The organism is Chryseobacterium sp. c4a (genome assembly GCF_009900745.1).
Taxonomy (GTDB): Bacteria; Bacteroidota; Bacteroidia; order Flavobacteriales; family Weeksellaceae; genus Chryseobacterium.
This window is the reverse complement of the sequence record NZ_WXVU01000003.1, coordinates 230,687-288,357: the sequence shown is the minus strand read 5'-3', so window position 1 is coordinate 288,357 and position 57,671 is coordinate 230,687. Positions and strand designations below refer to the sequence as shown.

The following is a 57,671-nucleotide window of genomic DNA, read 5'->3' as shown; positions in this document are numbered from 1 at the left end:
AGTTGATTTTATGAACAGAGTAGGACATGAGAATATTCAAAATCATGAGAATGCTTTATTGGAATATGCCCAAAGACACCTTTTAGAAATTGAAGGTCTGAAAGTATATGGTGAGAAAGCTAAAAGAACAGGGGTTGTTTCCTTTAATTTAGAAGGAATAGGGATTTCTTCCGATGTAGGAATGATCCTGGATAAAATGGGCATTGCGGTAAGAACCGGACACCACTGTACACAGCCTATCATGGAATTCTTTAATATTGCAGGAACCGTGAGAGCGAGTTTCGCAGTCTATAATACCTTTGAAGAGATTGATCTTCTTGTGGAAGGTGTTAAAAAAGCACAGAGAATGTTAGGATAAAAAATAGAATAAAAAAGCAGCTGAATCAGCTGCTTTTTTTAATCTTCAATGCATTTGCATCTACCGTTAATAATAACTTGATGGTAACCAATTTCACAGTCCAGGCAACGTTCACCTCCTGCCATGATACTTTTCATTTTGTCTTTGTTTAGTTTTTTCATATTAAATGATTTAATGTGTTAGTACTCAAATATAAAGATAAAATGTTGATAAAGTATATAGGAAAAGAATCTATTCTATATATAATAAAGTATATAAACAAAAAATCCCTGCCGAAAAACGACAGGGATTCTATATTTTAAGTTTGCCAATTGTATATTACAAGTTAGGTTTCCAATCAACAACAGCTTTGATGAATGCTTCAGCATTTTCAACAGGAACGTTAGGAAGAATTCCGTGTCCAAGATTAGCAATATATCTGTCTTTTCCGAAACGGTTAATCATTTCATTTACCATTTTCTTGATTGTTTCAGGAGTAGAGTGTAACCTTGCAGGGTCGAAGTTTCCTTGTAGAGTCATCGTGTGGTTTGTCAATGTTCTTGCGAATTCCGGCTTAATAGTCCAGTCAACACCAAGAGCAGAAGCTTTAGACATGGTCATATCTTCTAATGCAAACCAACATCCTTTTCCGAACACTACCACGTGGGTAAGTGGGCTTAATGCTTCAACGATCTGGTTGATATACTGCCAAGAAAATTCCTGATAATCAGTTGGAGAAAGCATTCCGCCCCAAGAGTCAAAAACTTGTACTGCAGAAACTCCTTTTTCTACTTTTCTCTTTAAATAAGCGATAGTAGTATCGGTGATCTTTTGAAGTAATAAATGAGCAGCTTCAGGTTGTTGGAAGCAGAAAGATTTCGCAATATCAAATGCTTTACTTCCTTTTCCTTCTACACAATAACAAAGAATTGTCCATGGAGAACCGGCAAAACCGATCAATGGAATGTCGTTGTCTAATTTCTGAAGAGTCAATTCAATAGCATCAAAAACGTATCCTAAAGTATCATTCACATCCGGAGTTTCGATATTCTGAACCTGTTCCATTGTTCTGATCGGAGTATCCAACCATGGGCCAACGGATTCTTTCATTTTAAAATCGATTCCCATTGCCTGTGGAACCACCAAGATATCAGAAAACAAAATCGCAGCATCCAAAGGAAATCTGCGGATAGGCTGAATGGTAATCTCAGCAGCAAGCTCAGGTGTCTGACATCTCGTGAAGAAATCATATTTGTCTCTTAGGGCAATGAATTCCGGCAGATATCTTCCAGCCTGTCTCATCATCCAAACAGGAGGTCTTTCAACGGTTTCTCCGCGAAGTGCTTTTAAATATAGGTCGTTCTTTATCATAATCTATTCAAGCTAATATTACCTTTCGGGCAATGCATATTTTAAAGTGTCCTTCCGATTTCTCTTCTTATCATTTCAAAGATAGAGGTCAATGTATTTTCTTCAGAAGTAAAAATTCTTTCTTGGGTATGATTTCTCAACTCTCCAGATGTGGTTTCTCCAATCGAAAACAGCTTCATATCCTTTAAGGAATTTTGCTTTGCAAAACTACGAACTCCACTTGGACTAAAAAAGACTGCAGCATGATATTTTTCAGGTATCAACGGATTGGTTTCCTCTGTGTTGTATACCGTAATTTTTTTATACTTAATGTTTTGCAAGGGAAGTTCCTTGTCCAGAACATTGATGGCTAGGTTGCCGCAGAAGTGAAGGAATTGCTCATGTTGGCAGTTTCCGATAATGAATCTTGACAGTGCATCGGCATTCCTCAATACCTTGAAGGTTCCGAAACCATGTCTCCTCAATGCCTTCTTGGTCTTTTCACCCACGCAGTAGATCTTATTGTAGTTTTTTGCCGTAAAATTCTCATTAGGCTTAAATCTGTTTTTAAAAAATGCAGCTACACCATTTACACTGGTAAAGATCAGGGAGTAGTTTTTCAGTTCAAATGGGCTGATCAGAATAGGCTTTGTCTTAATTACCTCAATACAATCAACCAAAATATCCTCTCCTAATTCTTTGGATATTGTTGCTTGGTCTATATTTTTGGTAAATAAGATTTTCATGTCTGTTGGATTAGAAAATAGAAAGGATTAAAAAGAAATTAGAAATCTAAAATTGAAGTCAATAATCTTAGATCTGGCTTTTGATTTCCGCCATTAATTCTTTTCCGCCATTTTCCAGTACCACTTTTGCGAACTTTTCTCCAAAATTTTCTTCCGGGTTGTATTCGAAGTTCTCATCGATAGCAATGCAGTTTTTACCATCAAGAGAACAAAGTGCTGCCGTAAAGCGGATCTGATCCTCAATAATTTCTGCAAAAGCTCCGATAGGTGCTGTACATCCTCCTTCTAAAGTGCTTAGGAAGTTTCGTTCCATTTCTACACAGATCTGAGTTGGTTTGTGGTTGATCTGTCTCAGGATTTCATTGATCTCCGGTTTATCGGAATGTCCTGCTACCGCAATAACGCCCTGAGATGGGGCGGAAATCATTACCGGAAGCATTTCATAATCAATTTCCATTTTCATTCTTTTGATTCCGGCCAAAGATAAAATAGTGGCATCAAAATCTCCATCCTCAAGTTTTTGAAGACGGGTCTGAATGTTTCCACGGATATCTGAAAACTCAGTATTCGGGAAATGTCTTAGCCAGAAAGCTCTTCTTCTCAAGCTGCTTGTCGCCAATTTCAGCTCGTGAAGTTCTTTGTTTTTAGCAGATTCTTTTCTGATCAGAATGTCTTGTGGATAATCTCTTTCCAGATAGGCTATCATCTCAATATTCTGAGGTAATAGGGTAGGGACATCTTTTAAAGAGTGAACAGCAATATCTATTTCATCATTCAATAAGGCTACATCAAGGTCTCTTGTGAAAACCCCGGTGATTCCTAATGAATATAAAGGCTGATTAAGGTTCTTATCGCCAGAAGAAACGATAGGAACGATTTCCGTTAAATAATTGTTGTTCTGAAGGTGCCTCGCAACCTCTCTAGCCTGCCAAAGTGCAAGTGCGGAATTTCTTGTTCCGATTCTAATGCTTTTCATTGAATTCGTTGTTTGGTTGTTCAACTAATATTTCGTGCATTAATTTACTAATTTCTTCGGCTTTTAAAGGATTATCGATGATATATTTTGCAAAACGGTTGGTGATCTTCTGGATCATTTTATCAGAAAGTTCCATATCCGTGATGTCTATATATTTATTTTTCTTGTAAAAGTTATGCATTTCATTGCGTTCCATGTTTTTTAAAACTGCTTTGAAATGATGAATGTTTGGTGCTAATTTTCTTTTTTTCTCCCATTCAATAAAGTCTTTCATCAGTTCCTTAATGATCTTTTCGGCTTTAGGAATTTCTTTTTCCCTTTGCTGGATCGTTTCCTGGATTTGTTTTGAAAGCTCATCAACATCAATCAAGGTTACATTTTCATTTTCTGTAACATTTTTTTCAACGTTGTGAGGAATGGAAAGGTCTATCACTAATGTTTGCTTTCCGTTCGGGAAATGAGACTGGTTGATAATCGGGTGTTTGGCTCCCGTAGCCACGATAAGAATATCGGTGTTTTTTAATTCCTTGTCAACATCAGCATAGTCAACATGAGGAATATTGTATTTCTGGGAAATCTTTTCAGCTTTCTCCTGAGTTCTGTTGGCAATTTTAATTTTCGGCTGATAAACGTGTTTTACAAGATTTTCAACCGTATTTTGTCCGATCTCACCTACACCAAGAAGGAGAATATTCTTTTCATTGATTCTTTTCTGACTGTTTAATATATAGTGAACAGCAGCATAAGAAACCGAAGCAGCTCCGTTGGAAATTCCGGTTTCATTCTTAATCCTTTTGGAAATTTGAATAGCTGCATTAATGGCTCTTTCCAGATATGGATTAGAATTTTGTCTTTCCTTTTTAAAACGGCTGTATGCTTTTTTGATCTGTCCGATAATCTCAAAATCTCCAATAATTTGGCTTTCAAGGCCGGCTGCTACTCTGAAAAGATGTATTAAAGCCTCTTCTTTGGTTAAAATATTAGCAAATTGAAGGAAATCCGTAAGGTTTACTCCAATGGTTTTGCAATACTCTTCTGCGACTAAAAGATAATTGGAAGAGGTGGTATAGATCTCAGTCCTGTTACATGTGGAAACCACAAATGCATCCCCAAGATCTTCCTGATGGACGCGGGAAACAAAGTTTTTGATGTTTTCATCAAAGAATGCAAACTTTCCTCTCGTTTCTACATCTGCCTTTTCGTAGCTTATAGAAAGCACGGCAAAATTCGATGTTCGGTGGATGTTGGAATACTGTAACATAAGCAGTCGCAAATTTACGATTTTTTTAATTAATGATCCTCTGATAGTATATATGATAATTATCGTAAAAAACTATAGAAGGGTTTAAAGTTTATGATTGACACCCGAGAGAATTTTATCACGGGAAGAAATAATTTTAAAATTCAGTTATTTGTCTCTTGTTTTCTTCTGTTTTCCGGGCTTTTTTACCCTTTCTTAATTTTGTCTTTTTAGCTTATAGGTTCCTTCATTAATTTTAGTTGAAATCAAAGTCTGTAATTATCTAAACAGAAAGTTAATAAAGAATTATAAATTTTAATAAAATTTTAACCAAATTAAGTTGTGAGGAAATTTCTTTGGTAGTGTTAAATTTATATCTTTGTAAACTTAAAATCAGAAGAAAAATATGAGTTTATTTGATATGTTTACGCAAGAAATTGCGATAGACCTGGGAACAGCCAATACCCTTATCATCCATAATAATAAAATTGTTATAGATCAACCGTCAATTGTTGCAATTGAACGCTCTACGGGTAAACCCATTGCTGTAGGTGAACAGGCTAAGCATATGCAAGGGAAAACTCACGAGGATATCAAGACAATCCGTCCATTGAAAGATGGGGTTATTGCAGATTTTCACGCTTCTGAGCACATGATTAAGGAATTTATCAAGAAAATTCCTGGAATCAAAGGTAAATTCATACAGCCTGCATTAAGAATTGTAATCTGTATTCCTTCTGGTATTACTGAAGTTGAAAAAAGAGCGGTAAGAGATTCTGCTCAGAAAGTAAACGCAAAAGAAGTAAGATTGATCTATGAGCCAATGGCAGCTGCTATAGGAGTTGGGATTGATGTACAGAAGCCTGAAGGAAACATGATCATTGATATAGGTGGAGGTACTACTGAAATTGCTGTAGTAGCTTTAGGTGGTATTGTATGTGACAAATCTGTGAAAATTGCAGGAGACGTATTTACCAACGATATTGCTTATTACTTGAGAACTCACCATAATCTTTATATCGGTGAAAGAACAGCTGAAAGAATCAAAATTGAAGTAGGTTCTGCAGTAGAAGATCTTGATGTAGATATCGAGGACATTCCGGTACAAGGTAGAGACCTTATTACAGGGAAACCTAAAGAAATTATGGTTGGGTATAAAGAAATTGCCCGTGCATTAGACAAATCTATCATCAGAATCGAGGATGCTGTAATGGAAACTCTTTCTCTTACTCCACCGGAATTGGCTGCTGATATTTATAAAACTGGTATTTATCTTGCTGGAGGAGGTGCTTTATTAAGAGGTCTTGCGGACAGAATTCACAAAAAGACAGGTCTTCCTGTGTTTGTAGCGGAAGATCCGTTGAGAGCGGTAGTTCGTGGAACTGGTATTGCCCTTAAGAATATGGATAAATTCAATTTCTTAATTAAATAATTTTAACTTTTTACGACTATATATCTGAATGGGATTTTTGCTGAGATTATTTTCGAAGAACACACTTTTTGTCTTCTTTATATTCCTGCAAATTATTGCTCTGGTTCTGATATTCTCTAGAAATGCCATGCAGAGATCCTGGATTGCGGGCCAAACGGCTGCGTTGAATTCATGGATTTCCGGGTATATCGATGAGGGGGTTTCTTATCTGAAGCTAAAACAGATCAATGAAGATCTTGTGGTTCAGAATAAAGCTCTGATGACAGAACTGTATGGAAAAGACGGATCGAAGAATCCTGTTTTCAAAAGAGTACATGATACCATCGGAGGGGGTCAAATCTATACTTTTGTTGATGGTGAAATTGTTTTCAATAGTATCAATAGAAGAAATAACTACTTTACAATCAACCGTGGCCGTAGAGACGGAGTCTTCCCTCAGATGGGGGTAATGGCACCTAGAGGTATTGCGGGGATTGTAATCAATTCTACAGACAGCTACGCATTGGTTCAATCGGTATTGAGTGTCAATAGGATCAGAATTAATGCTGCGTTGAAAAACTCAGGATATTTTGGAACATTAACATGGAATGGTGATAACTCCAGGGTGATGCACCTTGCGGATATTCCAAAATATGTTGCTTTAAAAATTGGAGATACCGTTGTTACAGACGGGAAATCTGCTATTTTCCCAAAAGGTGTAACGATAGGAACGATTGCCGGATATTCAGTAGATAATAAAACCGGATTCTGGGATATATCAGTAGAACTGAGTGAAAAAATGGGTGCATTGAATAAAGTGTATGTCGTGAAGAATCTGAAAAAGGCAGAAGTGCAGAAGATTCAGGATACGATGCAAGCTGTAATAAAAAAGGAAAATGATTAGCAGGACTTTATTTACCGATATATTGATTATGATATTTCTTGTTGCATTACAAATCTTTGTATTGAACAGGATTACTATTTTCGGAAAGTATACTCCGGTACTATATCCTGTATTTGTGATGTTCTATCCTTTTTTCAGAAACAAATTTCAATTCCTTGGTTTAAGTTTTTTAATAGGATTGGCTATTGATGGTTTTCTTTATTCATGGGGGATCAATGCCTTTGCTACAACGCTGATTGCTTATTTCAGAACGTTGATATTCAGAACGTCTACAGATACATCTACAGACTTTTTCTCTTTTCAGTCCCTGCAATGGGCGCAGTTTTTGCTGTTTTTATTTTCAAGTATATTCCTGCATCAGCTTTTAGTACAATATATTGAGTTCTTTAAGTTTAGCAGATTTTTTGAAATATTATTTAATGTGTTGGTGACGAGTGTAATTTCATTTATCTTTATCGTTATTTACGCATTAATATTTAAAATCAAACAAAAAGTTTGAACACACGTTATTTAAAAATCTTTTCCATCCTTGTTGTAATCGCCCTTATTTTTGTGGCGAGGCTTGCTTATTTGCAGTTGTTTACAGATCGTTATGCACTGAACGCCGCCAATACTTCCATTAAAATTGAATATGTAATTCCACAGCGTGGAGTTATTTTTGACCGAAACGGTAAGATCATGGTAGGAAACCAGCCTGCTTATGAAATTTCCTTTACACAAGGGTTAATGAAACCTGATTTTGATACATTAGGCTTTTGTAGTCTGATGAAAATTTCCAAAGCAGATTTCATCAATAAGATCAACGTTATTAAAAAGGAAAAGTACTATTCTAAGCTGACTCCTATGACTTTCTTAAAGGATCTCAGCAGGGAAGATATTGCAAGAGTACAGGAGATTATTTTTAAATATCCAGCCTTTAATATTGTACAGAGACCTCAGCGTCAATATGAAGTTTCTACCTCCGGAAACTTGTTAGGGTATACCAGTGAAGTAAACGAAAGAGAGATTAAAAAAGATTCTATCTACTATTTACCAGGAGATTTTATTGGGAAAACAGGAGTTGAGAAATCTTATGAAAAAGAACTTCGTGGGGTAAAAGGAATGAAATATATCCAAAAAGATATCAGGCTTCGAAATATCGGATCTTATAAAAATGGAACTTTGGATAAAGATGTAGTTACCGGTAAAGATATTACTTTAACTATTGATTACGACCTTCAGAGAACCGCTGAAGAAATGCTTGTTAACAAACACGGAGCAGTTGTAGCGATAGACCCGAATAACGGTGAAGTTTTAGTTGCTGCAACAGGGCCAGATATTGACCCGAATCTTTTTACGGGGCCTTATAAATCTAAAAACTTATATGCGTTATCAAAAGATACGCTGTATGAAAATAAACCTACTTTCGATCGTTCTTTACAAGCAGGATATCCTCCGGGTTCAACTTTCAAATTGTTGACAGCTCTGGCTGCTATGCAGATGGGAGTAATGGATGAGAAGACTATTTTCCCTTGTGGAGGAGGATTTTTCTATAAAGGAAAGAGAATTAAAGGGCATGGTGGAGCAGATCCGCTTATTCCTTCTATTCAGGTTTCCAGTAACTGCTTCTTTACCTATGCTTTTATTGCGATCATTAAAAAGTATCCGGGTAACCCTTCAAAAGGTGTTGATGAATGGAAAAAAATTATGAGCAGCTTTGGTGTTGGAGAGTTTCTAAATAACGACTTTGCGGTAGGTGCAAAAGGTAGAATTCCTTCCGGAGATTTTTACGAAAAAAGATTTAAAGCTATTATGAAAGCTAGTGGCTCTCAGCGAACTGATTTTAAAAATTGGGACGAGATGTCAACCGGAGCGATCTATAATGGGATGGGGCAGGGAGATGTTTTAGTAACTCCTATTCAGCTAGCGAATTATGTTGCTGCTATTGCAAACAAAGGATGGTATTATACACCTCATATTGTAAAAGCAATTGATGGAAAACCAAATCCGGATCCAAGATTTAAGGTGAAACATCAAACTTTAGTAGATCCAAAGCATTTTGAACCTGTTTTAAAAGGGATGGAAGCCGTGGTTTTGAGAGGAACAGCAAGAGGACTGAAATCCAATGACTTTACACAATTAGCCAAAACTGGTACTGCACAGGTTCCGCAAGGGAAAGATAACTCTATCTTTGTATTGATAGCCCCTGCAGATAAACCCAAAATTGTTGTGGTAGCTGTAATGGAACATGCAGGATTTGGAGCTACGTGGGCAGGGCCAGCCTGTACTGTGATTGCTGAAAAATATATTACCGGAGATTTGAAAAGAGAGAATCTGTATAAAAAGATGATCACTTCGAGTTTCATGCCGGAATACAAAAGACAATGGATTGCAGATCTGAAGCGTAAAGGACTTTACAAGGATCCTAAGCCTGACTCCATTAAACAAAAAAGAATAAAGGATAGCTTGGAACTTGTTAAACAACAAAAAGCCAAGCTTCAAAAAAAGATAGAAGAAGATAAGAAGAATACTAACACTGCTAAAAAAACTGTTAAGCAATGAAATGGACAGAAGGAATAGATAAATTGGGTCTAGGACTGTATTTCATGCTTTGCATTTTTGCTATTGCTAATATTTACAGTGTTGACCAGAAGCTTGGGGAAAAACAATTGATGTTTTTCTGTATTTCTGTATTTGTTGGGCTTATCATATTTGTGGGAAGAAGTAAGTTCTTCGAAAATATGGCAGGTATTATCTATATAGGCGGGGTACTTTTGTTGATAGGTCTTTTCCCATTTGGAAAGGAAATCTTAGGACAAAAGAACTGGTACAAGTTTGGAAGCTTTACCATGCAGCCTGTAGAATTTGCTAAAATTGGAACAGCGCTAATGTTGGCTAATTATGTTTCTGGGCCTGATTTTAATTTGAAGAACAGAAAGTCTTTATTTACTGCTTTAGGAATTATAGGTATTCCGGCTGCTGTCGTATTGGCTATCCCCGATGTAGGATCTATGCTTGTATTCATTGCCTTTTTTATAGCTTTATACAGGGAAGGATTAAGTGGTTGGTTATTTGGAGTAGGTTTTATTTTTGCAGGAGTTTTTTTGATAGCACTTGCAATCCCACCGATATATGTTGCTGCGGCTATTTTACTCATTGCCGGAGTTATGATTGCAATGAATTATCATAGAATGTCCTGGGATGTAATTTCTATTTCCGGAATTGCGGGATCTATCTTATTATTGTGTGGGCTGGCATTTGGTTCTCCTTATATTTTAGAAAAACTGCCTAAACACCAAAGAGAAAGAATTGAGGTTCTTTATAAAGGTGAAAAGGCATTTAGAGATACGTCAGGATACAACTTATTATATTCTAAAACGGCGATCGGATCCGGAGGTCTTTTAGGAAAAGGATACCGTGAAGGATCCGTTACTCAAGGAAAATTCGTTCCGGAGCAGGAAACCGATTATATTTTTTGTACGGTAGGAGAAGAATGGGGCTTTATAGGAAGTGCTACTCTTATTTTATGTTATATGGTGTATATAGGGCGAATCTATTATTTGGCAGAAAAGCAGAAATCTACTTTTAACCGCGTATTTGGGTATTGCTTTGCTTCGATTCTATTGATGCACTTTTCGATCAATTTAGGGATGGTTATGGGGCTTTTCCCAACTGTAGGTATTCCGCTTCCTTATTTCAGTTATGGGGGAAGTTCTTTGTTGGCTTTCTCTATGATGACTTTTATTTTCTTTAAACTTAATTATTCAGATAAAAATAGTTTAGTATAGTTATTTTTCTTTGTCAAAAAACAAAGGATATTTAGCTTGTCTTTAAGTCTGCCAAATTTGTGGAACAGATGGCTATTGCTGTAAATGATTACATAGTATGAAAGATGTTTATATTTTAGATCAGAATTTTGAAAATACAGATTTTGTTCAATTTCCTTTGGATAAAGGGGAGTATGAGAATTGTACTTTTAAGAACTGCAGTTTTGAATACGCGGATTTATCCGGTTTTAGTTTTACAGACTGTGAATTTATGGAGTGTAATCTAAGTATGGCAAAACTAATCTCAACAGCATTCCGTGATGTCTTTTTTAAAGAATGTAAAATGCTTGGCCTGCAATTTAATGATTGTAACGGTTTTGGTTTGTCTTTTACATTTGAGGGATGCTCTCTTCATAATTCTGTCTTTTATCAAACCTCTATAAAGAAAACTGTTTTCAAAAATTCTAAGCTTATAGAAGTTGATTTTGCTGAATGCGACCTGTCTAATGCACTATTGAGTCATTGTGATTTGTCAGGAGCCATATTCGATAATACGAATCTTGAAAAGGCAGATTTGAGGACTTCTGTTAACTATTCAATAGATCCTGCTTTAAATAGGCTTAAAAAGGCCAAATTTTCGCTTTCAGAAGTATATGGACTCTTGTATAAACTGGATATAGAAATAGACAGGAATAGCTAGGTTCTGAAGGCATATATATGCTGCTGATATTTCTGAGAACCTTTTTTAGCCAGAAGGTATTTAAACGTTACTCATCAAATTCAATAGAAGCGGGCTTTAGCCCGCTTTTTATATAAAAAATATTCCATTGGCTTTAGCCGACACTTAATAGAAAGTATGACACATAAAAAAGCCATCAGGAATTCTGATGGCTTCATTATTTAAATCAATTATTTATAAAATTAAAAATTTGCTGGTGTAGCTTGAGTAGTAGAAGCTAGATTATTATAAGCTTCCCCTTCTTCGTTGATTACTCTTTTTGCGAATCTGAATTTAGGCCCCCAATAAGAATCATTCAGTGAAGAAACCATTACTCCTTTAGATGTTGCTGCGTGGATAAATTTGATTTCCCCTTCTTCAGTAACACTTTCTACAATACCTACGTGAGAAATTCTTCTTCCATGAGAAAAGAAGATTAAGTCTCCTTTCTGTAAGTCTCCTTTTTCAATTCTTTCCCCTTCCTGAGCCTGAGAAGCCGCTACTCTTGGTAAAGTAAGACCTGCTGCAGCCCCAAATACAGAAAGAACGAAAGCTGAACAATCAATACCTCTTCTTGTAGTTCCTCCATATCTGTAAGGAGTTCCAAGGTATGTTTCAGCTTCTTCTAAGATACCATCAATGGTTTTATTATGTTTGATTGCCTTTGCAATCTCAGAATTCTTAACAGCTTTTTTAGCGTTTGCTATAGATGCAGCCTTTTCAGCAAGGAAAGAGTCGATCAATTTCTGCTTATCCTGCTCCATTTTTTTGTTGTCAATAGAAGCTAGTTTGGCATCTGTTTTGTATTCTTTACTGTAAGTTGCTGGTTTTGAAACTACATAATTGGTAGCACACGATTGCAATGATACTGTAGTAACTAAAGCAACTAAATAAAACAAAACTCTTTTCTTCATATATATTTGATTAACCGTGTTAAAATGGAATATTTATTTTCAAAAGCATTACAAAAGTAGAGATTCCGAGCAAAAGACCCCTGATATGATAATTGTCAGGATCTCATTTTAACACTATTTAACATATTATTTACATATGTTAAAGAAAAATAAACCGCAACTGCCTATTTTTGGCAAGCCTGCGGTTTTTTTTATTAAGATTCTTTAACAAAATCTATCGATATTCTTCTATAAATCACGTTTTGGAATTTAAAACTCTAATTTTCAGTGCTGTTAAAAAAACAAAATAAAATCTCTGAAAACCTAGAATTGATAGGCTTTCCAGGCTTTTTGGGTTTGCTGTTGTCAATATTAAGTCTCTTAACGGATAAAATTTAAAATGACTAACCTTTTTTATTAAGAGCTGTTGATGTTTTTAACAAAGAGGATTGATTATATCGCGTTTAATAATTCCGTAAATTGTTTATTTGTTTTCTTCAAATAATACATCCTTTTTTTCAACATAAAAATTACATACTACAAAGTTTTCTGGTTTTTGGGGGAGTAAGAAACCAATATTCATGATTTTTTTATTGGGATCTTTAGGAACTCCGTAGAATAAGTATGTATCATTGGAATACAGAAGAGTGGCATTAGGAAATTTTTTATTTACAACGATATTGTGATTATTGATATTTATTAAATCATCAGGTTGTTGATGATCCGATATTATAGTGAATAGTCCATATATGCAGGTAATAATTATAGACTTTCTTTTACTTATTTCGACTAAGTGATCAGTTATGCCAAATAAAAAACCAATTGAGATAATAAATATTGTTTGGAAAATTAAGTGGGCCATTGGAGTATAGGCGGGAAGTATTGTTAATGCTAAAAAGAAAATTATAAATATACATGCTATTGTAATGAAAAATCTACGAATGATTTTAGGAAAGATTTGATAAGTTATAATACCTATGAAAACTGATGCGAAGAAAATAATTGTCTTTATCGTAATGCCAACACCATCTATCAGTACTTGAGATAGTGAAAAATATTGGACAAGAGACGGAGAATAAAAACACAAAGTAATAAATTGTTTTGCTCCTCCTAAAAATGATACTAATAAGAATAAAAAAGAGGAATACTCTTTTATGAGATTAATATGATTGTTGATTGTTTCTTTAAATCTATCCATTGTTGATTAGTTTTATAAAATTGTGATTAGTCAAAAAAAATTCCTCAGGAAAACTGAGGAATTTAAACTAATATGGAACTTTACAGAGTTATTTTGTAAACAACATCTCTCTGTATTTTGTCATTGGCCAAAGCTCATCGTCTACCATCATTTCAAGATTGTCAGAAGCTTCTCTGATCCCATCAAATAAAGGTTTTACTTTGTTGCAGTACGCTTCTGCCTGCTTTTGGCTGTCTGATATGCTTTTTGCCGCTTCTCTGGCTTTGATAAGATCTTCAACGCCCAGCTTGATTTTTGAAACGTTTTCAGAAATGCTGGTGATTAAGCTCATCTGTTCTTTTGCCAATGGCTTGAATTCTTTATCTCCGAAGATATCCTTAAGACCTTTAACGTTCTCAATTAATCTGTTCTGATAATTTAAAGCAGAAGGAATGATGTGGTTTCTTGCGATATCACTTAGCACTCTTGCTTCAATATCAATAACAGTAGAGTACTTCTCTAATTTGATTTCGTTTCTAGCTTCAACTTCTCTGTGGTTAAAGATTCCTATTTCTTCATAAAGATCAAGGAATTTTTTATCCATTTCCTGCTTAAGAGCTTCTGGAGTGGTTTTAAGGTTGTTTAATCCTCTTTTCTTAGCTTCTTTCGCCCAGTCATCAGAATATCCGTCACCTTCAAACATAATGTTTTTACATTGTTTGATGTATTCTCTTAATACATTGAAGATCGCTTCATCTTTCTTTAATCCTGTTTCGATTAAAGCATCTACTTCTTTTTTGAAATCACGCAATTGTTTTGCTGCAATGGTGTTCATTACAGTCATAGATTCTGCACAGTTTGCAGATGATCCTACCGCTCTGATTTCAAATTTATTTCCTGTAAATGCAAATGGAGAAGTTCTGTTTCGATCTGTGTTGTCCAATAGAATTTCAGGGATTTTTCCAACTACATTTAATTTTAATTCTGTTTTTTCTTCCGGAGATAATTTTCCGTTGGTTACTTTTTCAAGTTCTTCTAATACACTGAACAACTGGCTTCCGATAAATACAGAGATAATTGCCGGTGGTGCTTCGTTAGCACCCAGTCTGTGGTCGTTGCTTGCAGAAGCAATACTTGCTCTTAAAAGGTCAGCATATTCATGAACAGCCTTAATGGTGTTCACGAAGAATGTTAAGAACTGTAGGTTTTTCTTAGGGTTTTTTCCTGGGCTTAATAGGTTTTCACCAGTGTCAGTAGCTAAAGACCAGTTGTTGTGCTTTCCGCTTCCGTTTACTCCTGCAAATGGTTTTTCGTGGAATAAGATATGGAAGTGGTGTTTGTGAGCTACTCTTGCCATGATATCCATCAATAAAGAGTTGTGGTCTACAGCAACGTTTACCTCTTCAAACATCGGTGCCAGCTCAAATTGGTTTGGAGCTACCTCGTTGTGTCTTGTTGTTGCAGGAATTCCAAGCTTCATACACTCGATTTCCAATTCTTTCATAAAGTTCATTACCCTTGTTGGGATAGAACCGAAATAGTGGTCATCTAATTGTTGTCCTTTTGCCGGAGAATGTCCTAATAATGTCTTCCCTGTTAATACAAGATCCGGACGTGATTGATATAACGCTGAATCAACCAGGAAGTATTCTTGCTCCCAACCTAAAGTAGGAGTTACCTTTGTTACATTTTTATCAAAATACTGCATTACGTTGGTTGCAGCCTCATCCACAGCATTTAAAGCTCTTAATAAAGGTGCTTTGTAATCTAATGTTTCTCCGGTATAAGAAATGAAGATCGATGGAATACATAATGTAGTTCCCATAATAAATGCCGGAGAAGTAGGATCCCAAGCAGTATATCCTCTTGCTTCGAAAGTATTTCTGATTCCTCCATTCGGGAAAGAAGATGCATCCGGTTCCTGCTGAATCAGTAAGTTTCCGCTGAATCTTTCGATCGCTCTACCCCCTTCGATAGGAGTGAAGAAAGAGTCGTGCTTTTCTGCAGTTGTCCCTGTCAAAGGCTGAAACCAGTGAGTGTAGTGTGTTACTCCTTTGCTCATTGCCCAGTCTTTCATTGCTACAGCAACCTGATCTGCAATGTGTCTCTGTATTTTAGTCCCTTTTTTTACCGCATCCATAATAGACTGGAATGCTTCTTTCGTTAAATATTCTCTCATTGTTTCTTCTGAGAAAACATTTTGACAGAATAGTTCTGATAATTTTGCAGGGATTTCGACAGTGTTGTCTTTTCTGAAATCCTTAAATGGAAGAGTTTCTAATGCTTTGAATCTTAAGGTTGACATATTTGGGTGAATTTTGATAGGGCAAATTTACAAAAAAAATGAAACGAAAATGATTTGACCCTAAAAAATTTAGGGGTGTTTTCAAATTTTGCATAAATTAAACACTTGTTTGGTGGTTTTTAAATGGGGTGTTTGTTTTTTTGCGAGTCAAAATGTAATATTCAAGGGCGTTTTTGAAGGGGGTGTACCTGTAAATACATTTTATATGAAACATTCTGTAATCCTATGCGAATTTAAGCTACTTATTAAAAGATAGTTAAAATAAAATGGACAAAGATTTCGTATATTTGTGTGAAATTTATTTTATGACAAATTCTAGAGCAAGAGAAACAACAGAGGCTATTGAAAGATTATACATCTCTATGAGACACTTATTTTATAGAGGATTTTTCAAGCCAGGAGGTGTTTCAGGAGAAAGTATCAGAAGCTTGTTGAAAACCATCAATCCGGAAATTTACGGTACCATGAATATTCCGAACAAATTGGAACTTGATGGTTTAATGTATGTATTAGACAGGCTTCCGGAAGGGATTGAGGAGTGTGCTTTTATTCATCTTACATCTGATGAAGGGTTTGATAAAGGAAGTTTCGAACCTATTGTTCCAAAGAAAAGAAGAAGAAACTGTTATAGAATAGACGAACACCAGATGAATATTGAGGTTCTTTTGGGTCGTTCCGAAATTTATGACATTCTTACCCATTTAACATTCCTATTTATAGAAGCTGATAAAATCCGTAACCTGGCATTCATCCAAGATGAAAACTGGAAACCAACACGTGCCTTCAAAATTATTGAAGAGGTCGTGAAAGGAGAGAAAAAATTCAGCAGAAAAGAAAAAGAAGTGGCATTGATCCACCTTTCGTCTTTAATAGGAAGATCTTTTGACGAAACATTAAGAGCTTACAATACTTTTGGAGATGATAATAATCCTGACCGTTTATTTAAAATCATTTACAACTTAGGAAAAGTAAGTCTTGAAGACGCAAAAGGAACTACGGAAAGAGAAATTCATTTCAGTGCTATATTAAAAGAAAGAGTAGGGCATCACTATTTTGGTGAGAAATGGGCTAATAAAGTGAAAGAAGTTTTATTTGAAAATAATCTTCATAACCGCCCATTGCATATCATTTCAGCGAATATGCACTCTGTAAAAAATATGCTGTATGCGAATGAGGCTCTTAAAAAGAAGCATCATAATGAAGTGGATTATAAACTGTACGAAGAGATTTCCAATAAAAAAGATCTTCGTGATAAAGTATTGAAATATGCTTTAGATGAAGGGATGATTCATATTGCTGATAAAAGTGGAAGTAATATTGATGTACAGATCATCGATCTTAGCAAAACAGATTTAAAGAATACCCCATTTGCAGATTGCAAGTTTACCGGAAATGATGTAATAATGGTATTCGATTATGCCTTCGGAGAGCAAGCTTTTGAAGTAATGGACGAATTGCTGAAACCTTTTGAGCATAAAGGAGAAGTATACATGATGCATGTAAAATCTGTTTCCATTATGGGGAAAGCAGGAATCCTTACCGGAGAAAAAGGAGATATTATGATCCCGACTTCTCATATTTTTGAAGGAACTGCAGATAACTATCCTTTTGAAAATGCATTGAAACTTGATGATTTTAAGGATAATGAGCTGAAAGCTTTTGAAGGGCCGATGATCACTGTATTAGGAACATCGCTTCAGAATAAGGATATCTTATCCTACTTTATGAATACTTCATGGAGAGCAATTGGCCTTGAAATGGAAGGTGCTCATTATCAGAAAGCGATTCAGGTAGCATCTAAGATCAGACACCATATTTCACCAGATCTGTTCGTTTGCTATGCTTATTACGCTTCAGATAATCCTTTGGAAACAGGAAGCACTCTATCTTCAGGAGGTTTAGGACTTACGGGAGTAAAACCAACCTATCTGATTACTTTAAGAATTCTTGAAAAGATCCTAAGAAGCGGGAAAAAAGAAGCTTCTGCTAAGAAATAATTATAATTTCTAATGATAATATAAACCTCAGCTGTTTTTTACAGTTGAGGTTTTTTTTTAAAGAGAACCTTGACAAGGTTTAAAGCTCTGCGTTATCTGCAAAATCCGCGAGAGTTTAAAAATCAACATTTTAATTACTTATCTTTAGAAAAACATAATTTACTATGAGTTCCGTATCACAATTAGTCAAAAGATTCAGAGAGGTCATGCTTGATGGTCTTTGGATTGCCAATACCAATTTTAAGAATCAGCTTTCTGATGTTTCCTGGGAACAAGCTGTAACAAAGGTTGGTTCTTTAAATACCATTGCCATGCTCACTTTTCATATTGATTATTATATTGCCGGAATTATCCCTGTTTTTGAAGGGGGAAATCTGGAAATAAAAGACAAATACAGTTTTGATCTTCCACCTATAGAGTCTCAGGAGCAATGGGAAAACTTGTTAAATAAACTGTGGCTGGATTCTGAAAAATTTGCAGAACTATTGGAAAAGATGTCGGACACCAAACTTGATAAGGTATTTGTAGATGAAAAGTATGGAACCTATCAGAGAAATATTGATGGAATGATTGAGCATGCCTATTATCATTTAGGTCAGATTAGTCTGATCAAGAAATTATTACAAAAGTAATGTATTAGTTGGATAGATATATTCATACTCATCTATGATAGCCTGTACAATCTGCGGGTAAAAAATATTTTAAATTTTATTTAACAAATCGAATAAAAGAGTATCTAAAAAGCATATTAAAACAGTACAAAACCCTCCTATAATTCCGTATTTGAGGGTTTTGTTTAAATTACCTACCTTTAGAAAAAATAAAATTTTAAATGAGAAAATCGGCTGCAATCATTTTTGCGTTTATCATTTCACAATTCCAGGCTCAGCAAGGAGCTTATTATCAGCAGGCTGCAAAGTACAAGATGGATATTGATATCAATGCTGAAAAATTTACTTATCAGGGAAAACAGACCTTAGAATACACCAATAACTCACCGGATGAGCTGAATGTGGTTTATTTCCACCTGTATTGGAATGCTTTTAAGCCTAATTCCATGATGGATCAGAGGGTTTCTTCTCAAGGAAAAAATGGTGACGGAAGGTTGCAGAAAAATGGGATCTCAACATTGTCTACAATTCCTAAAGATCAGGAGGGAGCTCAGAATATTCACTGGATCAAACAGAATGGTAAAGATCTGAAATTTGAAGTTCAGGAAACCATTATGAAAGTCTATCTGGCAGAACCTATTAAACCCAACTCAACAACAACTTTTACCATGGATTGGGATGCGGTAATTCCTCAGCAGATCAGAAGAAGTGGAAGAAACAACCGAGAGGGAGTAGACATGACAATGACGCAATGGTATCCAAAAATTGCAGAGTATGATTATGACGGTTGGGCAACTTTTGATTATCTGGGAAGAGAATTCCATGCTCCGTTCTCCGATTTTGATGTAAATATTAAGATCAACAAAGACTATGTAGTAGGAGCAGGAGGAATTCTTGAAAATCCAGCTGAAGTAAAAGGATACGACGCTGCTGCGAAGATCAAAGCAGAAAAAGATAAAAAAGTTACCTGGAGATGGACGGCAAAGAACATTCTAGATTTTGCTTGGAGCGCAGACAGAGATTATTCTGTAGAAAGCTTTAATGTTCCGGAAGGGCCAAAAGTGTATTTAGTATATCAGAAAAATGATAAAACTAAAGCTTGGGGAGAAGCTCAGCCTTATATTACGAAGTATTTCCAAATCATGAATTCTCATTTCGGAAAGTATGTATACCCTACGTATGCCTTTATTCAAGGAGGTGATGGTGGAATGGAGTACGGAATGTGTACCATGATTCTTGGAGAAGCTAAAAATATTAAAGATTTAATGGGCTTGATGGCTCACGAAGGTTCTCACTCTTGGTATCAGCAAATGCTTGCTACTAACGAATCTGTACGTCCTTGGATGGATGAAGGGTTTACAAGCTATGCAGAAGGGTATACCATGCATCAGTTATTTCCTGAGCAATTGCCTAATCCTTTTGTTGAAAGATTGGATGCTTATAGAAACTTTATTAAAAAAGGAATCGAGGAGCCTGCAGTTTGGTTAGGTGATCATCATGATAACGGAACTGCTTATACGTACGCTTCTTATGTAAAAGGTGAATTGTATCTGGTACAATTAGGATATATTATGGGAGAGCAGAATCTTGCAGAAACTTTAAAGCAGTATTATGATCAGTGGAGTATGAAACACCCATCAGACAGGGATTTCCTTCACATTGCTCAAAAAGTATCAGGAATGGATTTAAAATGGTTCCACAATTACTGGATCAATACAACGAAAACAATTGATTATGGAATTAAGGATGTAAAGTATGATGCAAAATCTACTACAATTACCCTTGTAAATAACGGTCAGGTTCCTATGCCAATTGATTTCAGCGTGATGACAACCGATAAGAAGATTGTTACGTATCAGATTCCATTGAATATGACACATACTTGGAAAGAAAAAGATGCTTACGGTGAATTCAAAACAATGCCTTACTGGCCTTGGACTCAGAAAGAGTATACGATCACTGTTCCTTATACAAAATCTCAATTGTCTGTGTTAGGGATTGATTTCAGCCAGAGACTAGCAGATGTTAATATGGCAGATAACTTTGTAGAAGTAAAATAAAAAGATAAACATAGAGATAAAAGGAGTATTTGTAAATACTCCTTTTATTTTTTTATAAATTTGGGACTCAAATTTTTTCAAATCCTAGCCTGTAAATATAAATGAATTCAATTGTAATCAATGTAGGGAACAGCAATATCAGATTCGGCCTTTTTAATGGTGATAATTGTGATATTTCCTGGGTAATCAATACAAAGCCTTACAGAACGGCAGACGAGCTTTATGTACAGATGCTGATGCTTTATCAGACTTATAAAGTTGAACCAAAAGAAATACAGAAAGTAATTATTGGATCTGTAGTACCTCAGCTTACCAAAGTGATGAGTTCAGGGATCAAGAAGATCCACGGAATTACTCCGGTAATTGTTGATCGTACCACTCCGTCTGGAGTGCAGGCGAAATCAAAGCAGATGGGAACGGATATTTACGCCAATCTTGTAGCTGCTCATAATCTTTATCCTAATAGAAAAAAGATTGTTATTGATTTCGGAACTGCCCTTACGGCAAGCTGTGTTGCAGAAACTGGGGAAACTTTGGGTGTCATTATTGCTCCGGGAATTGTAACTTCTTTAAATTCTTTAATCAGCCAAACGGCTCAGCTTCCTGAAATTGAACTGAAAAGACCAAAATCAGTGCTTGGCCTGGATACCGTTACCTGTATGCAAAGTGGAATGGTATATGGTTTCCTTGGAATGGTAGAAGGTTTTATTACCCGTATTAATGATGAGGTGAATGATGATTGCTTCGTGGTGGCAACAGGTGGGGTTTCTCATGTATACAAGCCATTAACGGAAAAAATCCATGTAATGGACAGGCTGCATACCCTGAAAGGACTTTATTTCCTTGGAAAAGATTTATAAGCATCATCCATAAACAATTGAGATAAACTCAGCTTTATACTCAAAATACAACCATGAATACAATATGAAAGAATTAAAAGAATTTCCGAGATTAGAAACAGAAAGACTGATTCTCTCTCAATTGGAAGAGAAGGATATTCCTGCTATCGTTGAATTTCTTAAACATAGAATTTACTCTGATCTTACCTCTAATATTCCGTATCCTTATACAGAAAATGATGCTAAGCTTTGGGTAAAAATGTCTAAAGAGGCTTTTGAAGGTAAGACCGGTTTCACTTTCGGAATTAGAAATAAAGAAGAAGAGCTTATAGGAGCTATCGGACTTCATGACAGAGATGATGATAAAGCTGAATTAGGGTATTGGGTTGGAATTCCTTATTGGAACAAAGGATATGTTACCGAAGCAGCAAAAGCTATTGTAGATTTTGGTTTTAAAGACTTAGAACTCAATAAGATTTACGCAACTCACTTCCTTCATAATCCTGCTTCCGGAAAAATTATGGAGAAAATAGGAATGGTGCAGGAAGCTCTTTTAAAACAACATGCCAAAAAAGATGGGGAATACCATGATCTTGCAATGTATTCTATCTTTAAAGATTAACAGATGCAGCTTTATAAAACAAAAATCAGAGAACATTCATTATGTTCTCTGATTTTTTTATGTTTGTCCAAAAGATGATTAAAGGTCTCCTGTACATGAATTACAATCTTTTAATGGGTAAACCCATACGCCACTATCATCCTGAAATGGAAAGACTCTGCAGCCTCTTTTGGTCTCTCCATTGTCGTCAATGTAAAAACATTGATCAGGACGGATTCCACCACTAATTTGGGCTGTTTCTTTTCTTGTTAACTTTTTCATATTGTTTTAATTTGAATGGATATCAAATGTAGTTAATTATTTGATTCCTTGTGCTTTATTTGTTCAATATGAAGTGATAAAAAGAGGTCTTATCTTTTGCTTTTAAAGAAGTCTTTAACGATGGCAGAGCATTCATTTTCCATAATGCCTGTAATAACTTCTGTTTTAGGGTGTAAGGAAAGATGTTTGTTGATAAATCCTCTTTGTTCATCTCTTGCTCCGATGACCACTTTAGAGATCTGCGACCATGAAAGAGCTCCTGAGCACATAACGCATGGTTCCATCGTTACATACAATGTACAGTCTTTTAAATACTTGCCTCCTAAGAAATTAGCTGCAGCAGTTATAGCTTGCATTTCTGCATGAGCAGTGACATCATTTAAGGTTTCAGTAAGGTTATGAGCTCTTGCAATGATACGGTTGTTGGAAACCACTACACATCCAATGGGTACTTCATCTTGTTCCAAAGCTGCTTCTGCCTCCTGCAGAGCCATTTTCATATAATATTCGTCAGTAAACATCTAATCTGTCATCGTTAATGTTAAAGGAATTCTGAAACGAAATCTTGCCGGATCTCCTTTAACGAGTGCGAGAGAGAACTTTTCAGCAATAGAGTAGAGGGCAATCTCAGCTTGTCTGTTGAAAGTGAAATTATCACCTTGAGCATGAACATTGCTGATACTTCCATCTTTTTCAACAATAAAAACAACATCTGTTTTTACTGTTTTTAAATCAGAATTAACACCGTCTACATACAAAAGACCTGCAACTTCTTGCCTTAAAGTATTCATTCCTCCAGGATAATCAGCGACTTTTTCTACATTGGCAGATTTATCACCAAGATCCTGAGTATTTCCTTCGGTTAGTTTTAGAGTCTTAATATCTTCAATATTTCTTACCCTCAGTAGAGCCCCAATCAGAGCCGTGTTTTCAATGCTGTCCATCTTTTTCATAAAAAAAAGAAAGTCGCCTTTTATGGCATCCTTTTTAAGAATGTTGGATTCTGCATCAAATTTTTTCTTGAATTCATTATTCAGCATACTTCTGTGCTGATTGTAATAGTTTTTTACCAATCGGAATTCTTCCTTCTGCTGAGATAAGCAAAATGAAGAAATCATACAAAAGATGGAAATGAATAATGTTCTCAATAGGGTATATTTATGTAAATATAATTAAAAAATATGAGAACCATTTATGATCTCTTAGCTTTCAAGATAGCGGTTTAATGATTCCTGAAGATGAGTACGAATGTCATCAACTAAACCTTTCGGTTCTAAAACGGTTACTTCTTTTCCAAAAGATAAAATCTCCTGCATAAAGTCATAGGTCGGGTGGAGGAAAAACTCGAAATAGATTTCTTCCGGTGTTTCTTTTGTCTCTTTTTGGGATTGGTGAAGCGGAAAACTTCTGATGTATTCTCCCTGATGGCGGCTGCATTTTAGGACAATATTCTGCGGTTTCTGTTCTGCCAGATTCATCACTCCGAAAGCATTTTTAAAGTGTTCTCTGAAGTTATATTTGTATTTTTCTCGGAATTGGTTTTTAGCCACATCCAGGTAATTGATCCTGTCTAGTCCAAATGATTTTAAAATCTTATCCTTAGTATCAATGGCGATGAGGTACCATCTGTCTTTGGATTCTTTTAAGGCTAAAGGATGAACCTTTCTGGAGGTCATCAGCTTGTTTTTATAATTGTAATGTTCAAAGGTTACCACTCTTTTGTTACGGATAGCAAAGAATAAATCATAAAAATGCTCTATCCCGGTTGGTTTACGGCTTTCAAAGAAAATGAAATTTGAAAAATCAGGGTGGAGATTCAGTGCATTACTTACCTGGAAAGATTCTAGTAATTTTTGATTGTATTCATCCACTTCCATAATGGGACGACTCTCAATATAATATCTGTTATCCCCTTTTTTCTTATTGTGGATGGCAAGGTTGAAAAGATCAGATATCTCACGGATGTCTCTCTGCAAGGTACGGATAGAGTAGCTTTTGATCCCGGCATCCTGAAATTCAAAAGAATTTAAAAGATAGTCCTCCAGCTGTGAATAGGTAGCTGGAGAACTTTCTAATCTTTTAATAATTAAGGCATATCTTGTCAGATAAAAATCTTTCTTCATGGTAAAATTTTGTACCACAAATATATGGGCTTAATGCGACAAAACGTGTCGTGTTTTATTTTTTTGTAGGAAAATATATCATGAATAATATATTGATTTTTAATGATAATTTCCATTATTGTCTTTTTTAATTTCATGAATTGAATGTTTGGACTGTATATACAATGGTTCTCCGGTAATATCTGAAAAAACCAAAAAATCAAGTGAATCAAAAACAGGTTCGTTTATAATAACCACCCAGGTATTGATAATTTCACCAGCAGGTCTGGCTACTTCATCTTTTTCGTTGTATACCACTTTGCTGATATTTCCTTCATTAAAATAAGCAGGGTTCAAATCTTTTAAAACCTTTTTTGCTTTTAATAATATTTTTTCTTCAGTATAATTCATCTTATTTTATTTTTAATGGTTTTAGTCCATATTCATTTACTCTTACTCTGTTAATATAATTAAGTGCATCATTTAGTTCTGCTTCTGTCCACCTGCCTCTTTGGGCTATAATTTGTTTCCAGACATACATTTCTTTTGTCAATCTATTATATCCTCTGTATGCTTCAGCCCCTACTTCTTCAAAATGTTTTAAGTGACATATTTCGTGGAATGCAACTATTTCTGTACATTCTTTAGTTAAAATTAATTGACCTGTTTCCGCACTGAACATTCCAACTTTGGGAGGAATACTGGACTTCATAAAAAGCATTAAATCTTCAAAAGTTTTGAAGCCTCCAACAGGTTTATATAACTTAGTAATAGAGTTAATATCCCCATCTACAATTAATGTTAATCCTTTATTTTTTAAAGTTCCCCTAAGCTTTCTAATTTGAGTCTCTTTTAATATATTTCCTCCCAAATTACCAATGTTTTTGGATGCCATCCAATCTAATTCCTTGGAGGTAAGATTGGTAATCTCTTCGTAATAAGGTTTTACAGCATCTTTATTCTTCAGGAACCAATCTGCAATTTTCTTCCAAAGATTATTTACAAAATTTTGTAACTCTTTTCCTCCTTCTTTGAACAGGAGTATTAGATTTTCCAAAGCATTGCTTACTTTTTGATAAGCTTTAGCAGTTTGAATTTTTACAAATTTAACAGTTTGAGATATTTCTTTTCCAATTTCAGAATTAATTTTTGTGAGAATTTTACCCATTTTTCCAATTTCAGAAACTTTTGCAATATCAGCAATTGGGATAAAAAAAGTGCCTATAAATGAAATTGTGAAACCTGTTATATAATTAATTCTGACCCAGTTCAGGTCATCATTCTTACTGGTAAGATATTCTTTGATTTTTTTTGCTCCGTCTTTTACGGCTTCCCATAGGTTTTCTAATAATGTCATATCCAACATATCCCAGAAATTGTCAATCATTTCTAGAGTATGTTGAAAGTCTTTGCTAATATCAAAAGGAGCTTCTAGTAAACTACCAAAGAATTTAAGAGTTGAGGCCACAAAATCTACTAACCCATTCCATATTCCACAAAGTAAGGCGATATTTTCTATTAGATTATCTTTGACAGAATCAGCCGAGGGATCATGTGGAGCAAAGAATTTTTCAATCTGTGCCTTTATATAATTGTTATAATTATTGATTAATTTTTCAATCTTGTTGAGCTGATTAAGAATCAAATCCTCTAAAAAAACTGGAGTTATATCTGCAAAATTAAATCCTTTTTTATCTGTAAAAAGATTGCGAAAATATTGTAGCTTTTCTGTAGGAATTGTAAATATATCTATAAGTTTATCCTTTTTGAAAAAATATCCCTCAATCTCAGTGTCCCAGAAGTTATCTGATATCTTTAAGAAGTCGACCCCATTCCCAAGTTTCTTTAATACCCAGCCTAATGCTTTTGCAGGAGCGGAAACTCCCAACATAATATATCTTAGAAGGCTAAAAAATCCATTTTTTATTTTACTTTCTTTGATGTAACCATTCTTCATTAATTCTTCTACAATTTCCTGATTTACGCTATCTGTATTTTTTAATACAGCCTTCATAATCTCATTATCGAAGAGATTACTTTTAAGGTTCCCTTGATCATCAGTAAATTGTTTTCGAACTTTTGCAGACATTTTTCCGAATAAAACATCTTTGCTTAGTTCCCCTGAATCACTTTCTAAGAATAAAATGACTTCATCATCTTTGGGTTGCACAATTTCATAACATTCTCTAACCTTATTTCCATCATTTGAAACAAATAATAATAATTTAAAAGCCAGAAGATCTCCTTCATCTCCATATTTTGAGTTCCTGTTATTGTCAAAATAATAATTATAGGTACTGAATTTATATTTATTTTTAACAGTAATATTTATATCTTCTATAATATTCGTATTACCATTGGTGGATATATTCCCATCCGGATAATATTTTTTAAGTATATCATCAGTTGATTGATTGAAAAGCTTAACCGTTGCTAATGGGCTCACATTACTCATTCCGCGAATGTTTTCACCTGTCGCAAAAGCATTTTTAATAGAAGGAAAAGTTTGAAAAGAAAATTTATTTTCCATTGATAACGCTTCATTACCAATATCAAAAACATCTTTATAATCTGTGTTTTTCATTTTTAATAATTTTAAAGATTAATAAAAAAGGCAGAGTAGAACACTCTGCCTTATGAAATATGATTCAACAGAATTATTGAAGTGCTTTCTTTAGTTCTGATAAAGGAAGTGATGCGATGACTTCTTTAGGAGTATCATCTGTTGTTAGTTCAAGGAATCCGCTGTTTAATTCGATTTTATCTACGAATTTCTCTCCTCCTGAGTTGAGTTTAGCATCAAGAATTGAGAATTCTGTCTCTGTAACTACATCTCCCGGAACTTCAAATTCATCAGGATTTTCCTTAGTAAACGGAAGGGCTGTAAGGGTTTTTAATCCTGCGGAACCTTCCTGTAGAATGTTGAGAGAAGTAGGAAGTACGGTAATCCATGCTTTTCCTTGTTTTACCCCTACTGGTTCACGTAATTCGTCTACAATACTTAGATACATTGGATCTCCGATTACCGGAACTTCACCACCATTCCAGATTTTTCCTGTAGACATAAAGAACTGCACTGCATCTTCAAAGCCTGGTTTTACAGTAACAATTACCCTTGCCATACCTGCCTGAAGGAAGTTTCTGAATAAAGGATCTGTACTTTGAGACAGGTACATCTTCTGCCATTTGGCTTTATCTCCCCAATAGTAAGGATAGAAGGTATAATCCATAATGCTCCATTCAAAAGCTTGTTCCATGAATTTGGCCAATGCGGTATACTGTTCAAGGTCATCGCTTAATACAATACTGAAATCCTGCATTTTTTCCGCTCCATTGGTAAAATCTTTCCCAAGTGAACCATAATCCTGTAATAGATAAGCAATACAGTTATGTTTTAGGATAACCGATTCCATATTACGGAAGAAGTTACTTGAATTAAGGGTTTCTCTATTCTTTTCTTCTTCCTCTTTGGCTTTTTTCTCGATTTCTGCTTTTTTCTCTGCGAATACAGCATAAGCTTCATCGTATACTTTGATAATGGCTGTAAAGTTTTCTAATAACCATGTTGACATATAAGCAGCAGAAAGTTTACAAGTAACTTCAAATGCAATATTAACTGAGTCAATATTTTCACATCTGTATAAGAAATCATACGAACCTGTTACATTCTGTGGTGCAAAGTAAGCCTCACTGTCAATAGATTTTGCGTAGTTATCAAATGGTCTCATTCCTCCTGCAAAATCACTTGTATATAAAGTACTTTTCCCTCTTGAGTCTCTTTCGAAACCATAGTACATTTTTACCGCACTAGCTTCATAGTTATCAGGAATGTCGATCTGTCTATGTCTCATCTCTCCGTTTCCGTCTACTTTTTCCCATTGTTTTCCTAGAATAAGGTTAATTGGAGATTTTGGCTGATCCGTAAGTTTTACGCCATAGTGGTTTGCCCAGTATTCAATCAGTTCTTTAGTTGCTTTTTGGGCACTTTCCATTCTCCATTTGTCAGTAACATTTCTTGGGTCTAATGGTGGAACTAGCTGGTCAGATTTTGATGAAGCGGCAGCTAAATTATGAAGTCTTGCGGGCTCAGGAACCATAAATTCAAACATAGTACGTTTACCATAGTTGAAGATCTGGTTTTTCATTTTCTTATCTACCCATCTGTAAACACCTACTACATGTTTGTCTCCATTTCTGTTATCATAACCATGAGCATTGTTTTCTTCAAATTCCTCAATAATTTTTTCAATTCTTTCTTCCGCTACTTTGGTAAGGATTCTTTCGGTAGCTTTTTCTGTGATTTCCTGAGATTTTGAAATGGCTTGTCTGTTGCTATTTTCTTTAGAATTTCTGGCTGCAAAACTTCCACCTACTTCAAAAGATTTCCCCATACCACCATATCTGAAATGAGCTTCTGTGTTGATATCCTGTTGGATAACATTAGCAACTTCAGATTGCATGTCATTTCTTGTTGTCGTTGTGGTATCACTTAGAGTTTCTCGCTCTGTAGATTTAGAAGTGGTGGTTTGAATTTCGCTTCTTCTCAGTCTACGGGTTGATTTTTGTTTAAACTCTTTAGCCATAATGTTTTCGATGTGAGTGACCTCACCCGGAACGTAGGCATGAGTTGTCTGAACAACTTTTAAGTAATCGGCAATTCCTAATCTTTTTACTCCAAAGTGCTTAGGGATAAATGTTCCTGGCTTATACTGGCCGTTTCCTTCAGATGGGTTTTCAGCTTCATCTTTTGTTTCTTCAGTATAAAGGATACCTGTGAAGGTTTTATTAAGTTCAATCCCGGAAAGACGTAACGACGCTTCTTTTCCATTATTGAAATAAATTTTGATATCCAGGGAACGGATAATCTTTCCAAACTTGTCAACTAAGAATAAAGGAAGTGCGACTTTGTTGTCTATAACTTCAATATTGGAAAAAGTTTCCTCATAAAGTCCGAAATCAGTGCTTGCATTAACTATTACAGAGGCAGCTCCCCAGGCATTACTGTCAGCCTGATAATAGAATGTTGCGGTTGCAGGCATTCTTGAATAAACAGGCTCATAGGATGTTTTTAGGTAATAAGACCTTGGAACAATACGGGATGCAGCACTATAAGAATCAACAACAGGAATTAATACTCCGCCAATGCTTGCATAAGTTTGTTCAAGTGATGGAGATTTCTGGAATAAAGTTTGAACTTTTGAAGTCGTTTCTTCATCCAGTTTTTCAAAAATTTCAGAATAGGTATCAAATTCATCCGTAATTGAAACTTCAACTCTTCCTAATTGCAGTTTTCTGTCATTTAAAACGGTAATTGTTGAAAAATCTAACCCATTTTCAGGCTTTTCTTCACTGGTTACTTTTGTGAAAATATTGACAAATAATTTAAAAGAATCTAATGAAAGTTTTTCCTTCAGATCTCCAAAATTAATTTCATTTTTATATTCAAATTGGAATGGTGGAACTTTTAATTTTTCCAATGAAGCATACAGAGCATCAATTTGCTCCTGTGTCAAACCGCCATTTGCAATTTGCGATTTAACGCTGTCATGCATATTGTCATATCTTTCAATGTCAGCTTGATACGTATTTATATACTGCTTGTAAGCCGCATCATATGCTTTTGCTCTTAAAGTATTGAATGTTTTTTGAGTGGCTTCCAATTCAGCTCTAAGTTGGATGAGACCATCTTTTTCAAAGGTAAGGTAAGATAATTCGGAAATTCTCTCTCCTTCTGCTTTTAATTGTTTTTGGGTAGCCATTGAAAGAGCTGTTCCGTTGATAACTCCATTTCCAATTTTAGAAACATTTACCTGGAAGGCATTTCCATTAGACGTAGAACCAGTGTTTTCTCCTTCATATCCATCTCCAAACAATTTCATTGGGAGAACAACTCTGGCCTCCAATGCCTTTGCTTTCAAATCTTCACCATTTACTTTTACTAGTTCCGGAGTGACAGGTAAGTCACAAACATAACCGAAGTGAAGAGCTCTTAAAATATGTACTAAAGCCTCTTTTACGTAAAAATTATTTTGAGTAACGGTCTGATAGATAAGGTTGTCCCAGACTTGTCCTACCTTACTTTGAATTGCACTGCTGTTGTATAAGTTTTTGGCTGTAATTTCATCTACAGTGGTAATAACTTCTTTCTTTGCAATTTTTCTTCCGATTTTAAGGGCTTCAGAAAGAGATCCGCCTTCAATCTCAATTTCACTTTGAAAGCCGGCTGTATTGAATGTTTTAGCTGCATTTTCCAATGCTTTGAATTTTTCTAAAGCTGTGCTTGCCGGGTTGATTGCTGCATCAAAAGAGCTTGTTAATTGTGAAGGTCTGTGAATGAAACCAAGGTTTATCTTTTTAGTTTCTGTTAATTCAGGATTTCTTAAACTTACAAATCTGAATAGGGTTTGTGGTGCGTTATTATTTGTTTCGTTTGTTGCCATTATTAATATTTGGATTTTGATGATTGTGTTGTTGGTTTTCTATGATATTATACCACAGGAAGGTCATTTTTTTTCGTGTATTCAAGGGTTAGAGTAAAGGAATTGATTGCAGAATAATTGTAATTAGGATAACTTTTAAGCTGAAACTGTACAAACTCTTTTTGTAAGGAGATAAATGCTTCGTTTCTGAGTTGGTTACCCGCAAAGTCTGCTTTCATATCATACCATTCTGTAAACATTTGGTTGGAAACGATCATTTCCATGTCTTCAAAAATTTTGTCGATCCTAATAATTCCTTCATCTGGAATCTGAGTAAAAACAACTGTTTTTCTGTAAATAGGTTTATTATCAATCCATAACCCGCCAGTTTTTACTTCTTCTTTGGTATAGGAATGTTGTTTATCTGCGTATTTCTTTTGGATATAATCAAGATCTTTTACATTCTCTGTATAATCTAATGCTCCTCCTGATAGCCCTCTTGCATTCGCTGCATGACAAGTAATCGTGTATGTATTTTCTGTAACGATCTCGTTGGATGTCATTTCAGCAACAACACCGGATCCGGGCTCAAGGAATTTAAGCGATAAGGTATCCATAATGATTCCCTTATCAGTTTTGTCTAAGCAGAAAATACTTCCGGAGGAAAGTGTTGTGCTTCCAAGACTTCCTTTGCTGCTACTTCTGATAACAATATTTCCTGTTACGGGTCTGTTGAAGCTTGTTCCGCCTAGCGAAATAAATTCTGAACCGGTTTTGTCTTCCCAACCGAATGTTCCGTCAGGTCTTGCAACGATATTTTTAGTATAACTAGCATCTGCTGCTGGAATTTGATTAGGAGTAATGGAAAGTTTACCATTCAGGTTTACATATCGGTCTACGAAGTTCCCGGAAATTAAAGCGTCAGAAAGGGTTATATTTTGGCCTGAATTATTATTGTGAATATATAGACTGTTTTGTAATTGAGTGTTTGCAAATAGAGAATTATTTCCCACTATAATATTACTTCTTGAACCGGAAGAGAGAGAGGATCCTGCATTTTGACCTAAAATAATATTTTGGCTTATTCCGTCTCCGCTTGAACTTGCAGCATAAGTTCCCATAATGGTATTCCCATTGCTGTTTTTAGCATTATTAAAGGTACTATATCCGATAACAGTATTATCTGATGAATATAAACCATTTGAATAAGTGGAGTTACCGATTACAGTATTTCCTATAGAACTGCTATCAGATGTAAGGTAAGTTGAGTTTCCAATAACGAGGTGATCTGAACCACTTGGTTTAGAATTTTTACCAATTGAAATGGTATTCGTAGTCTGAAAATTTAATCCCTCTACATTATCTCCGATTATAATATTATTCTGTTGAACAGAACCACCATAATTTATTCCTTGTACTTTAATAGAATTTGTGGTTTCATTTCCTCTATCTGTTGCGGATTGTAGGGTTGAAAGTTCTCCTTGGGTGATATCAATATATCTTGCACCAGTCCATCTGTAGAGTTTATTGGTGTCTTGGACAATGTAAATCTTTCCGGATTCGCCTTGCTGAGGTAGGGCGGAAAAAGTATCAAACTCTAAGACATCATCTACATAGCTTGGTAATTGTGAAGCAGGAACGACTCCGTCTACAAGATCCGCTTTTTTGGAAAAATCATAAGCTAATTTATCCAAAGGAATCTTTTCATCTTTATGCCAATAGGATTCCTGCCATTCCCAAAATTCTTCCTGATTGGGGATATCTCCGTTTTCGAAATATTGTTTTAATTCTTGTTTGGTTTTCATATTTATTATTATCTGTAAGTGATGCTTGCTGTTGTAGGAATCCCTGCTTCACTTAGGTCTAATCCTTTGGGAGCAGAAACTATTTTTAATGATGGAAGATATAATGCATTTTTTCCTATCGTTTTTACTGTACTTGGGATATAAAGATCCTCAACTATTGAGGTAGGACAATAAAATGCATTAAATTCAATAGTAATTAGGCCTTCATTAAGAATTATTTTCTCTAGTGAACCTGTTCCTCTGAAACTATTTTTTTGATCATAAAAAGCTTGCCCTTTAATTGTTTTTAATGTTGAGGGAGTTATGATACTTGTAATGTTTTGTCCAATAAAAGACGTTTCTCCAATTTCTTCAAGTCCTTCATTAAAAGTTACTTTTATAATCTGATGGGATCCTCCGTCAAAAGCAAAGGCTGAACTGAGAATTTTTTTAGTTTTTGTGGGAATTTTTAAATCAATGCCTGATCCCAATAAATCATTACCAAGAAAGAAGGGAATAATTTGTTCAATACTATCAATAGAATCTTGAGAAATTTTCTCGTCTTTATGCCAGTACGAGTCCTGCCATGCCCAAAAATCTTCTTGTTTTGGGATATCTCCATTTTCAAAATAGAGTTTTAATTCTTGTTTTGTTTTCATTTTTACTGTTATCTATATGTAATTGTCGCAGTTGCTGGAATTCCTGCTTTACTAAGGTCTAGTCCAGCTTTGGCAGAAACGGTTTGTAATGAAGGAATAGCAAATGCATTTTCTCCTACAGAGTTGACGGAATCCGGAATGTATAAGACATTCAGGTCTTTACTGCTGCCGAACTGAAATGCTGAGACCCCAATTGTTTGTATGCCGTTTTCTAATATTAACTCTGATAGATTGATACTGCTGCTTAGAAAAGCATTTGCTTCTATTATTTTACAAGATCCAGGTATTTTTAAAGATCCAGTTAGGTATTGCAAAAAGAATGCACTTGATTTGATCTTTTCCAATGTGCTAGGGAAAGTCACATTAACAATATGGTTTTTTCCAGCTGCTATAAATGAGAACCCTCCAATAATTTTAGTCCCCTCTGGAAAAGTAATTCTTCTTCCCAGCCCAATAACTTCAGTATTGTCTGTAAGGGAGTAGACAAATTCCTCATAAGCTGGTAAATTAAGTAAGTTTTTGTCCAGTTTCTCGTCTTTATGCCAGTACGAGTCCTGCCATGCCCAAAAATCTTCTTGTTTTGGGATATCTCCATTTTCAAAATAGAGTTTTAGTTCTTGTTTTGTTTTCATATTTTGGATGTTTAAGGAATTGGTATTGACTCTTTAGCCCTAGCAATTATAATAGCTGTGCCTGGAATCCCTGCATTACTTATATCCAGGTCTTCTGGTATTATAACAGATTTAAGAGAGGGGATAGCAAATGCATTTTTTCCTACAAATTTTACAGAATCAGGAATGTCTAAAGAGGTTAAATCAAAGCTTGATGGCAATTGAAACGCACTTTCCTCAATTGTTTCGATACCATTTTCTAATATGAGTTCAGACAAATGAGTATTAACAGAGTTAAAAGCAAATGACTCAATAACCTTACAGTTTCCAGGGATTTTTAAAGATCCTTTTATATGCTGTATTTGAAAGGCTCTGCTTCGTATTCTTTCCAGTGAGTTGGGAAATTTAATTTTAGAAATACGGTTTTGAAGTGTAAGTGAGAATTGAAAGCCTCCAATAACTTTTATTCCTTCAGGGAAAATGATAACAGAATCAAGTCCTATAATTTCTGTATTATCTGTTGGAGAATAAGTAAGTTCATTGTAAGAGGTTAAACCAAGTGCTGTTTTGTCCAGTTTCTCGTCTTTATGCCAGTACGAGTCCTGCCATGCCCAGAAATCTTCCTGTCTTGGAATATCTCCATTTTCGAAATAGAGCTTGAGCTCTTCTTTTGTTTTCATTAAAAATTGTGATTGGGTTAATTAATAGTTGATAACTGAAACGAATAGAAATGTTTCAGGATCTGATCTTATTTTTATAGTGGCTGCAGATTAGATTTCCACTGTTGTACTTTTATTCTTAGACATAGTTCTGGCTGTCCAACATTTTGTGAATGGTGAATTCAAAGGATTTGAGAATGTTTAATGAGACTGCTGTGTATGATAAGGATATCAAAAGTAATGATGGACAGCGTCAGAACTTGTCGTATAATAAAGTTTTTACTTAAAAAACATCTTCTTCAAGAATGTCTTCTTCGAAGTCTTTTCTAAAGAAGTTTTCAATGTCGTTGAGATAGTTTTCATAATCCATCTCAGCATTTTCGATATCACTCCACTCTACGGTGTAGAGCTCTTCATCGAAAAGGATATCTGAATTGTGATTTGGTGTTTCCATGTTCTGTGTTATAAGGTGTTGGTTATATTTTGAACATATTTTTGGCTGTTCAGCACGTACGAATGTTGAATTCAAAGGCGTTTTTAAGTTTTTGTTGATAGTTGTTTTTGTGTCTTTTTTGATACTCCAAAGGTAGTAGTGGGAAGCGACAAAACTTGACGTGTTAAAAATTAATTTTAAATAAAATAAATATAATCTTTAGAGCTTATATTGAGTAGTTATAAGGTTAAAAGCTTATATTTTGTTTTTGATGAGTTTCTGAACGATTTGGTTCAATGTTTCTCTGTTGTCATCAATATAGCTTAATCCGGCTTGTATTAGATTTTCAATATTAGATCGTCTTACATTGTCCATTGCCGGAGAAGCGTTTTTTAAAGAGGGATTCAGGCGGTAATAATTTTTCTGATTTCTCTGTCCCAATGTCTGAAACATTTGAGAGAGCTGGTAATCTACGGTTTCTGCATTGGCAGACATTAAAATGTCAATGATCGGATTTACCCAACCTATTTTTCCAGCTTTTTCCAGCTTATTAAAAGAGTAAGGTCTCGCTTCAATTCCCGTTCCGATAGAAATAATGATCATATCATTTACTCCGGGATGATTGGCTTTCTGATGATTTTTTAAAACTTCTGCAAAAGGAATTTTTCTGGCTTCTGCATACGCACAAAGTGCAGGATTATTCGCAAACATACCGCCATCAATCAGGCTGAAGATTTGTCCGTACATAGATTTAATTTGTACCGGACTGAAATAGGTAGGTGCTGCGGATGTAGCTCTGCAAACATCTTTTACATAGAAATTATCTGTGCTGAGATGAGCTTCACAAGAGTTAAAAAGTTTAGCTCTTCTGTTTTCTATATCATAACTTGTGATTAAGCATGGTTTTATTAATTCCTTTAATTCTAAATTTCCAAAAAAGTCATTCAGGTTTTTCTCAAGTGCTTCCTGAGAAATCCTTTCATTCAATAATCCAAATGGATTCACCAGCTTTTCCCAAAAGGAAACCTGGAAAATATCACCGCCCCTTTCAGCATATAATTCCAATCCTTTCTGAATAGAATATTTTGCTTTACGGACTTCATCAGGACATAGAATAATGGAAGCAATGAGCCCTCCTGTGCTACTGCCTGCCACCAGATCAAAATAATCTCCAAGTTTGGCACCCGGTTTATCATAATACTGGAGTTGTTCTTCTATGTAACGCAGAATAATACAGGTAATGATTCCCCTTATTCCACCTCCGTCCAAAGAAAGAATGGTTGTCTTTTTCATGTGATGTTGTTAATTGTTTTTTTTAAAGAATATGTTGCAATATAATCCCATGGAACCTATGATTTTAGTTAGAAAATGTTTTGAATTCCATGTGTGGATTTTGTTGTTTTTACTGGCTTTCTTATAAAACAAAGATAGGACGGAGAAGCGACAGAACTTGACGTGTTTTATTTAATTTCAAATAAAAGAGCGTTAAAAAATAACATAATTCTGTTTGTCGCGAGGTAGCTTAAACAGTGTTCTCCAGCTGGTTTTTACAGCTCCTTTCTTCGAAGGGATTGTCTTTTTTTCAAAGTGGGGAAGATCTTTAAATGTTTTCCAGTTTCCGCCCCAGTCCCAGCCATATTTTGCAAAAACTTTTACACATTCATACCAATCGGCTACTTTATCATTATCCCAGTCTTTTGCAGTGTCCCAACTGGCTGTTTTTCCGTCAATCATCAGACAGATATCTACAGCAAGCCCATAATTGTGAATGCTTTGTCCTGCTTTAGCATTGGTTACTTTTTTACCGGAGGTAATTCTCCCGATCGCATAAAGTTTCTCCTGCTCCTCAAAAGACCTTAGCCCTTGGGTGATTCTTATTTTGGCTCTCCCTGTAAGTGCTTCGTCACATTCCTTAATAATTTGCTTTACTTCCTCTCTTACCAATGGGTGAAGCTTCTGAATTCTTTCTAATGTTACTTTATCCATAAATCTTTATTATTTGAAACAAAAATAGGAGTGCAAGGCGACAAAAATTGACGTGTTTTAATTAAAAAGAAGAGAAAAAAAGAGAGAATTTGGGAATTGTTTTTGAAAACAAAGCTATCACCCTAATACGACAAAACATGTCGTATTAAAAAATAATATGTATATGTTTTTTAATGTGTTAAAAGTGGTGTTAAATTCCTGATTCAAAAGTGATATTGTTCTTTAAAAAGAATAATTTTGTATAAATAATTCTCGATCGTCATGTATGCGCTGGTAGATTGTAATAACTTTTTTGTTTCTTGTGAAAGAACTTTAGATCCTGATCTTGAAGGCAAACCCGTTGTGGTTCTTTCCAACAACGATGGGTGTGTTGTATCCCGAAGCAAGGAAGCAAAAGATCTGGGAATTCCTATGGCAGCTCCGGCATTCAAATACAAAGATCTTTTCAAACAGCATGATGTAAAAAGCTTTTCTGCAAAATTTGAACTTTACAATTATAAAAGCCAGCAGGTAATCAATATTGCTCGTTCTTACGTTTTGGATTATGAGATATACAGTATTGATGAGCTTTTTTTAGACCTTACAGGCTTTAAATACATTGACATCCATGAGTATTGTTCTAAAATTAAAATAGAAATTCAGGAGAAAGAAAATATTCCTGTAAGCATAGGAATTGCGCCAAGTAAGACCTTGTGTAAAGTGGCCAACAGAATAGTAAAAGATTTTCCGGAACAATTTAATGGAGTCTACATCATGGATACTCCTGAAAAAATAGAAAAAGCATTAAAATGGCTTAATATAGGAGATGTCTGGGGAATAGGAAGAAAATTAGCGGCTAAAATGAATGACAGTGGCGTTTATAAAGCCTGGGATCTTCTTCAGAAGCCTGAAATGTGGGTTCGGAAAATCATGGGAATTCATGGAGTAAGGATGATTAACGAATTAAAAGGAATTCGCCAGCTTGAATTGGATGCTCCATCTCCCAAAAAATCAATTGCGGTTACCAGAAGCTTTATGGAAATGCTTACAGATAAGGAAGCGGTAAGGGAACGTGTAGAAACCTTTGGGATGTATTGTTCAGAAAGATTGAGAAAACAGAACACCTGCTGTAAAATGATTACTGTTTTCGTGCAGACCAATAGATTCAGAAAAGATCTTCCTGAATACAGAAATGCTATGACGCAGATTCTTCCCAATCCAACCAATTCATCTATTTTGATAGGAAGAGTCGTAAATGAACTTTTTGAAGCTGTTTACAGAGACGGATTTCATTATAAAAGGGCAGGAGTGATGGTCAATGACTTTGTTCCTGAAGATCAGAGACAGATCAGTCTTTTTGAAGAAGATATACAGAATCAGCATCTTCCCGTTATGAAAGCAATGGATGCTATGAACAGAAAGTTCGGTAAGGATAAAGTCCGCCTTGGAAGTATGAGCGGTGAAAATACCTTTGGCCGTGCCAAGCTTTCTCCGGAATATGAGGCTTTCCTGAAAAAGAATACGCTGCCTGAAGCTAATTTCAGGTTTCATTAAATTTCAACATTTTGTTTTCTGATCCCAATTACTCCGGTTTTAATGAATCGAAGACTCTAAGTATGCAAAATTTTTTAAAATATAACTTGCTTTATTTCAGTTTCATATAGTTTCAAAAGAGATTGTAAATTTTTTTTGCTTTTTGATTAAGCCACATTACATGGTTACACTTCTTTTGTAACCATGATTTTAGAAGATAAGAAACGTGATAAAACTCACCCTCATCCTTCCTGATAAATCTTTTTATCGAGAAATAAAAAGAATATTTTTGCAGCCATTTTTAATAATAACTCGAAAACAACACGGGAATGAAGAAACTTTATCTCGGTGCATATTCATTATGCACAGTTTTAGGTGTGTCTGCTCAGGAAGTGGTTTGGCAAAAAGACATCAAATCCTCTACTCAGGATTTTCTAAGTCAGGTTACCACCACAATTGATCAGCAATACCTTATCACAGGAAGCTCTATTCAAAACGATAAGCTTCAGGCTTCAGGAAATAAGCAAAACAATGGTTACGACTTTCATCTGGTAAAACTCAATCAGCAAGGAGAAGAAGTTTGGGAAAGGTATTTTTCAGGAAAAAATCACGATTATCTTTCAGCAACAGTAAATACTCAAGATGGTGGATTTCTATTGGCCGGAACCTCTTATTCTGGAAAAGGGTTAGATAAAAAAGAAGATTCTAAAGGCGGTTCGGACATTTGGTTAATCAGAATCAATGAATTTGGTGATGAATTATGGCAGAAAACCTTAGGAACTTCTTCGGAGGAAGAAGCCAGAGCAGTTATTCAAAGTACAGATCTGGGCTTTTTTGTAGCCGGAAATGTACAGAATTTTTCCAAAGGTTATGGTTCTAAAGATGTTTGGATTATCAGACTGGACAAAGATGGAAAAGAGTTGTTTCAACTAGTATTAGGTGGAAAAGGTTTAGACGAAATAGAGAAAATGATTCCAACGAGAGACGGAGGAGTATTATTGGGAATTTATTCCAGAAGTTCTGAGATTCGCGTTCCGGGATCTGGTAATAATCCTCGTGAAACGACTTCGTCTTCCAACGCTCGTACTACAAATCCTGTAGCCCAAACCGGAAAAAACAGCAGCAATTTTGGTGAGGGTGATTATTGGATTGTCAAACTAGACAAAAACGGTAAAGTAGAATGGGAAAAGAACTATGGTGGAAAAGGAGATGATCACATAAGAACGCTTGCTTTGACTTCCAATGGTTATATCATTGGTGGAGAATCCCGTTCAGATCACTCAGGAAATAAAACGGTAGGGATTGAAGAAGGCACAGATCTATGGCTAATCTCTTTAAACGAAAAAGGGGATGAACAGTGGCAAAAGTCTTATAACTTCAAAAATCGTGATGTTCTGATGGGAATGAATGTGATTCATTCGGCTGACGACAAATTCTCAAAAGGAATTCTTTTGGGTGGATATACTCAAGCTGAAGGAAGAATAGAAAAAGACGATGAAACATTTTGGATGTTGTATCTGGATCAAAATGGCAATGAACAATGGAGAAAACATATAAGTGGAGAACCCAGACAGAAAGAAGAAAGACTTTCCGATCTTACACTGAACCGAGATGGATCCATTATTCTGGCAGGAACCAGTGCAAAAGAACTCGGAAAGGAGAACTGGAAGATTGTAAAGTTGGGAGATAAACAGGTAAATCAGCTGATCGAAAAACAGGATATCAAGATTTATCCCAACCCAGTATCAGATTATGCTTATGTGGAGATCGGCTTTAACTTCAAAGAAGCTGACATTATGTTGTATGATATGAGTGGAAGACAACTTCAGAGTCTGAAAACGAAAAATAATGTGACCAAAATCAATACTCAGGCTTTGGTACAGGGGGCATATTTAGTAACCATAAAAACGGATAATAACAAAACAGCAAACGCTAAGCTGATTAAAAAATAATTAATGAAGAGATTTGAAATACAATTGCTTATTGTCTTATTGATGATTTGCCAATTTTCTAAAGGACAAGGAAAAATACCTGAGGATTATGGTATTGCTTGGAAAACTAACATTTCTAATGACCTTAATATTGGTAGAATTAATTTATCTATCCCTATGTATAATGTCAATTTAGGTGAAACATCTTTAAATGGTAGCTATGACTATGAGAGAGGAGGATGGAGATTAAATGTGTTTGGTAAAATTACAATAGCCTATAAAAAGCCAGGTTCACTTCATTCACCAGCATACAAGTCTATAAAAGAAGGAGCTGTAGCATCTACTGTTTATAATTGTTTAGTTAAAGATCCCAAAATTCTACTATCAAAAAAGGAAATTTTAGATAATCCTAATGTTAATATACAAGATGCTTATGAGCCTAATACTTTCTATTTTGACTTTTTAGGATATAATGGATATTTTGTTTACGATAATACAGGGAAGTTTTTAGTGTATTCCGAAAATGGAAATTTTCAAGTAACATATAATGGACAAAAATGTTTTAATGCTACCGAGCCCCTCATGGAGTTTCCAGAAATACTTATAAAAGATGATAAAGGAAATGAATATTATTTCGGGGGGGATTTTAACTCAACGGATGTGTATTATGGAAAAACTAAGCACACTTACTCTTACTCGTATGATAATGGATCTTATACTCAAACGGAGGACTATTATACTAATAAACGTGTAAATTATATTTCAGCATTTTATCTTAAAAAAGTAAAGCTTTCTAATGGAAGAGTTCTGGAAGCATTTTATGCTAATGGTAATAAGTCTATTTTAGATCCATTTACTAACGGATTAGAATATATAAACGCAGATTATCCAACAGCAATGCCAGATGTAAATATATTAAAAAGTAATAACCTGTATATGGATATGGATTTGTCAGGAGAGTTTAATAGTATGTCAACAAATGTTGCCGGACAGCAGCCAATTTTTGCTGATAGATCTACTACTGAAATTTTTCAGAAGCTAGCCATACTGGATTCTATAAAGATTTCGGACTATGGAACATTGTCCCTTTTTCATGATAGAATTGATTACGACGCACTAAAGTTCTTCCATGAAAGACAGAAGACCCCCAATTCATATCACACGGTAGGAAGGGTTAAAAAGTTACTCCTGAAAGATAAAAACAATAAAGTAATCAGAAATATAGAATTTAATTATAATAAAAGATCACTAACTCCTGTATTTATAACGAATAATGGTGAAGAGTATGGTTTTGAATATGGCTGGGGGGGAATTACAAGTATTCGATATCCTGCCGGAGGAAGAAAAGAATTTGAGTATGAAGATGGTGATATTTCAAAAAGTAATGATTTTATTTATGGGAACTATGGTGCACAGAATATCTTGAAGAATGTCGAAAGAAAGGCTGGTCGTAGGATAAAAAAAATAACAACTTTTGATAATACTAGTGCACAGCCACAAATAACTAAGTATTCTTATAAAAATGATGATGGAAAATCGTCTGGAATCTCAACATTCAATCCAATTAGTTCTAAGTTCTCGACAAGTGGTGGATGGCTGCAGGATAATGTGGCATATACAACTACCGGAAATAGAGGTGGATACGATTCCGAAATTAGGTATAGTAAGGTTACAGAAGAAATTGAAGGAAAAGAAAAAAATGAATATTATTTTACAGATATCATTACTAACCCCGATTCAATAGCCACTAAGGTATATTACAATACACCTACAGATATTTATAAAGCTTGGATCCCAATGATGGTGAATAAAAACCATGAGAGAGGAAAGCTTTATAAGAAGGTGAGCTATGATGCTAATAATGTTCCTGTTTTTACTCAATATATTAAGTATACTAATTTTTTGAATAATGCCAATCCTATAAAACAATACTCAGAAAATTGTAATGATTGTAGAATTAGTGATGATAGATTTTATATTGAGTCAGACAACCGTATTTGGCAAGCCTATAATGGACACCGTGATTATTATGGGTTTTATCAATACCAGCCAGTTATTCCTTATTTACCATCTTCCATAAGAACCATAGAATTAGTAAATCCTAATTCCCCTAGCTTTTTAGAAACAAAAAAATATATCAAGTATAATACTTTAAGTAAATACTGGCATCCTTATGCTATAGAAACAACGGAATATCTTCCTACTCCATGGGATGTTACCACGAACACATCTGCTAATGGAGAAAAAAAGATTTCCAAATTATTGTATGCCCATGATCTGGTAAGAAATAGCTGTTCTTCGGGGAATTGCCCTGCAGATAATGATTTGGTTGGAGGAAAATTTTCTACTTATAAATATATGACAGATAATCATCTGGTAAATCCTGTTATTGAAATAGAAACGAATACTAAAGGAAAAACTGAGCTTATGGAATATCAGTATATAAAGGATGCTTTTTCATATAATCTCTTGAAAATTGGAAAGATCCGTAAATCATTGTTGAATTCCAATTTTTCTTCTGATAATCCTTCATCAGCGGAAGTTGAAGATAAAATGAGTTATGAGCTTTATGATAAGGTAGGGAATCTTTTACAGTCTAAAGGTGGTAATAGTATTCCAACAACTGTATTGTATGGTTATCATCAAACGTTGCCTATTGTTGAAGTTGTGGGTGCTACCTATAGCCAGGTAATGACAGCGTTTAATCTGGATCCCAGTTCTATGGATTCTTATCTTCAATTGGATATTGTAAAAAAATCAAATCTGGATAAAGATATTTATTCTGAAGAAAGCTTTGCTTCTGCACTTAATGAATTTAAAAATAATCCTGCACTCAAAGATTTTAAAATTACCGGGTATGTCTATGATCCACTGGTTGGTATAAAGACTGTTATTCAGCCTTCCGGAATCAAAGAATCTTATGAATATGATACTTTATCCAGACCTTCCCGAATTCTCAATGAGGATAAAAATATTCTTAAGGAATATAATTATAATTATAAAGAATCTTTAAAATATTTTAATGCAGAGAGGAGTAAAACGTTTGTAGGAAATAACTGTAAATTTTATCAGGATGCGATCCCTTACAATTATATTGTTCCACAAGGAAGTTATATTTCTTTCAAACAAGGAGAGGTTGAACCATTGGCTGAGAAGGATATTAATGAATGGGGGCAAAAAGCAGCGGATACCTATGGAGCTTGTACAAACAAACCTTACGATTGTACTATTTCGACAGACTCTCGTTTTTATGATAATTCTTCTTATTTTTTTAATAGAGTATATTATAATAATTATGATAGCTATGTAGGTTTGATACGCTTTAATACCACAAATCATAATTGGGGAGCTATTGGTCAAGGGAATCAAAAAATTGGACAAATTAAAGGAATCTGTAAACCTAGGACTTTCAAATCTTATAGAGATGGGGACTGGTTGATATCTATAGATAGTAATGGAGATATTTATGCTAGTTGGTGGGGGATATTTAAGAATGTTACACCTAATGAAGGTGTCACTTTATCTTTTAAAATTCCTTTCGAATAATTAAGATTTATCTATAATGAGAATGTTTAAAATTAAAAACAAAAAAAAGTAATTAATTGATGATAAGAGCTCTAATCGTTGGGTTATTCATATCAGGAATATACTGTGCGCAAACTAATACAGAAACTTATAAACAAACCAGAACTTATCTTGAGCCTGTAACCACTACAAAATCCGATGCAAAACAATTGCGAAATGTTGAATATTTTGATGGATTGGGGAGGCCAAAACAGATAATCACTGTAAAATCTTCACCACAAGGTAAAGATGTGGTTTCTCATATTGAATATGATCAATTTGGGAGATTGGTAAAAGACTTTCTACCTGTTCCCCAATCTCAGACTCAGGATGGTGCTATTTACACTTCTCCACTGGGAAATGCTTCAGCAATTTATGGGGGAGAAAAAATATTTTCAGAAAAGGTTATAGAAGCGTCTCCATTTGATAGAATTCAACAGCAAATCAAAATTGGAAATGACTGGAGTAATAAACCAGTAAAATATGACTATAATACCAATATTTGGGAGGACTATGTAAGAAAATATGAAACTTCTACAACATGGATTGATGGAAGAACCCAAACTTCTGTACAGCTTCTTCAATATTTTCAGGCTTCACAGTTGTACAAGAATACCATTACTGATGAAGACGGGAATAAAACCATTGAATTTAAAAATGGAGAAGGGCAGCTCTTGTTATCGAGAAAAGTTTTAAATGCCTCTGAAAATGCCGATACCTATTATGTTTATAATGAATATGACCAATTGGCATTTGTAATCCCTCCTTTAGCATCTGCTCCTACAGTAGAATCTGTAACAGTAGAGAATCTTTACTACCAGTATCGTTATGACGGAAAGGGCAGGTTGGTAGAGAAGAAATTACCAGGTAAAGGCTGGGAATTAATGGTATATGATAAACAGGATAGGGTTATATTAACTCAAGATGCTGTGTTAGGAAGTACAACCAATAATTTTACAAAAAAAGGCTGGTTGTTTACCAAGTATGATCAGTTTGGAAGAGTTGTATATACAGGATTTTTTGCTAATTCAGCTACGAGGGCTGCCATGCAGACAGCTATCAACAATATGACTGCAAATCCTGGAAATAACGAATCAAGAAGTACTACTCCTTTTACGTTAAATGGGATGGATGTTTATTACACTAAAAATGCTTTTCCAACGGGAAGCATGACTATTTTAAGTGTAAAATATTATGACACTTATCCATCTCTGCCTATAGGAGTTACAGCTCCATCTTATATCATCAATACGGAGCAGCTTGTTTTAAAAGATATCCAAGGAGAGAAAAATACCAAAGACCTATTGGTGGCTTCCTATGTGAAGAATATAGAAGATGATAACTGGACAAAAAAATATAATTGGTATGACCAAAAAGGTCGAAATATAGCAACTTATTCTATTAATTATTTAGGAGGGCAAACGAGAACGGAATCATTATTAGATTTTGCTGGTGTTGTTAAAGAATCCCATACGTTCCATAAAAGGACATTGAATGATTCAGAAGTTAAAATAGTAGAAAAATTTCAATATGATCATCAGAATAGATTAATTTCTCATAGTCATAAAGTTAATAATACTCAGGAAGAGCCACTAAGCATTAACAGCTATAATGAGCAAGGGCAATTAGTCAATAAAAAAATTGGTAAAGATGACGACGGAAATGCTCTGCAATCTATAGATTATGGGTATAATATTCAAGGTTGGATGACCTCCATTAATGACCCTTCCAATTTAGGATACAAGATTTTTGGAATGAAAATTAAGTATCAGAACCCTGAAGATCCTACTTATGGAAATCCTGTTTATAATGGTAATATTTCTGAAGTAGACTGGAAAACAGCTTTAGGGGATGGTATTTATAGAAGATACGATTATAAATATGATGGTCTGAATAGGCTTACCCAGGGAATTTATCTTACTCCAGATTTAGCATCCAATACTCATAATCATTTTTATGATGAAACATTAACGTATGATCTTAATGGGAATATTAAGACGCTAAACAGGTTTACAAATCCACCTGCAGGACAGAATACACCCATGCAGATTGATGAATTGGTATATGAATATGAAAAGCAGGATAGTTCAAATAAGCTTATTAAAATAACCGACAATAGGATGAATCCTTCAGGGTATCCAGCAGGAGGAAATATTATAGGTTATGATGCGAATGGTAATATGACAAACCATTTGGATAAAAAGATAAAAAATATTAAGTACAATTTTTTAGATTTACCAACTACTGTTGATGCAGTCGTTAAAGGCTTTACTCCATCTATGAATGAAGGAAAGCTGCATTCATATAAATACAGGGCTGATGGAGTAAAATATGCAAAAAGAGTCGATGAGATCAGTCCTTATGGTCAGCAGTTCTCAGAAACTGATTATCTTGACGGATTTCAGTATGAAAGGCAGTATAGCAAAATGAATACAGCTCAAAATAGCTATGATAGTGGATATATTCTTAAATTCTATCCAACATCCGAAGGATTTTATAACTTTGAAAGAGGTGAGTATTTCTATAACCTGAAAGATCATCTGGGAAATACCAGATATAGTTTGAAAGCAGGAAAAGGTGGAGGAAGACACCTTATTGAAGAAACAAACTATTATCCATTTGGATTAAAACATGAAGGGTATAATGGAGGTAGTTCATTATTGGGAGAGTATGGTATAAACTACAATTATAAATATAATAGCAAAGAGCTCCAGGAAACAGGAATGTATGATTATGGAGCAAGGATGTATATGCCTGATTTAGGTAGATGGGGGGTAATTGATCCACTAGCGGAAACTTCCAGAAGATGGAATCCTTATACGTATGCTTATGATAATCCTATTATGTTTATTGACCCTGATGGCAGGGAGGCAAAAAGATGTTGCAGTTGGAATGATGTAAAAGCTTTTGGTAGAGGAGCTTGGAATGCTACAAAAGGACTAGTTGTAGGAGGTATACAATCGGCAAACCCTATTAATGGTGTACTTGAAGGAACTGTAAATGTATTTAAGACCTATAAAGCTTATCAAAAAGGAGGATTAGCAGGAGCAGGTAAACAAATTGGTAGTATAGCAGCTGAAGTATCTGGGGCAAAAACAATTATTCATACAGGAAAGGGTGTGCTAAAGGGAAATCCTGAAGCTATAGGATCTGCAACTGTGATGGTTGCAGCTGTGGTAGTTACCCATAAAGTAGGAGGAAAAGTGGCCACAACTGAAACAGGTACTGCTTCTTTAGAAGGATCTCGACTTTCGAGATCGCAAATGAGTAAAGTTTCAGGAGGTGGAGGAGCGCAAAGAGCAGCACAATATTCTTCTCAGTGGGAAAGTGCTAGTTTATCAGAAGCAATTCAACAATTTGCTCCTGAAGCAAAAGGGGTTACAAATGCAAAAGGAAAAACAATTTATACTAATTCTGAATCGGGAATACAGGTAGTCTATGACAATAATGGAAACTATTTTAGAGTTGAGAACACAAATCTATCAGGTAAGAGAAATTATTTAGATATGGAAGGAAATATACCCAATAATAAAATAGAAGGAGGAAGAACAGTAGGAAGAAGTCAAAGTGAATATAATCAAGTAACTCATTTTAATAATATAGATTAATTAAATATGTCAAAATTAATAATTGTTCCAAAGGATAAAGAAGCTGAAATTGCACTAGATTATGATACTGCAACCCCCGAACAAGTTGTAGAATTGAATTTAACAGATGAAGAATTTGAAAAATTATGGGAGGAAGGAGTTTTCTCATTAATCAATGAAATAACAAATAGTAATATTGATGATTTTGAAGATGAACATATTACTGATTTAAATGATATTTTGAACGCTTATGTTGAACTACAAAAAACTTCTAACGGAGTGGCAGATCTAATTAAAATGTTCGAATTAGCGATAACTTATAAAACAAGTATTCATTTTTATTTTTAAATTATATGGTGAAATGCCAACAAATTTGAACAAAGAGATGGATATGACTGCTAATGGATAAAAACAACTTTTATCATATCATAACTAATAAAGCCCCAATTTTGGGGCTTTAATTTTTCTATAATGGGTAATGTTTTTAAGTTCCGGATTAAAGAATAATTTAGATCATTTTCTTTAATACTTCCAGTTTCTTCCTTTGCCTTCTCCAATCCATTCCAAAGCTTGTTCCATTCTTTTATTTCTGGTAGCTTCAGTCTTAGCTTCAGTAATCCATGTGATGTATTCTTTTCTGAATGATGGGGAGGCTTTCTGGAAAACTTCTAAAGCTTTTTTGTGTGCATCTAAGGCAGACTGAAAATAATCAGGAATTTCTATTTCTGTTTTGGAGGGAGCTGCTTTTTTCATAGTAACGCCCATATCCGTGAGCTCCATGGCTTCTTTAATAGCCTTTTTCAGCTGAGGTTTTGAGGGAAGATCTTCCAATTTTGTAATCTTTCCCAGGCTGAACATGGAGTTCTTCTCAATATCCTGGGTGATTTCATGCATGGTTTTCATTTCCTTTTCCAGCCAGAATCCGAACGTACAGTGTTGCTTGAAGGAAGCCATAGCGCAGAGATTTTTGCCCTTGTAAATAAAATGTGGAAAACTCCATTTCATGGTTTCTTCTGCGTCAGGACAGTATTCATGAACCGTTTCGCGGATATAGTTCAGAATTGGTTTTGCAAAATCCTGAGACTTTTCGATATAAGTGTCTATTTTTGAACTGTATTTTTCCATACTTTTTATTGAAATAACTGCACAACCTCATTGACCAGGAACTTCACCTGATCGGGTCTCCCTCTGTCATTTTTAGGATTGTTGGCGTAGCTTCCGGTCTTTACAATGACGATATTGTGTTCCGGAACCATAATGATATATTGTCCCTGAAGTCCTAGGAAATAATAGTGTTTAATAGGATTATCATGGTTGATCCAAAGTCCCATTCCATAAATGTTTTCAGACTTTTCTGTAGGAGTTCTCATCCGCTCAATAAAATCTGTGTTAAGAATCTGTTGGTTCCCAAATTTACCATCATTTAGAAATAACTGCCCAAGTTTAGCGAAGTCTCTTGCATTAGAATGAATACAGCAATAGGTTTTTTCTATACCATGATCATCTGTGCTCCATTTCGCGTCTTGTTCCATTCCCAGTGGAATCCAGAATTTTTCAGAAAGATAAGTCGCTAATGGCTTTTTCAACGCTTTTTTCAGAGCAAAACCAAGTAGCTGTGTTGAGCCACTTTGGTATTCAAATTTTGTTCCTGGTTTTTCTTTAAATTTTCTCGAGAATACAGCTTTTACAAGGCTTTTTCCATAATAGGCTTTGGCATTGGGAAGAAATGGATTATTATAGTTTTCATCCCAGTCGAGACCCGATTCCATTTGAGCCAGATTTTTAAGAGTTACTTCATTTCCAAAAGCTTTCTCTTTAAACTCAGCATAAAAATCAGAAAGCTTTTCATCAATTGAGCTAATAAGTCTTTCTTCCAGAGCCTTTCCCAAAAGCATCACCGTAACAGCCTTTGCCATGGAAAAGGAATTGGTTTGTGAAAGCTGATTGTATCCATCCCAATATTGTTCATGAAGAATTTTACCCTCTCTTATGACTACAAATGCTGCTGTTTTAGAATGTTTTAAATCATCAACTAAAACTTTAGGTAGTTCTTTTGTATTGTATTCGGAGTCTTCTTCCCATCGTTTTGGAGACTCTGTCATAATAGGATTGCTGGGGAACAGGTTTCCATCATCAATAAAGGCACTTGATTTCCCTTTAAGATAAGTCTTGGAAATTCCACTGAATAAATAATCATATCCAAAAAGGTAAGCCGCTGCGGCTCCGGCTGCTGCTCCACCTATCATGTACTTTAATATTCTCATTTTTTGGTATTCGGTCTTTAACAAATTTAAAATAATTTTAGACAGAAACACACAATATAAAATGAAATAAGAGAGATTGTATAAAAACAAAAAAGCCTTGACTTAATCAAGGCTTTTATTTTATATTTTAGAAAGTAAATTTCTGAAGTTGGTTTTCTCATCAATGATTCTTCTCAACTCTGAAACCGGAACTCTTTCCTGCTGCATGGTGTCTCTGTCTCTGATGGTTACTGTATGATCCGTCAATGAATCGTGATCTACAGTGATACAGTAAGGAGTACCAATGGCATCTTGTCTTCTGTAACGTTTTCCGATCGCATCTTTTTCTTCGTAGAATAAGTTGAAATCATACTTCAGATCGTTGAAGATCTTCTCAGCATATTCTGCTAAGCCATCTTTCTTCATCAATGGAAGGATCGCTGCTTTAATTGGGGCTAATGCCGGAGGTAAAGATAAAACTGTTCTTTCTGAACCGTCTTCCAAAACTTCGTCTTTTAAGCAGTGTGAGAAGATAGATAAGAATAATCTGTCTAAACCTACAGAAGTTTCCACTACATAAGGAACATAGTTTTCATTTCTTTCAGGATCGAAGAACTGAAGTTTTCTTCCAGAGAACTTTTCGTGAGCCTTAAGGTCAAAATCAGTTCTTGAGTGAATTCCTTCCAATTCTTTGAAACCAAACGGGAAGTTGAATTCAATATCAGCAGCAGCATTCGCATAGTGAGCTAATTTCTCATGATCATGGAATCTGTAATTGTCATTCCCTAATCCTAATGCTAAGTGCCAGTTTAGACGCTTTTGTTTCCATTGTTCGTAGAATTCAAGTTCTGTACCCGGAGCTACAAAGAACTGCATTTCCATTTGTTCGAATTCACGCATTCTGAAGATAAACTGTCTTGCAACAATCTCATTTCTGAACGCCTTACCGATTTGTGCAATACCGAAAGGAAGTCTGTGACGTGAAGTTTTCTGAACATTTAAATAGTTCACAAAAATACCCTGAGCCGTTTCCGGTCTTAGGTAAAGATCCATAGCACTGTCTGCAGAAGCTCCTAATTTAGTTCCGAACATTAAGTTGAACTGTCTTACTTCTGTCCAGTTTTTAGAACCTGTGTCAGGGTCAGCAATTTCAAGTTCTTCAATTAAAGCCTTTACATCAGCAAGATCTTCATTTTCTAAAGACTTTGCCAATCTTGAAAGAATAGCCTCTCTTTTCGCTCTGTATTCCAAAATTTTTGGATTCGTAGCAACAAACTGGTCTTTATCGAAAGCTTCTCCGAACCTCTTCGCTGCTTTTTCGATTTCTTTATTCTCTTTATCTTCAATTTTAGCACAATAGTCTTCTACCAAAACGTCTGCTCTGAAACGTTTCTTAGAATCCTTATTATCAATCAATGGATCGTTGAAAGCGTCTACGTGGCCTGATGCCTTCCATGTTGTTGGGTGCATAAGGATCGCTGAATCAATACCCACAATATTTTCGTTAAGCTGTACCATAGCTTTCCACCAGTATTGTTTGATATTATTTTTAAGTTCAGCCCCGTTCTGCCCATAATCATAAACAGCGGATAAACCATCATAGATCTCACTCGAAGGGAAAATAAACCCATATTCTTTAGCGTGAGAAATTACTTTCTTGAAAACATCTTCTTGCTTTGCCATAATTTTTTTACGTCTGATGTGCAAAAATAGCAAATTGGATCCAAAATCATGAGATTCAGCAAAAAAAGCTATTAATAATCCATTAAATAGTTTGATTTTCGTTTTCAGGAGCCGGGAACCTGCTTTCGCTACTCGCTTTTTGTGAGTTTCGGCGGCGGCAAAGCCGCCGCCGAAACTCACAAAAGAGCTCAGACATACCGCTCAATCAGGGCTATTAACTTCTGTGCATCTACAGACCTAACGGGTTTCAAAAACCTGTTTAGAATACCATCAATTTTATAAAACAATTATTTCCATTGAATTATTATCATAGTCAAAGATAAATTTCAATTTGCAATAGCTTCGAACAAACCAACCATTTACACTGGCAGGATAAAAGTTATAACGTGATAACATTCTCATTAATTCTGCGGTTATATCTTGATTTTTGCCTGTTTCTATTTTTAGATTTGATATCTTTTTATGAACTTCTGAAACAAAAGAGACAACAAAAGTGTTTTCACTTGGTTTATGCTCAGTGTCTATAACAGAATAATCAAAGGATTGAGATAGGTTTTTAGGATTAAACTCTATTTTTTTATCAACTTTAGAATAAATTTTATCTTTCTCCGGTTGTTTGTTAATGTCTCCTTGTCCTGGCGGGGGGTGAACTACCGTATTTTCACTATTTTGTCCAAATAGTGAAAAACTATAAGTCATAATAAAAAGAAATAATAGTTTTCTCATAATAAATGCTTGTTAATACAAACCTAATCATTTTTTCTGTAGTGAATAAGAAGAAACTTGATCTCAAATAGTTAAAATTGATAATGTTTTTTCTTTCCAAAAATCTCTACTTTTGCCTCATGTTAGAAATTCTTTATCGTGACGAGCATATTATTGCTATCAACAAACCCAGTGGATTATTGGTTCATAAATCCTTTTATGCGGGTGAAGCAGATACTTATGCGATCCAGGAATTGAGAAATCAGATTGGGCAAAAAGTGTATCCTGTACATCGTTTAGACAGAAAAACGTCAGGGGTTTTATTGTTTACCTTAGATAAAGATACGCTTAGAATCATGAGCGAGCGTTTTGCAACCAGAGAAGTTGAAAAAAAATATATTGCCATTCTACGAGGCTGGGCGAAAGAGGAAGAAACCATCGATTATGATCTGGTTAATGAAAATGAAGTCACACAAAATGCAGTGACATACTATCGTCGTTTGCAGACTTCAGAAATAGATTTACCCTTTTTAAAACATCCGACTTCAAGATACTGTTTAGTAGAAGCCATTCCTGAAACGGGGAGATTTCATCAATTAAGAAAACACTTTAAACATATTTTGCATCCTATTTTAGGCTGTCGTAAACATGGTTGCAATAAACAAAATAAGCTGTGGCTCCAAACATTTGGAATCAACAAAATGACGCTTCATGCCCATCAATTAATTTTCAATCATCCTGTTACCAACGAAAACATAGTCCTGAATGCTAAGGTAGATCAAGAGTTTAAAAGAGTAGGGGATCTTTTGAATTTTGATTTGAGTGCATATTCTTAATGGATAACCAAAGGAGGAAGCTAATCCTTGACAAGGATATCAAGATTAACCAATTGTTTTCGTCTTTTATAGATGCTATAGATTAAACAATTTGATAAAATATCATAGGTTAATCAACCATTAATTTTAAAATGAGTAATTTTGTAAAACTTTTTTTCAATGTACAAATCGCTCATTCGTCCGATTCTTTTCAAATTTGATCCCGAAGAAGTGCATCACTTTACTTTTTCGATGCTAAAGAATTTTGGATTCTTCACTAAATTATTTTTCCCAAAACCTATTGAAGACAAACGTCTGGAAAGAGAAGTTTTCGGATTGAAATTTAAAAATCCTGTAGGACTGGCTGCCGGTTTTGATAAAAACGCTGTTTTGTTCAACGAGCTGGGAGACCTTGGTTTCGGATTTGTAGAAATTGGAACGGTAACCCCAAGAGCTCAGGCAGGAAATCCTAAGAAAAGATTATTCCGTCTTATTGAAGATGGTGGAATTATCAATAGAATGGGATTCAATAATGATGGTCTACAGGCTGCGATCGAAAAACTGAAATCAAACAAAGGAAAAATCATCATCGGTGGAAACATAGGAAAAAATACAGATACTCAACCCGAAAACTATACTCAGGATTATCTGGACTGTTTTGAAGGGCTTCATCCACACGTAGATTATTTTGTACTGAATGTAAGCTGTCCGAATGTAGGAAGCCACGCCAAACTGGAAGACGTAGAATATCTTCGTGAGCTGATTACAGAAGTAAAGAAAATCAATCAGTCAAAATCTGTACGTAAACCAATATTACTTAAAATTGCGCCAGATCTTAATCATACTCAACTAGACGAAATTGTAGATCTGATTGCAGAAACAAAAATAGATGGAGTAATTGTTTCCAATACCTCTGTCAACAGAGAAGGATTAAAGACTTCCCCTGAAGCTTTAGAGCAAATTGGAAACGGAGGTTTAAGTGGTAAACCTATCCATGAGAGAAGTACAAAAATGATTAAATATCTTTCGGATAAAAGCAACAGGGCATTTCCAATCATTGGAGTAGGAGGAATTCACTCCGCAAAAGATGCGATTGAAAAATTAGATGCAGGAGCGAGTTTGGTTCAATTATACACCGGATTTATTTATGAAGGCCCGGAATTGATTAACGAAATCAATAAAGAGATTTTAAAAAGAGCAAGCAGATTGCCAAGATAGATATAAAGAGACCATCTGGTCTCTTTTTTTTGTTTTAGCGATAAATGTTTGAACTTTCATGAATGCTATCAGCTGTAATTCACATAAAAACCTTTATTTTAACTTTTTTACAGCTGCATTTTTAATATCGATCGTTAGAGTATAAGCTGGCGAAGAATCCGATTTACCGATTTTATACATTATCGTTTTGCCGTCCTTTGATGTTCTCTTGGTCGTATCATAAATATTTTCCAGGCAGCTTTCAGTAAGGAATTCTTCATAGTGTTTATAATTCCAGTCTTTGGTAAAGTACAGAACTCTGTACCCTTTTTCACCTTCGCTGGCACCACATCTTCCACAGGCATTAAGGTTTGAGGTATGATCGAAATACAGTAAAACCCGGTTTCCCTTTTCCTCAGATATATAAGAAATAAGTTCATTACCTCCATATTGGTTAATGATATCGAAGGTATTTATTCTTTTATGGTTAGGTAAAATAATATAATTGTTGTAGCGGTAGATCATATCATTAGCAGTAAACAGCTTTGCAGACTGAGGGTTATCCTTATTTTCCATATAAAAGCTTCCTGTAATAGGATTTTCTCTGGTCTGATTTTGACCAAATAGAATAGATTCTTTAGGAGCAAGGCTTTGGGCAATTTCAACGACCTTTTCGACATCCTGGGGTGAATTGATCAGCTCTCTAAGCCGTTTAGAATTTTGTTTTTGTTTTGTTCCGAAATTATACAGAAACAGTTTACCATAATCATAAAGCCCTGTTAATAGGATTTTCTTCTGATATTTATCGTAATAATACCAGCCATCTACAAAATACTGATATAAGCTACAATCCGGAATACCAGCATAATGAAGCTGTAAGGTAATAGGAACACCCGCAATTTCTCCCTTGAAGATCTGAGAAGAATCTGTGACTGCTTTTAATTCAACTTTTTGGCTCTTTCCAGAAAGGAAAAAGGTCAGAAAGAGAAAAATAAGAAGTTTTTTCATGGTTATATTACCTTTATTAAATGAAGAAATGGGCAATCGTATAGATAATAAGCCCTACAAGACCTCCCACCAAAGTTCCGTTCACACGGATAAACTGAAGATCTTTTCCTACTTCCAGTTCCAGCTTTTCACTTAATTCCTTACCCTGCCAGTTCCCGACAGTAGTACTGATGAGGTTGCCAAATTGATGAGTGTTTTTCAGGATATATTTATAAGCAGTTGCCCGAACCCAGTAATCAATTTTATTTTGAAGATTTTCATCTGTTTTTAAGTTCTGTGAAAACTCATTCAGGTTTTTGGAAAGATAATTTTTCAAAGCGGAATGATCTTCCTGGAGTTCTTTCATCAATGTTTTTTTGATAGAAACCCATATATCATTAGAATATTCATCCAGCTTATCATTTTTAAGAAGTCCGTTTTTAATGGTTTTAAATTCTTCATCCCATTTCGGATCTTCTTTAAGATCAACTGAGAATTCATGAATTTTTTGAGTGATCAATGTTCTTACTTCATGATTGGGATTTTCCTCTATCTCTTTGAAAAAATCAGATAATCCATCAGCAATTTTGTCAGCAATTTTATTATCCACAAAAGATGGAATAAAAGAATAGCTTCCTTTTTTTACCCTGTCTTTTATCATTTCATCATTTTGAATGATATAGTCTTTAATTTGCTTTGAAAGATTGGTAATGATCCTTTGATGATCGTTCTTTTCCAGAATATAATTGATTCCGCTGCCTACCACTTTGTTAAGCTTGATATCATCCGTCATTTCTGACACTTTTTTACTGATAAATTGACTCACAGTAGAATCATCAAGTTTATTGAGAATATCAAGAACAATATCCGAAAGATTTTTGATCAGAATATCCTGGTTTTTCTCTTTTCCAAGCCATTCACCCACAAAATTTGAAACCTTAATTCTTTGAATATAAGGACGAATATTCTGAGGAGATAGAAAATTACTCACCACGAAACTTCCCAGGTTATCACCCAATTTTTGTTTACTGTTTTCAATCAGGTTAGTATGTGGAATGGGAAGGCCTAGCGGATGACGGAATAAAGCAGTAACCGCAAACCAGTCTGCCAATGCACCTACCATAGCAGCTTCAGCAAAAGCCCGTACATAGCCGATCCAATGAGAAGAACTGGATTTTTGCATAATAGTTGTCACAATGAAAATAAGAGCCATCAGAACAAACAATCCTGTGGCAAATGCCTTATATTTTCTAAGCTGTTTTCTTTTTGCTTCGTCATTCATATTCTCAAATTTACTAAATTTGGTTATGAAACCATTGAATGTTAATAAAGCTTTTTAGTTCAAAACGTATAAAAGGTTTATTATACTTTAAACGTTAAAACTTACGATGAAGTTTTTAATTTCAGCCATCATATTAATTGTTCTGCATGGATGTACGCAGAAACAGCAACCTATTAAAATTACTTCTATGGAAAATAAAGAAGCAAAAAACAATCCATATTATTCAAGAACCGATACTACCAAACTGAATATTTCCAACGAAGAATGGAAGAAAATCCTGGCTCCGGATCTTTATGCAATTGCGAGAGAAGCTGCAACAGAAAGAGCTTTTACCGGAAAATATAATGACTTTGATGAGTTGGGAGACTACTATTGTGCAGTTTGTGGAAATCATTTATTCCGTTCTACTTCAAAATTTTCGAGCAGTTGTGGATGGCCAAGTTTCTTTGAAGCAGATAAAGAAGGCGTTTATTATAAAAGAGATACAGCTTATGGAATGGAGAGGGTAGAAGTGCTTTGTAAGCGATGTGACTCTCATTTAGGACATGTGTTTGATGATGGGCCAAAGCCGACAGGATTGAGATATTGTATGAATTCTATCAGTCTGGAATTTGTTGGAGATTCGCAAAAATAATGGCTTTATTTCACAGAATCAGGACGTTAAAGTTTCTTAAATTCAGTTAAACTTTTTAGACTTATAAGTGGCTGATAGTGATGTTTTTATAATTTTGCCCCACTAATTTGGTACTAATATATTATTGAATGAAAGGATTTTATGGCGTAATAGGCCTTGTTTACATGGTGACGACTTCATTCTACATTTCTCCAAGAGCGGTGGTGAAGAATGAAAACGTTAACATAACAAAGACGGAAAGAGTAGCTGACACGAAATCTGAGAAGAATACTACCATGGCAGTATCTTCATCAGAAGTATTATACAAATCAATTGAATTTGATCCTGAACATGAGCTGAACTATGAAGTTTTCTCTAAAGCATTAACAGGATTTGAGAATCTAAAGAAAGCAGGTTTACTTACTGATGAATCGCATTTACTTACTGTTTGCGATTTTTCTATGTCTTCCAATACCAAAAGACTTTGGGTGATTGATTTGAATGACAAAAAAGTACTGTTCAACTCATTGGTTGCTCACGGTAAAAATACAGGTGAAGAATTTGCTACGAATTTTTCTAATACGGAAAGTTCGCGACAGAGCAGCATGGGATTTTATATCACAGATGCAACGTATCAGGGAGATAATGGGTACTCATTGAGATTATTGGGAATGGATAAAGGATTCAATGATGCTGCCTATAAAAG

Annotated in this window: 48 protein-coding genes (2 of these 48 running past the window's edge); 21 read left to right on the top strand and 27 right to left on the bottom strand. The window is 34.9% G+C overall.

From position 1 onward, the window contains the following. Positions 1-358 carry the final stretch of a cysteine desulfurase gene (locus tag GTR01_RS07270; RefSeq protein WP_160137195.1) on the top strand. It extends 863 nt beyond the left edge of the window, so the window shows 358 of its 1,221 coding nt (coding positions 864-1,221); the start codon falls outside the window, past its left edge; the stop codon is at positions 356-358. A 318-nt stretch (positions 359-676) separates the two neighbouring features. Here the strand turns inward: GTR01_RS07270 and hemE are convergent, their stop codons facing one another. The 4 genes from hemE to hemA form a co-directional block, all read right to left on the bottom strand. After that, positions 677-1,708, bottom strand: a complete 1,032-nt coding sequence (gene hemE, locus GTR01_RS07265; protein WP_160137194.1) for a uroporphyrinogen decarboxylase — start codon at positions 1,706-1,708, stop codon at positions 677-679. A gap of 41 nt (positions 1,709-1,749) precedes the next feature. Continuing rightward, complete coding sequence (locus tag GTR01_RS07260) at positions 1,750-2,433, bottom strand: uroporphyrinogen-III synthase (protein ID WP_160137193.1); 684 nt, start codon at positions 2,431-2,433, stop codon at positions 1,750-1,752. A gap of 67 nt (positions 2,434-2,500) precedes the next feature. Continuing rightward, complete coding sequence (gene hemC, locus GTR01_RS07255; RefSeq protein ID WP_160137192.1) at positions 2,501-3,409, bottom strand: hydroxymethylbilane synthase; 909 nt, start codon at positions 3,407-3,409, stop codon at positions 2,501-2,503. After that, positions 3,396-4,670, bottom strand: coding sequence for a glutamyl-tRNA reductase (hemA, locus tag GTR01_RS07250; RefSeq protein WP_160137191.1), 1,275 nt, complete (start codon positions 4,668-4,670; stop codon positions 3,396-3,398). The genes hemC and hemA overlap by 14 nt, the downstream gene beginning before the upstream one ends. Before the next feature lie 385 nt (positions 4,671-5,055). On the opposite strand from hemA, the gene GTR01_RS07245 reads away from it, so the two are divergent. The 6 genes from GTR01_RS07245 (at position 5,056) to GTR01_RS07220 (ending at position 11,410) form a co-directional block, all read left to right on the top strand. Then, positions 5,056-6,081, top strand: a complete 1,026-nt coding sequence (locus GTR01_RS07245) for a rod shape-determining protein (protein ID WP_045491741.1) — start codon at positions 5,056-5,058, stop codon at positions 6,079-6,081. Between the two features lie 28 nt (positions 6,082-6,109). Beyond that, entirely contained in the window at positions 6,110-6,964 is an 855-nt protein-coding gene (gene mreC / locus GTR01_RS07240) for a rod shape-determining protein MreC (protein WP_160137190.1), read from the top strand. After that, the gene (locus GTR01_RS07235) at positions 6,957-7,463 is read left to right on the top strand and encodes a rod shape-determining protein MreD (protein ID WP_160137189.1); all 507 of its coding nucleotides are present in this window, start codon (positions 6,957-6,959) and stop codon (positions 7,461-7,463) included. The genes mreC and GTR01_RS07235 overlap by 8 nt, the downstream gene beginning before the upstream one ends. Next, complete coding sequence (locus GTR01_RS07230; RefSeq protein ID WP_160137188.1) at positions 7,460-9,505, top strand: peptidoglycan D,D-transpeptidase FtsI family protein; 2,046 nt, start codon at positions 7,460-7,462, stop codon at positions 9,503-9,505. Before GTR01_RS07235 ends, GTR01_RS07230 begins: the two co-directional genes overlap by 4 nt. Continuing rightward, complete coding sequence (gene rodA / locus GTR01_RS07225; RefSeq protein ID WP_160137187.1) at positions 9,502-10,731, top strand: rod shape-determining protein RodA; 1,230 nt, start codon at positions 9,502-9,504, stop codon at positions 10,729-10,731. The genes GTR01_RS07230 and rodA overlap by 4 nt, the downstream gene beginning before the upstream one ends. A gap of 97 nt (positions 10,732-10,828) precedes the next feature. After that, entirely contained in the window at positions 10,829-11,410 is a 582-nt protein-coding gene (locus tag GTR01_RS07220; RefSeq protein ID WP_160137186.1) for a pentapeptide repeat-containing protein, read from the top strand. 221 nt (positions 11,411-11,631) lie between these two features. Here GTR01_RS07220 and GTR01_RS07215 read toward each other — a convergent pair whose 3' ends face one another. The 3 genes from GTR01_RS07215 to GTR01_RS07205 all read right to left on the bottom strand — a co-directional run bounded on the left by GTR01_RS07215 (position 11,632) and on the right by GTR01_RS07205 (position 15,803). Then, positions 11,632-12,342 carry a C40 family peptidase gene (locus GTR01_RS07215; RefSeq protein ID WP_160137185.1) on the bottom strand — a complete coding sequence of 237 codons (711 nt, stop codon included), beginning with the start codon at positions 12,340-12,342 and terminating at the stop codon, positions 11,632-11,634. A gap of 463 nt (positions 12,343-12,805) precedes the next feature. Next, positions 12,806-13,519 carry a hypothetical protein gene (locus tag GTR01_RS07210; protein ID WP_160137184.1) on the bottom strand — a complete coding sequence of 238 codons (714 nt, stop codon included), beginning with the start codon at positions 13,517-13,519 and terminating at the stop codon, positions 12,806-12,808. Positions 13,520-13,607: 88 nt separating this feature from the next. Beyond that, on the bottom strand, positions 13,608-15,803 hold the full coding sequence (locus tag GTR01_RS07205; protein ID WP_160137183.1) for a glutamine synthetase III: 2,196 nt from the start codon (positions 15,801-15,803) through the stop codon (positions 13,608-13,610). A gap of 305 nt (positions 15,804-16,108) precedes the next feature. Here GTR01_RS07205 and GTR01_RS07200 point away from each other — a divergent pair, with 305 nt between their 5' ends. From GTR01_RS07200 to GTR01_RS07180, 5 genes are all read left to right on the top strand, one after another. Next, positions 16,109-17,800 (top strand): DUF6909 family protein, encoded by a 1,692-nt coding sequence (locus GTR01_RS07200; RefSeq protein WP_160137182.1) that lies wholly within the window; start codon positions 16,109-16,111, stop codon positions 17,798-17,800. A 164-nt stretch (positions 17,801-17,964) separates the two neighbouring features. Further along, positions 17,965-18,432: a DUF1572 domain-containing protein gene (locus GTR01_RS07195; protein WP_160137181.1), complete on the top strand. Its 468-nt coding sequence runs from the start codon at positions 17,965-17,967 to the stop codon at positions 18,430-18,432. Positions 18,433-18,632: 200 nt separating this feature from the next. Next, positions 18,633-20,471: a M1 family metallopeptidase gene (locus GTR01_RS07190; protein ID WP_160137180.1), complete on the top strand. Its 1,839-nt coding sequence runs from the start codon at positions 18,633-18,635 to the stop codon at positions 20,469-20,471. 101 nt (positions 20,472-20,572) lie between these two features. Next, the gene (locus tag GTR01_RS07185) at positions 20,573-21,331 is read left to right on the top strand and encodes a type III pantothenate kinase (protein ID WP_160137179.1); all 759 of its coding nucleotides are present in this window, start codon (positions 20,573-20,575) and stop codon (positions 21,329-21,331) included. A gap of 64 nt (positions 21,332-21,395) precedes the next feature. Then, entirely contained in the window at positions 21,396-21,932 is a 537-nt protein-coding gene (locus GTR01_RS07180; RefSeq protein ID WP_160137178.1) for a GNAT family N-acetyltransferase, read from the top strand. Between the two features lie 78 nt (positions 21,933-22,010). Here GTR01_RS07180 and GTR01_RS07175 read toward each other — a convergent pair whose 3' ends face one another. The 14 genes from GTR01_RS07175 to GTR01_RS07110 all read right to left on the bottom strand — a co-directional run bounded on the left by GTR01_RS07175 (position 22,011) and on the right by GTR01_RS07110 (position 36,846). Then, positions 22,011-22,193, bottom strand: coding sequence for a hypothetical protein (locus tag GTR01_RS07175; protein WP_160137177.1), 183 nt, complete (start codon positions 22,191-22,193; stop codon positions 22,011-22,013). An 89-nt stretch (positions 22,194-22,282) separates the two neighbouring features. Beyond that, positions 22,283-22,714 (bottom strand): nucleoside deaminase, encoded by a 432-nt coding sequence (locus GTR01_RS07170; protein WP_160137176.1) that lies wholly within the window; start codon positions 22,712-22,714, stop codon positions 22,283-22,285. Continuing rightward, complete coding sequence (locus GTR01_RS07165; RefSeq protein ID WP_228452177.1) at positions 22,715-23,341, bottom strand: hypothetical protein; 627 nt, start codon at positions 23,339-23,341, stop codon at positions 22,715-22,717. A gap of 54 nt (positions 23,342-23,395) precedes the next feature. Further along, positions 23,396-24,316 carry a helix-turn-helix transcriptional regulator gene (locus GTR01_RS07160; RefSeq protein WP_160137175.1) on the bottom strand — a complete coding sequence of 307 codons (921 nt, stop codon included), beginning with the start codon at positions 24,314-24,316 and terminating at the stop codon, positions 23,396-23,398. 99 nt (positions 24,317-24,415) lie between these two features. Then, positions 24,416-24,706 carry a hypothetical protein gene (locus tag GTR01_RS07155; protein WP_160137174.1) on the bottom strand — a complete coding sequence of 97 codons (291 nt, stop codon included), beginning with the start codon at positions 24,704-24,706 and terminating at the stop codon, positions 24,416-24,418. Position 24,707: 1 nt separating this feature from the next. Beyond that, positions 24,708-26,879, bottom strand: a complete 2,172-nt coding sequence (locus tag GTR01_RS07150) for a zincin-like metallopeptidase toxin domain-containing protein (protein WP_185155102.1) — start codon at positions 26,877-26,879, stop codon at positions 24,708-24,710. A 73-nt stretch (positions 26,880-26,952) separates the two neighbouring features. Beyond that, positions 26,953-30,735 (bottom strand): hypothetical protein, encoded by a 3,783-nt coding sequence (locus GTR01_RS07145; RefSeq protein ID WP_160137173.1) that lies wholly within the window; start codon positions 30,733-30,735, stop codon positions 26,953-26,955. Between the two features lie 47 nt (positions 30,736-30,782). Then, positions 30,783-32,519, bottom strand: a complete 1,737-nt coding sequence (locus tag GTR01_RS07140) for a hypothetical protein (protein ID WP_160137172.1) — start codon at positions 32,517-32,519, stop codon at positions 30,783-30,785. A gap of 8 nt (positions 32,520-32,527) precedes the next feature. Next, entirely contained in the window at positions 32,528-33,157 is a 630-nt protein-coding gene (locus tag GTR01_RS07135) for a leucine-rich repeat domain-containing protein (RefSeq protein ID WP_160137171.1), read from the bottom strand. A gap of 8 nt (positions 33,158-33,165) precedes the next feature. Next, a complete protein-coding gene (locus tag GTR01_RS07130) occupies positions 33,166-33,789 on the bottom strand; it encodes a leucine-rich repeat domain-containing protein (RefSeq protein ID WP_160137170.1) in 624 nt (207 codons plus the stop codon). A gap of 11 nt (positions 33,790-33,800) precedes the next feature. Beyond that, complete coding sequence (locus GTR01_RS07125) at positions 33,801-34,448, bottom strand: leucine-rich repeat domain-containing protein (RefSeq protein ID WP_160137169.1); 648 nt, start codon at positions 34,446-34,448, stop codon at positions 33,801-33,803. A 262-nt stretch (positions 34,449-34,710) separates the two neighbouring features. Continuing rightward, positions 34,711-34,881: a hypothetical protein gene (locus tag GTR01_RS07120; protein WP_160137168.1), complete on the bottom strand. Its 171-nt coding sequence runs from the start codon at positions 34,879-34,881 to the stop codon at positions 34,711-34,713. 234 nt (positions 34,882-35,115) lie between these two features. Next, positions 35,116-36,153: a patatin-like phospholipase family protein gene (locus tag GTR01_RS07115; RefSeq protein ID WP_160137167.1), complete on the bottom strand. Its 1,038-nt coding sequence runs from the start codon at positions 36,151-36,153 to the stop codon at positions 35,116-35,118. A gap of 192 nt (positions 36,154-36,345) precedes the next feature. Then, positions 36,346-36,846 carry a M15 family metallopeptidase gene (locus GTR01_RS07110; RefSeq protein ID WP_160137166.1) on the bottom strand — a complete coding sequence of 167 codons (501 nt, stop codon included), beginning with the start codon at positions 36,844-36,846 and terminating at the stop codon, positions 36,346-36,348. Positions 36,847-37,107: 261 nt separating this feature from the next. Between GTR01_RS07110 and GTR01_RS07105 the strand changes: the two genes are divergently transcribed. From GTR01_RS07105 to GTR01_RS07085, 5 genes are all read left to right on the top strand, one after another. Next, on the top strand, positions 37,108-38,379 hold the full coding sequence (locus GTR01_RS07105) for a Y-family DNA polymerase (RefSeq protein ID WP_160137165.1): 1,272 nt from the start codon (positions 37,108-37,110) through the stop codon (positions 38,377-38,379). Positions 38,380-38,687: 308 nt separating this feature from the next. Then, positions 38,688-40,310: a T9SS type A sorting domain-containing protein gene (locus GTR01_RS07100; protein ID WP_160137164.1), complete on the top strand. Its 1,623-nt coding sequence runs from the start codon at positions 38,688-38,690 to the stop codon at positions 40,308-40,310. A gap of 3 nt (positions 40,311-40,313) precedes the next feature. Continuing rightward, positions 40,314-43,835, top strand: a complete 3,522-nt coding sequence (locus GTR01_RS07095) for a DUF5977 domain-containing protein (protein ID WP_160137163.1) — start codon at positions 40,314-40,316, stop codon at positions 43,833-43,835. Between the two features lie 59 nt (positions 43,836-43,894). Beyond that, positions 43,895-47,461: a DUF6443 domain-containing protein gene (locus GTR01_RS07090; RefSeq protein ID WP_160137162.1), complete on the top strand. Its 3,567-nt coding sequence runs from the start codon at positions 43,895-43,897 to the stop codon at positions 47,459-47,461. 6 nt (positions 47,462-47,467) lie between these two features. Then, a complete protein-coding gene (locus GTR01_RS07085; protein WP_160137161.1) occupies positions 47,468-47,788 on the top strand; it encodes a hypothetical protein in 321 nt (106 codons plus the stop codon). A gap of 174 nt (positions 47,789-47,962) precedes the next feature. Here the strand turns inward: GTR01_RS07085 and GTR01_RS07080 are convergent, their stop codons facing one another. From GTR01_RS07080 to GTR01_RS07065, 4 genes are all read right to left on the bottom strand, one after another. Further along, the gene (locus GTR01_RS07080) at positions 47,963-48,565 is read right to left on the bottom strand and encodes a YdeI/OmpD-associated family protein (RefSeq protein WP_160137160.1); all 603 of its coding nucleotides are present in this window, start codon (positions 48,563-48,565) and stop codon (positions 47,963-47,965) included. A 5-nt stretch (positions 48,566-48,570) separates the two neighbouring features. Then, positions 48,571-49,704, bottom strand: a complete 1,134-nt coding sequence (locus tag GTR01_RS07075) for a serine hydrolase domain-containing protein (RefSeq protein ID WP_160137159.1) — start codon at positions 49,702-49,704, stop codon at positions 48,571-48,573. Positions 49,705-49,824: 120 nt separating this feature from the next. Beyond that, positions 49,825-51,366 carry a glycine--tRNA ligase gene (locus GTR01_RS07070; RefSeq protein WP_065395720.1) on the bottom strand — a complete coding sequence of 514 codons (1,542 nt, stop codon included), beginning with the start codon at positions 51,364-51,366 and terminating at the stop codon, positions 49,825-49,827. 276 nt (positions 51,367-51,642) lie between these two features. Next, entirely contained in the window at positions 51,643-52,092 is a 450-nt protein-coding gene (locus tag GTR01_RS07065; RefSeq protein WP_160137158.1) for a hypothetical protein, read from the bottom strand. Between the two features lie 119 nt (positions 52,093-52,211). Here GTR01_RS07065 and GTR01_RS07060 point away from each other — a divergent pair, with 119 nt between their 5' ends. Beyond that, on the top strand, positions 52,212-52,907 hold the full coding sequence (locus GTR01_RS07060) for a pseudouridine synthase (RefSeq protein WP_160137157.1): 696 nt from the start codon (positions 52,212-52,214) through the stop codon (positions 52,905-52,907). 159 nt (positions 52,908-53,066) lie between these two features. Then, a complete protein-coding gene (locus tag GTR01_RS07055) occupies positions 53,067-54,104 on the top strand; it encodes a quinone-dependent dihydroorotate dehydrogenase (RefSeq protein ID WP_160137156.1) in 1,038 nt (345 codons plus the stop codon). A gap of 93 nt (positions 54,105-54,197) precedes the next feature. Here GTR01_RS07055 and GTR01_RS07050 read toward each other — a convergent pair whose 3' ends face one another. Beyond that, positions 54,198-55,091 carry a hypothetical protein gene (locus tag GTR01_RS07050; RefSeq protein ID WP_160137155.1) on the bottom strand — a complete coding sequence of 298 codons (894 nt, stop codon included), beginning with the start codon at positions 55,089-55,091 and terminating at the stop codon, positions 54,198-54,200. A gap of 16 nt (positions 55,092-55,107) precedes the next feature. After that, positions 55,108-56,352 (bottom strand): DUF445 domain-containing protein, encoded by a 1,245-nt coding sequence (locus GTR01_RS07045; RefSeq protein WP_160137154.1) that lies wholly within the window; start codon positions 56,350-56,352, stop codon positions 55,108-55,110. A gap of 106 nt (positions 56,353-56,458) precedes the next feature. On the opposite strand from GTR01_RS07045, the gene msrB reads away from it, so the two are divergent. Continuing rightward, on the top strand, positions 56,459-56,986 hold the full coding sequence (gene msrB / locus GTR01_RS07040) for a peptide-methionine (R)-S-oxide reductase MsrB (protein WP_160137153.1): 528 nt from the start codon (positions 56,459-56,461) through the stop codon (positions 56,984-56,986). A gap of 128 nt (positions 56,987-57,114) precedes the next feature. After that, positions 57,115-57,671: the 5' portion of a murein L,D-transpeptidase catalytic domain family protein gene (locus GTR01_RS07035; protein WP_160137152.1), read on the top strand. It continues 202 nt past the right edge of the window; only the first 557 of its 759 coding nucleotides appear in the window; its start codon is at positions 57,115-57,117; its stop codon lies beyond the right edge, outside the window.

What these genes read in the sequence shown, in the direction of transcription:
- GTR01_RS07070 (WP_065395720.1), bottom strand. Translation starts at nt 51,366, where the DNA reads ATGGCAAAGCAAGAAGATGTTTTCAAGAAAGTAATTTCTCACGCTAAA.
- GTR01_RS07050 (WP_160137155.1), bottom strand. Translation starts at nt 55,091, where the DNA reads ATGAAAAAACTTCTTATTTTTCTCTTTCTGACCTTTTTCCTTTCTGGA.
- GTR01_RS07160 (WP_160137175.1), bottom strand. Translation starts at nt 24,316, where the DNA reads ATGAAGAAAGATTTTTATCTGACAAGATATGCCTTAATTATTAAAAGA.
- hemE (WP_160137194.1), bottom strand. Translation starts at nt 1,708, where the DNA reads ATGATAAAGAACGACCTATATTTAAAAGCACTTCGCGGAGAAACCGTT.
- GTR01_RS07190 (WP_160137180.1), top strand. Translation starts at nt 18,633, where the DNA reads ATGAGAAAATCGGCTGCAATCATTTTTGCGTTTATCATTTCACAATTC.
- GTR01_RS07260 (WP_160137193.1), bottom strand. Translation starts at nt 2,433, where the DNA reads ATGAAAATCTTATTTACCAAAAATATAGACCAAGCAACAATATCCAAA.
- GTR01_RS07210 (WP_160137184.1), bottom strand. Translation starts at nt 13,519, where the DNA reads ATGGATAGATTTAAAGAAACAATCAACAATCATATTAATCTCATAAAA.
- GTR01_RS07060 (WP_160137157.1), top strand. Translation starts at nt 52,212, where the DNA reads ATGTTAGAAATTCTTTATCGTGACGAGCATATTATTGCTATCAACAAA.
- hemC (WP_160137192.1), bottom strand. Translation starts at nt 3,409, where the DNA reads ATGAAAAGCATTAGAATCGGAACAAGAAATTCCGCACTTGCACTTTGG.
- GTR01_RS07080 (WP_160137160.1), bottom strand. Translation starts at nt 48,565, where the DNA reads ATGGAAAAATACAGTTCAAAAATAGACACTTATATCGAAAAGTCTCAG.
- GTR01_RS07245 (WP_045491741.1), top strand. Translation starts at nt 5,056, where the DNA reads ATGAGTTTATTTGATATGTTTACGCAAGAAATTGCGATAGACCTGGGA.
- GTR01_RS07135 (WP_160137171.1), bottom strand. Translation starts at nt 33,157, where the DNA reads ATGAAAACAAAACAAGAATTAAAACTCTATTTTGAAAATGGAGATATC.
- GTR01_RS07235 (WP_160137189.1), top strand. Translation starts at nt 6,957, where the DNA reads ATGATTAGCAGGACTTTATTTACCGATATATTGATTATGATATTTCTT.
- GTR01_RS07140 (WP_160137172.1), bottom strand. Translation starts at nt 32,519, where the DNA reads ATGAAAACCAAACAAGAATTAAAACAATATTTCGAAAACGGAGATATC.
- hemA (WP_160137191.1), bottom strand. Translation starts at nt 4,670, where the DNA reads ATGTTACAGTATTCCAACATCCACCGAACATCGAATTTTGCCGTGCTT.
- GTR01_RS07075 (WP_160137159.1), bottom strand. Translation starts at nt 49,704, where the DNA reads ATGAGAATATTAAAGTACATGATAGGTGGAGCAGCAGCCGGAGCCGCA.
- GTR01_RS07045 (WP_160137154.1), bottom strand. Translation starts at nt 56,352, where the DNA reads ATGAATGACGAAGCAAAAAGAAAACAGCTTAGAAAATATAAGGCATTT.
- GTR01_RS07095 (WP_160137163.1), top strand. Translation starts at nt 40,314, where the DNA reads ATGAAGAGATTTGAAATACAATTGCTTATTGTCTTATTGATGATTTGC.
- GTR01_RS07090 (WP_160137162.1), top strand. Translation starts at nt 43,895, where the DNA reads ATGATAAGAGCTCTAATCGTTGGGTTATTCATATCAGGAATATACTGT.
- GTR01_RS07110 (WP_160137166.1), bottom strand. Translation starts at nt 36,846, where the DNA reads ATGGATAAAGTAACATTAGAAAGAATTCAGAAGCTTCACCCATTGGTA.
- GTR01_RS07195 (WP_160137181.1), top strand. Translation starts at nt 17,965, where the DNA reads ATGAGTTCCGTATCACAATTAGTCAAAAGATTCAGAGAGGTCATGCTT.
- GTR01_RS07150 (WP_185155102.1), bottom strand. Translation starts at nt 26,879, where the DNA reads ATGAAAAACACAGATTATAAAGATGTTTTTGATATTGGTAATGAAGCG.
- GTR01_RS07200 (WP_160137182.1), top strand. Translation starts at nt 16,109, where the DNA reads ATGACAAATTCTAGAGCAAGAGAAACAACAGAGGCTATTGAAAGATTA.
- GTR01_RS07145 (WP_160137173.1), bottom strand. Translation starts at nt 30,735, where the DNA reads ATGGCAACAAACGAAACAAATAATAACGCACCACAAACCCTATTCAGA.
- GTR01_RS07130 (WP_160137170.1), bottom strand. Translation starts at nt 33,789, where the DNA reads ATGAAAACAAAACAAGAACTAAAACTCTATTTTGAAAATGGAGATATC.
- GTR01_RS07170 (WP_160137176.1), bottom strand. Translation starts at nt 22,714, where the DNA reads ATGTTTACTGACGAATATTATATGAAAATGGCTCTGCAGGAGGCAGAA.
- GTR01_RS07125 (WP_160137169.1), bottom strand. Translation starts at nt 34,448, where the DNA reads ATGAAAACAAAAGAAGAGCTCAAGCTCTATTTCGAAAATGGAGATATT.
- GTR01_RS07175 (WP_160137177.1), bottom strand. Translation starts at nt 22,193, where the DNA reads ATGAAAAAGTTAACAAGAAAAGAAACAGCCCAAATTAGTGGTGGAATC.
- msrB (WP_160137153.1), top strand. Translation starts at nt 56,459, where the DNA reads ATGAAGTTTTTAATTTCAGCCATCATATTAATTGTTCTGCATGGATGT.
- GTR01_RS07185 (WP_160137179.1), top strand. Translation starts at nt 20,573, where the DNA reads ATGAATTCAATTGTAATCAATGTAGGGAACAGCAATATCAGATTCGGC.
- GTR01_RS07120 (WP_160137168.1), bottom strand. Translation starts at nt 34,881, where the DNA reads ATGGAAACACCAAATCACAATTCAGATATCCTTTTCGATGAAGAGCTC.
- GTR01_RS07205 (WP_160137183.1), bottom strand. Translation starts at nt 15,803, where the DNA reads ATGTCAACCTTAAGATTCAAAGCATTAGAAACTCTTCCATTTAAGGAT.
- GTR01_RS07215 (WP_160137185.1), bottom strand. Translation starts at nt 12,342, where the DNA reads ATGAAGAAAAGAGTTTTGTTTTATTTAGTTGCTTTAGTTACTACAGTA.
- mreC (WP_160137190.1), top strand. Translation starts at nt 6,110, where the DNA reads ATGGGATTTTTGCTGAGATTATTTTCGAAGAACACACTTTTTGTCTTC.
- GTR01_RS07100 (WP_160137164.1), top strand. Translation starts at nt 38,688, where the DNA reads ATGAAGAAACTTTATCTCGGTGCATATTCATTATGCACAGTTTTAGGT.
- GTR01_RS07055 (WP_160137156.1), top strand. Translation starts at nt 53,067, where the DNA reads ATGTACAAATCGCTCATTCGTCCGATTCTTTTCAAATTTGATCCCGAA.
- GTR01_RS07105 (WP_160137165.1), top strand. Translation starts at nt 37,108, where the DNA reads ATGTATGCGCTGGTAGATTGTAATAACTTTTTTGTTTCTTGTGAAAGA.
- GTR01_RS07085 (WP_160137161.1), top strand. Translation starts at nt 47,468, where the DNA reads ATGTCAAAATTAATAATTGTTCCAAAGGATAAAGAAGCTGAAATTGCA.
- GTR01_RS07180 (WP_160137178.1), top strand. Translation starts at nt 21,396, where the DNA reads ATGAAAGAATTAAAAGAATTTCCGAGATTAGAAACAGAAAGACTGATT.
- rodA (WP_160137187.1), top strand. Translation starts at nt 9,502, where the DNA reads ATGAAATGGACAGAAGGAATAGATAAATTGGGTCTAGGACTGTATTTC.
- GTR01_RS07115 (WP_160137167.1), bottom strand. Translation starts at nt 36,153, where the DNA reads ATGAAAAAGACAACCATTCTTTCTTTGGACGGAGGTGGAATAAGGGGA.
- GTR01_RS07155 (WP_160137174.1), bottom strand. Translation starts at nt 24,706, where the DNA reads ATGAATTATACTGAAGAAAAAATATTATTAAAAGCAAAAAAGGTTTTA.
- GTR01_RS07065 (WP_160137158.1), bottom strand. Translation starts at nt 52,092, where the DNA reads ATGAGAAAACTATTATTTCTTTTTATTATGACTTATAGTTTTTCACTA.
- GTR01_RS07220 (WP_160137186.1), top strand. Translation starts at nt 10,829, where the DNA reads ATGAAAGATGTTTATATTTTAGATCAGAATTTTGAAAATACAGATTTT.